Origin of the sequence: Microbispora sp. CSR-4, from assembly GCF_008033685.1 — a bacterium.
Lineage (GTDB): Bacteria > Actinomycetota > Actinomycetes > Streptosporangiales > Streptosporangiaceae > Microbispora.
This window is the reverse complement of record NZ_VJVX01000004.1, coordinates 57672-115342: the sequence shown is the minus strand read 5'-3', so window position 1 is coordinate 115342 and position 57671 is coordinate 57672. Positions and strand designations below refer to the sequence as shown.

Annotated in this window: 47 protein-coding genes (2 of these 47 cut by a window edge); 18 read left to right on the top strand and 29 right to left on the bottom strand. The window is 71.5% G+C overall.

The window, feature by feature from the left end; translation table 11 throughout:
• On the bottom strand, window positions 1-591 hold the start of the coding sequence (locus FLV34_RS06330) for a VWA domain-containing protein (RefSeq protein ID WP_147942594.1). The gene continues 1353 nt to the left of window position 1, outside the view; 591 of the gene's 1944 nt are visible here — the first part of the coding sequence; the start codon lies at window positions 589-591; its stop codon lies off the left edge, out of view.
• A 98-nt stretch (window positions 592-689) separates the two neighbouring features.
• Window positions 690-2099, bottom strand: coding sequence for a sigma 54-interacting transcriptional regulator (locus FLV34_RS06325; RefSeq protein ID WP_142650298.1), 1410 nt, complete (start codon window positions 2097-2099; stop codon window positions 690-692).
• A 161-nt stretch (window positions 2100-2260) separates the two neighbouring features.
• Here FLV34_RS06325 and FLV34_RS06320 point away from each other — a divergent pair, with 161 nt between their 5' ends.
• Genes FLV34_RS06320 through ilvA form a run of 3 tightly spaced genes read left to right on the top strand, consistent with a single transcriptional unit; the run spans window position 2261 to window position 5704 of the window.
• Window positions 2261-3487 carry an FIST N-terminal domain-containing protein gene (locus FLV34_RS06320; protein WP_142650299.1) on the top strand — a complete coding sequence of 409 codons (1227 nt, stop codon included), beginning with the start codon at window positions 2261-2263 and terminating at the stop codon, window positions 3485-3487.
• Entirely contained in the window at window positions 3484-4452 is a 969-nt protein-coding gene (locus FLV34_RS06315; RefSeq protein WP_147942593.1) for an ROK family protein, read from the top strand. The genes FLV34_RS06320 and FLV34_RS06315 overlap by 4 nt, the downstream gene beginning before the upstream one ends.
• Window positions 4453-4489: 37 nt before the next feature.
• Window positions 4490-5704, top strand: a complete 1215-nt coding sequence (gene ilvA / locus FLV34_RS06310; protein WP_185949044.1) for a threonine ammonia-lyase — start codon at window positions 4490-4492, stop codon at window positions 5702-5704.
• A gap of 77 nt (window positions 5705-5781) precedes the next feature.
• Here the strand turns inward: ilvA and FLV34_RS06305 are convergent, their stop codons facing one another.
• The 3 genes from FLV34_RS06305 to hppD form a co-directional block, all read right to left on the bottom strand.
• Window positions 5782-7296 carry a M1 family metallopeptidase gene (locus FLV34_RS06305; protein WP_147942592.1) on the bottom strand — a complete coding sequence of 505 codons (1515 nt, stop codon included), beginning with the start codon at window positions 7294-7296 and terminating at the stop codon, window positions 5782-5784.
• Window positions 7297-7409: 113 nt separating this feature from the next.
• Complete coding sequence (locus FLV34_RS06300) at window positions 7410-7916, bottom strand: RDD family protein (RefSeq protein ID WP_142650303.1); 507 nt, start codon at window positions 7914-7916, stop codon at window positions 7410-7412.
• Window positions 7917-8089: 173 nt separating this feature from the next.
• A complete protein-coding gene (gene hppD, locus FLV34_RS06295) occupies window positions 8090-9193 on the bottom strand; it encodes a 4-hydroxyphenylpyruvate dioxygenase (RefSeq protein ID WP_187280556.1) in 1104 nt (367 codons plus the stop codon).
• A gap of 96 nt (window positions 9194-9289) precedes the next feature.
• Here hppD and FLV34_RS06290 point away from each other — a divergent pair, with 96 nt between their 5' ends.
• Window positions 9290-9757: an Lrp/AsnC family transcriptional regulator gene (locus tag FLV34_RS06290; protein ID WP_142650305.1), complete on the top strand. Its 468-nt coding sequence runs from the start codon at window positions 9290-9292 to the stop codon at window positions 9755-9757.
• A 162-nt stretch (window positions 9758-9919) separates the two neighbouring features.
• A complete protein-coding gene (locus FLV34_RS06285; protein WP_260617421.1) occupies window positions 9920-12340 on the top strand; it encodes a transglycosylase domain-containing protein in 2421 nt (806 codons plus the stop codon).
• 123 nt (window positions 12341-12463) lie between these two features.
• Here the strand turns inward: FLV34_RS06285 and FLV34_RS06280 are convergent, their stop codons facing one another.
• The gene (locus FLV34_RS06280) at window positions 12464-14449 is read right to left on the bottom strand and encodes a thioredoxin domain-containing protein (RefSeq protein ID WP_147942590.1); all 1986 of its coding nucleotides are present in this window, start codon (window positions 14447-14449) and stop codon (window positions 12464-12466) included.
• 136 nt (window positions 14450-14585) lie between these two features.
• Window positions 14586-15614, bottom strand: coding sequence for a trans-acting enoyl reductase family protein (locus FLV34_RS06275; RefSeq protein ID WP_147942589.1), 1029 nt, complete (start codon window positions 15612-15614; stop codon window positions 14586-14588).
• A 112-nt stretch (window positions 15615-15726) separates the two neighbouring features.
• On the opposite strand from FLV34_RS06275, the gene FLV34_RS06270 reads away from it, so the two are divergent.
• Window positions 15727-16746, top strand: coding sequence for a helix-turn-helix domain-containing protein (locus FLV34_RS06270; RefSeq protein ID WP_142650308.1), 1020 nt, complete (start codon window positions 15727-15729; stop codon window positions 16744-16746).
• 11 nt (window positions 16747-16757) lie between these two features.
• The gene (locus FLV34_RS06265) at window positions 16758-17921 is read left to right on the top strand and encodes a hypothetical protein (RefSeq protein WP_142650309.1); all 1164 of its coding nucleotides are present in this window, start codon (window positions 16758-16760) and stop codon (window positions 17919-17921) included.
• 28 nt (window positions 17922-17949) lie between these two features.
• Here the strand turns inward: FLV34_RS06265 and FLV34_RS06260 are convergent, their stop codons facing one another.
• Genes FLV34_RS06260 through mca form a run of 3 tightly spaced genes read right to left on the bottom strand, consistent with a single transcriptional unit; the run spans window position 17950 to window position 19322 of the window.
• Window positions 17950-18267 (bottom strand): GNAT family N-acetyltransferase, encoded by a 318-nt coding sequence (locus FLV34_RS06260; RefSeq protein ID WP_142650310.1) that lies wholly within the window; start codon window positions 18265-18267, stop codon window positions 17950-17952.
• Window positions 18264-18431, bottom strand: a complete 168-nt coding sequence (locus FLV34_RS40235; protein ID WP_167530465.1) for a hypothetical protein — start codon at window positions 18429-18431, stop codon at window positions 18264-18266. The genes FLV34_RS06260 and FLV34_RS40235 overlap by 4 nt, the downstream gene beginning before the upstream one ends.
• Window positions 18432-18440: 9 nt before the next feature.
• On the bottom strand, window positions 18441-19322 hold the full coding sequence (gene mca, locus FLV34_RS06255; protein ID WP_142650311.1) for a mycothiol conjugate amidase Mca: 882 nt from the start codon (window positions 19320-19322) through the stop codon (window positions 18441-18443).
• 150 nt (window positions 19323-19472) lie between these two features.
• Here mca and FLV34_RS06250 point away from each other — a divergent pair, with 150 nt between their 5' ends.
• From FLV34_RS06250 to FLV34_RS06240, 3 genes are all read left to right on the top strand, one after another.
• Entirely contained in the window at window positions 19473-19898 is a 426-nt protein-coding gene (locus FLV34_RS06250) for a DUF4307 domain-containing protein (protein WP_142650312.1), read from the top strand.
• A 75-nt stretch (window positions 19899-19973) separates the two neighbouring features.
• Window positions 19974-20474 carry a transcription elongation factor GreA gene (greA, locus tag FLV34_RS06245; RefSeq protein ID WP_079315666.1) on the top strand — a complete coding sequence of 167 codons (501 nt, stop codon included), beginning with the start codon at window positions 19974-19976 and terminating at the stop codon, window positions 20472-20474.
• A gap of 160 nt (window positions 20475-20634) precedes the next feature.
• Entirely contained in the window at window positions 20635-21891 is a 1257-nt protein-coding gene (locus FLV34_RS06240; protein WP_260617422.1) for a C40 family peptidase, read from the top strand.
• On the opposite strand, the gene FLV34_RS06235 is transcribed toward FLV34_RS06240, so the two are convergent.
• Window positions 21860-22456 (bottom strand): TetR/AcrR family transcriptional regulator, encoded by a 597-nt coding sequence (locus FLV34_RS06235; protein WP_142650313.1) that lies wholly within the window; start codon window positions 22454-22456, stop codon window positions 21860-21862. The genes FLV34_RS06240 and FLV34_RS06235 overlap by 32 nt on opposite strands.
• 109 nt (window positions 22457-22565) lie before the next feature.
• Between FLV34_RS06235 and FLV34_RS06230 the strand changes: the two genes are divergently transcribed.
• Window positions 22566-23525: an NADP-dependent oxidoreductase gene (locus FLV34_RS06230; RefSeq protein WP_147942588.1), complete on the top strand. Its 960-nt coding sequence runs from the start codon at window positions 22566-22568 to the stop codon at window positions 23523-23525.
• Here the strand turns inward: FLV34_RS06230 and FLV34_RS06225 are convergent.
• Window positions 23522-24154 carry a TetR family transcriptional regulator gene (locus FLV34_RS06225; protein ID WP_142650314.1) on the bottom strand — a complete coding sequence of 211 codons (633 nt, stop codon included), beginning with the start codon at window positions 24152-24154 and terminating at the stop codon, window positions 23522-23524. The two genes, FLV34_RS06230 and FLV34_RS06225, sit on opposite strands and share 4 nt — an antisense overlap.
• Window positions 24132-25643: an MFS transporter gene (locus tag FLV34_RS06220; protein ID WP_147942587.1), complete on the bottom strand. Its 1512-nt coding sequence runs from the start codon at window positions 25641-25643 to the stop codon at window positions 24132-24134. The genes FLV34_RS06225 and FLV34_RS06220 overlap by 23 nt, the downstream gene beginning before the upstream one ends.
• A gap of 75 nt (window positions 25644-25718) precedes the next feature.
• Between FLV34_RS06220 and FLV34_RS06215 the strand changes: the two genes are divergently transcribed.
• The 4 genes from FLV34_RS06215 to FLV34_RS06200 all read left to right on the top strand — a co-directional run bounded on the left by FLV34_RS06215 (window position 25719) and on the right by FLV34_RS06200 (window position 30847).
• Complete coding sequence (locus tag FLV34_RS06215; RefSeq protein ID WP_142650316.1) at window positions 25719-26237, top strand: hypothetical protein; 519 nt, start codon at window positions 25719-25721, stop codon at window positions 26235-26237.
• A 280-nt stretch (window positions 26238-26517) separates the two neighbouring features.
• Window positions 26518-28386: a phosphoenolpyruvate carboxykinase (GTP) gene (locus FLV34_RS06210; RefSeq protein WP_187280555.1), complete on the top strand. Its 1869-nt coding sequence runs from the start codon at window positions 26518-26520 to the stop codon at window positions 28384-28386.
• A gap of 145 nt (window positions 28387-28531) precedes the next feature.
• Entirely contained in the window at window positions 28532-29293 is a 762-nt protein-coding gene (locus tag FLV34_RS06205; protein WP_142650317.1) for an isoprenyl transferase, read from the top strand.
• 243 nt (window positions 29294-29536) lie between these two features.
• Window positions 29537-30847, top strand: coding sequence for a PhoH family protein (locus tag FLV34_RS06200; protein ID WP_142650318.1), 1311 nt, complete (start codon window positions 29537-29539; stop codon window positions 30845-30847).
• A gap of 30 nt (window positions 30848-30877) precedes the next feature.
• Here FLV34_RS06200 and FLV34_RS06195 read toward each other — a convergent pair whose 3' ends face one another.
• From FLV34_RS06195 to FLV34_RS06185, 3 genes are read right to left on the bottom strand one after another with little or no spacing between them, the layout of a single operon-like run.
• Complete coding sequence (locus FLV34_RS06195; RefSeq protein WP_142650319.1) at window positions 30878-31447, bottom strand: hypothetical protein; 570 nt, start codon at window positions 31445-31447, stop codon at window positions 30878-30880.
• Window positions 31444-32889 (bottom strand): cell wall metabolism sensor histidine kinase WalK, encoded by a 1446-nt coding sequence (locus FLV34_RS06190; protein ID WP_142650320.1) that lies wholly within the window; start codon window positions 32887-32889, stop codon window positions 31444-31446. Before FLV34_RS06190 ends, FLV34_RS06195 begins: the two co-directional genes overlap by 4 nt.
• Window positions 32890-32896: 7 nt before the next feature.
• Window positions 32897-33571 (bottom strand): response regulator transcription factor, encoded by a 675-nt coding sequence (locus FLV34_RS06185; protein WP_142650321.1) that lies wholly within the window; start codon window positions 33569-33571, stop codon window positions 32897-32899.
• A gap of 270 nt (window positions 33572-33841) precedes the next feature.
• On the opposite strand from FLV34_RS06185, the gene FLV34_RS06180 reads away from it, so the two are divergent.
• Together FLV34_RS06180 and FLV34_RS06175 are read left to right on the top strand one after the other, a co-directional pair.
• Window positions 33842-34534: a lytic transglycosylase domain-containing protein gene (locus tag FLV34_RS06180; protein ID WP_261985674.1), complete on the top strand. Its 693-nt coding sequence runs from the start codon at window positions 33842-33844 to the stop codon at window positions 34532-34534.
• Window positions 34535-34614: 80 nt separating this feature from the next.
• Window positions 34615-36579: a glycosyltransferase family 2 protein gene (locus FLV34_RS06175; protein WP_187280554.1), complete on the top strand. Its 1965-nt coding sequence runs from the start codon at window positions 34615-34617 to the stop codon at window positions 36577-36579.
• Here the strand turns inward: FLV34_RS06175 and FLV34_RS06170 are convergent, their stop codons facing one another.
• The 11 genes from FLV34_RS06170 to FLV34_RS06120 form a co-directional block, all read right to left on the bottom strand.
• Window positions 36580-37599 carry an alpha/beta fold hydrolase gene (locus tag FLV34_RS06170; protein ID WP_147942585.1) on the bottom strand — a complete coding sequence of 340 codons (1020 nt, stop codon included), beginning with the start codon at window positions 37597-37599 and terminating at the stop codon, window positions 36580-36582.
• The gene (locus tag FLV34_RS06165; RefSeq protein ID WP_147942584.1) at window positions 37596-38933 is read right to left on the bottom strand and encodes a tannase/feruloyl esterase family alpha/beta hydrolase; all 1338 of its coding nucleotides are present in this window, start codon (window positions 38931-38933) and stop codon (window positions 37596-37598) included. Before FLV34_RS06165 ends, FLV34_RS06170 begins: the two co-directional genes overlap by 4 nt.
• Window positions 38933-40270 carry an MFS transporter gene (locus tag FLV34_RS06160; RefSeq protein WP_147942583.1) on the bottom strand — a complete coding sequence of 446 codons (1338 nt, stop codon included), beginning with the start codon at window positions 40268-40270 and terminating at the stop codon, window positions 38933-38935. Before FLV34_RS06160 ends, FLV34_RS06165 begins: the two co-directional genes overlap by 1 nt.
• Before the next feature lie 77 nt (window positions 40271-40347).
• Window positions 40348-42264, bottom strand: coding sequence for a helix-turn-helix domain-containing protein (locus FLV34_RS06155; protein WP_147942582.1), 1917 nt, complete (start codon window positions 42262-42264; stop codon window positions 40348-40350).
• Entirely contained in the window at window positions 42249-43022 is a 774-nt protein-coding gene (locus tag FLV34_RS06150; protein WP_142650328.1) for a 3-hydroxybutyrate dehydrogenase, read from the bottom strand. The genes FLV34_RS06155 and FLV34_RS06150 overlap by 16 nt, the downstream gene beginning before the upstream one ends.
• Window positions 43023-43089: 67 nt before the next feature.
• Window positions 43090-44481, bottom strand: a complete 1392-nt coding sequence (locus tag FLV34_RS06145; protein ID WP_147942581.1) for an aspartate ammonia-lyase — start codon at window positions 44479-44481, stop codon at window positions 43090-43092.
• Window positions 44482-44490: 9 nt separating this feature from the next.
• The gene (locus tag FLV34_RS06140; RefSeq protein WP_147942580.1) at window positions 44491-47160 is read right to left on the bottom strand and encodes an NACHT domain-containing NTPase; all 2670 of its coding nucleotides are present in this window, start codon (window positions 47158-47160) and stop codon (window positions 44491-44493) included.
• Between the two features lie 490 nt (window positions 47161-47650).
• The gene (locus FLV34_RS06135; RefSeq protein ID WP_147942579.1) at window positions 47651-49201 is read right to left on the bottom strand and encodes a serine/threonine-protein kinase; all 1551 of its coding nucleotides are present in this window, start codon (window positions 49199-49201) and stop codon (window positions 47651-47653) included.
• Window positions 49202-49243: 42 nt separating this feature from the next.
• Window positions 49244-50749, bottom strand: a complete 1506-nt coding sequence (locus tag FLV34_RS06130; RefSeq protein ID WP_147942578.1) for a serine/threonine-protein kinase — start codon at window positions 50747-50749, stop codon at window positions 49244-49246.
• Window positions 50750-50847: 98 nt separating this feature from the next.
• Entirely contained in the window at window positions 50848-52500 is a 1653-nt protein-coding gene (locus FLV34_RS06125; RefSeq protein ID WP_142650333.1) for a fumarate hydratase, read from the bottom strand.
• A 298-nt stretch (window positions 52501-52798) separates the two neighbouring features.
• On the bottom strand, window positions 52799-53767 hold the full coding sequence (locus FLV34_RS06120) for a DMT family transporter (RefSeq protein WP_147942577.1): 969 nt from the start codon (window positions 53765-53767) through the stop codon (window positions 52799-52801).
• A 66-nt stretch (window positions 53768-53833) separates the two neighbouring features.
• Between FLV34_RS06120 and FLV34_RS06115 the strand changes: the two genes are divergently transcribed.
• Window positions 53834-55255, top strand: coding sequence for a PLP-dependent aminotransferase family protein (locus FLV34_RS06115; protein WP_147942576.1), 1422 nt, complete (start codon window positions 53834-53836; stop codon window positions 55253-55255).
• On the opposite strand, the gene FLV34_RS06110 is transcribed toward FLV34_RS06115, so the two are convergent.
• Together FLV34_RS06110 and FLV34_RS06105 are read right to left on the bottom strand one after the other, a co-directional pair.
• Window positions 55245-56498 carry an MFS transporter gene (locus FLV34_RS06110; RefSeq protein WP_147942575.1) on the bottom strand — a complete coding sequence of 418 codons (1254 nt, stop codon included), beginning with the start codon at window positions 56496-56498 and terminating at the stop codon, window positions 55245-55247. The genes FLV34_RS06115 and FLV34_RS06110 overlap by 11 nt on opposite strands.
• 83 nt (window positions 56499-56581) lie before the next feature.
• On the bottom strand, window positions 56582-57671 hold the end of the coding sequence (locus FLV34_RS06105; protein ID WP_261985673.1) for a LuxR C-terminal-related transcriptional regulator. 1301 nt of this gene lie beyond the right edge of the window; 1090 of the gene's 2391 nt are visible here — the last part of the coding sequence; the start codon falls outside the window, past its right edge; it ends in the stop codon at window positions 56582-56584.

Genomic DNA, 57671 nt, shown 5'->3' with positions numbered 1-57671 from the left:
GTGCTCACCCCGGGCGTCGCGGTCCAGCATGTCGTTGAGGTCCGACATCATCTGCCGGACCCGCTCCATCGCGGCCGGATCGGGGTTGGCCAGCGCGTCGCGCATGCCGCGGAACTGGCTGTCGAGGACCTCCCGGCGCAGCAGGTCGCGCAGCTCCTCGAACGTCTGCCGCGCGGCGGCCGACCGCCAGTCGTAGTCGGCCAGCTCCTGGACCGCCCGCGCCGTGTCCGAGGGCAGCGCGTCGAGCGCCGCCTCACGGAAGCGGGCGTCGTCGGAGGGATCCGGGAACAGCTCGGCCCGCTCCTGCCCGATCGCCTTGTCGAGCAGGGCGCGCACGCGCTCCAGCGTGCCGTCGAGCCGGGTGTTCTCCCGCAGCTCGCGGCGGCGCCGCCGCACCTGGCGGAGCAGGTCGTCCAGGCCGCGGCGGTCGGGAGCGCCGGGGAGCCCGCGCCGCAGCAGGTCGCGCAGCGCGTCCATCGGCGTCGAGCCGGACAGGATGGCGTCGCCCATGTCGTCCAGCGCCGAGCGCACGTCGTAGGGCGGAGCCAGCGGATCCGGCCCGTCGCGATACTCCCCGTAGACGTAGGACACGCGACCACGCAACCTTTCAGGGCCACCCGCCCTTGCCGAAGTCCGGCGGGACGGGCGGGAGTTTGTTCGGTGGGTAGTGGGACGGGGCCCGCCCCGGCTCAGGTCCGGTAGACGGAACCGCCGTCGGTCTCGTCCTTGGACAGCCTGCGCATCAGGTAGAGGCCCTCCAGCGTGAACTCCAGCGCGGCGGCGGCGTGGCCGGGCGACTCGTCGCCCTCGCCCATGCCGAGCCGCGTCATGATCTTCGACAGGCCCTCGACGCGCCCGATCCTGCGCAGCAGCTCGTGGGCCGGCACCAGCTCGCCCGACTCGACCTGCGCGCCCTCGCCGAACTTGTCGAGCAGCGGCGCGAGATCGGCGCCGCCGAGCGAGGCGCGGAAGGTCTCGGCCGTCGCGCGGCGCAGCAGGTGGGCGAGCACGTCGATCTCCCGCCCCTCCTCGCTGACCTCGAACTCGACCTTGCCGCGCAGCGTGTGGACCACGCCGGGCAGGTCGCAGACCCGAGTGACCGGCCGTTCCTCCCCGGTCAGCGCGGCCCGCCGTACGGCGGAGGCGGCGGCGGTCTCGGCGGCGGCGATCGAGAAGCGGGCCGACACGCCCGAGCGGGAGTCGACCGCGGTGGACTCGCGCACCAGGCGGGTGAACCGGGCGATCACCTCCACCAGGTGGTCGGGCAGGTCCGCGCCGAGGGCGCCGAGGTCGGCCTCCTGGCGGATCAGGACCAGCTCGTCCTCGATGGTGCGGGGGTAGTGCGTGCGGATCTCCGCGCCGAAGCGATCCTTCAGCGGGGTGATGATCCGGCCGCGGTTGGTGTAGTCCTCGGGGTTCGCGCTGGCGATCAGCAGGATGTCGAGGGGCAGGCGCAGGTTGTAGCCGCGGACCTGGATGTCGCGCTCCTCCAGCACGTTGAGCAGCGCCACCTGGATGCGCTCGGCCAGGTCGGGCAGCTCGTTGACGGAGAAGACGCCCCGGTTGGTCCGGGGGACCAGGCCGTAGTGGACCGTCTCGGGGTCGCCGAGCGTGCGGCCCTCGGCGATCTTGATGGGGTCGACGTCGCCGATGAGGTCGCCGACCGAGGTGTCCGGGGTGGCCAGCTTCTCGCCGTACCGGTCCTCACGGTGCTTCCAGGCGACCGGCAGGTCGTCGCCGTGGGTGGCGGCGAGCCGGCGGCATCGGACGCAGACCGGCTCGTACGGATGGTCGTTGATCTCGCAGCCCTCGACCACGGGCGACCACTCGTCGAGCAGGCCGGTGATCGTGCGGATCAGGCGGGTCTTGCCCTGGCCGCGCTCGCCGAGCAGCACGAGGTCGTGCCCGGCGATCAGCGCCCTCTCCAGATGGGGCAGGACGGTGTCGTCGAAGCCGACGATGCCGGGGAACCGGGTCTCGCCGGCCCGCAGCCGGGCCAGGAGGTTCTCCCTGATCTCGGCCTTGACCGTACGGTATCGGTGTCCACTCTCGCGCAGTTCACGCAGAGTGCTAGGGGCAGGCGTGGGCGATTTGTGCACGGAGTCGAGCCTACGTCCCCATCAGGCGATCCGGCAGCCGGGTTTGAAGACACGGCTGTGGGCCGCGGGGCCAATTGGACGGGCGGCCTGTGCGTTGTCCTCCGTTCAGTGGGGAGAATCGGCCCAAGGAAACTCTGTCGCGGAGGAAGAGAGGGCGAGACATGGCGGTATTGACGAGCCGCTTCGCCGACGGTCTCGCCGTGGGCGCCAACCTGGTGGAAGCGGCCGAGACGGCCGTACGCCAGGCGTTGGCCGGCCTGTCGGGTCCGCCAGATCTGGTGTGTTTCTTCGTCTGTGGGGACGACCCGGACGACGTGGCCAGCGCGGGGCGGCGGGCGATGTCCGTCGCGTCCGGGGCCGACGTGATCGGCTGCAGTGCGACCGGCGTGATCGGGCACGGCCAGGGCGTGGAGCTGACCCCCGCCGTGAGCGCGTGGGCGGCCTCCCTCGGCGGCGCCAGGATCGACACCTTCGCCCTGGAGACGCTGAGGACGGAGGACAGGTTCGTGGTCGTGGGGCTGCCCGAGCGCGTCCCCGACGACCGGGCCGCGATCCTGCTCGCCGACCCCTACAGCTTCCCCACCGACGCGTTCATCGAGCACTCCCACGAGGTGATGGGCGATCTGCCGATCGTGGGCGGCCTGGCCAACGGGCTCCAGGGCCGTGGCTCCGTACGGCTGTTCGCCAACGGCGAGGTGCACGACTCCGGCGCGATCGGTGTGATCATCGGTGGCGAGGTGAACATCGGGACGGTCGTCAGCCAGGGCTGCCGGCCCATCGGCCCGTCCATGGTCGTCACCCGGGCGGAGGACAACGTGCTGCTCGAGCTGGCCGGTCAACCGGCGCTGGCGCGGCTGGAGGACATCGTCAGCGCCCTCGACGAGGAGGACCGCGACCTGGTGGCCGCCGGCTTACAGATCGGCATCGCCATGGACGAGTACGCCGAGCGCCACGAGCGCGGCGACTTCCTGATCCGCGGGGTCATCGGCATCGACCCCGAACGCGAGGCGGTGGCCGTCGGCGACGTCATCGAGATCGGCAGGACGGTGCGGTTCCAGGTCAGGGACGCCGAGACCGCCGACGAGGACCTCTACGAGCTGCTCGACGCCCATCTGCAGCAGCAGCCCGGCCGGGTCGAGGGGGCACTGCTGTTCTCCTGCAACGGCAGGGGCTCGGGCATGTTCGGCACGCCCGACCACGACGCGCTCGCCGTACGCGAGACGCTGGGGCCGATCGGGGTGGCGGGGTTCTTCGCCGCGGGCGAGGTCGGGCCGGTCAGCGGGCACAACCACGTGCACGGCTTCACCGCGTCGCTGCTCGTCTTCTCCAGCGGCTCCGGATTCTCCAGCGGCACGGGACTGTCCACCGGCAGGGGAGCGGGTGCGTGAGCGACCTCACCCTGGCCGTCGACATCGGCGGCACGAAGTTCGCGGTGGGCCTGGTGGAGCCGGACGGGCGGGTCGTGGCCGCCGAGCGGGCCGCCACTCCGCAGGGCGCCGACGCCGAGACGCTGTGGCGGACGCTGACCGGCGTGCTCGACCGGCTGGACGTGCCCGACGCCATCGCCGGGGTGGGCGTCGGCTGCGGCGGCCCGATGACCTGGCCCGAGGGGGAGGTCTCGCCGCTCAACATGGGCGGCTGGCGGGGATTCCCGCTGCGCGGCAGGCTCGCCGGGCGCTTTCCCGGCGTCCCGGTCCGCATCCACAACGACGCGATCTGCCTGGCCGTCGCCGAGCACTGGCGCGGCGCTGGGCGGGGGAGCGCGGCCATGCTGGGGATGGTCGTGTCGACCGGGGTCGGCGGCGGGCTGGTCCTCGGCGGCAGGCTCATCGACGGCGGAACGGGCAACGCGGGTCACATCGGCCACGTCGTGGTCGATCCCGAGGGCCCGCCGTGCGGCTGCGGCGGCTACGGCTGCCTGGAGGCGATCGCCCGCGGCCCCGGCCTCGCCGCCTGGGCGCTCGCCCAGGGCTGGTCGCCGAAAGCCGAGGTCACGCGTGATGGGCTCTACCAGGAGGAGGGGACGGCGACCGCGCGCAGGCTGGCCGCCGACGCCGCGGCGGGCGACCCGATCGCGCTGGCCGCGATGAGCCGCGCGGGGCGCGCCCTGGGCATCGCGATCGCCTCGGCCGTCAACCTGTGCGACCTCGATCTCGTGACCGTCGGCGGCGGGCTCAGCCAGGCGGGCGACCTGCTGTTCGGGCCCCTGGAGGAGGCCCTGCGGGAGCACACCCGGATGGGGTTCGCCGGGCGGGTGCGGGTCGTGCCCGCCTCGCTCGGTCAGGAGGCCGGTCTCGTCGGCGCCGCCGCCCTCGTCATCGCCGGAGACAGTTATTGGTCACCCGGGCTCTGAAGGCATGTCGCCTTCCGGAACCTGTGATGATTGGCGCATGGCTGTCCCACAGGTGACGTACGAGGACGTCGTCGCCGCACGCGAGTTGCTGTCGGAAGTGGCGGCGCAGACGCCCGTCCTGCACTCACGGGTGCTGTCGGAGATCGTCGGCGGCTCGGTGCACCTCAAATGCGAGAACCTCCAGCGGGCCGGGTCGTTCAAGGTCCGCGGGGCGTACGTGCGGATCGCGCGGCTGAGCGAGGAGGAGCGGGCCAGGGGCGTGGTGGCGGCCAGCGCGGGCAACCACGCGCAGGGCGTGGCGCTGGGCTCGTCGCTGGTCGGGGCAAAGTCGACCGTCTACATGCCCGAGGGCGCGCCGCTGCCGAAGGTGGAGGCCACCCGGGCGTACGGCGCGGACGTGATCTTCGCGGGGCACACGGTCGACGAGGCCCTGCGGGCGGCCAGGGAGCACGCCGACAGGACCGGCGCCGTGTTCATCCACCCGTTCGATCACCCCGACGTGGTGGCCGGGCAGGGCACGGTCGGCCTGGAGATCCTGGAGCAGCTTCCCGGCACGGCCACGATCGTGCTGCCCATCGGCGGCGGCGGTCTCGCGGCGGGGGTCGCGCTCGCGGTGAAGTCCCAGCGCCCTGGGATCAAGGTGGTGGGCGTGCAGGCCGAGCGGGCCGCGGCCTATCCCGACTCGCTGGCCGCGGGCCGGCCGGTCATGGTCGAGCCCGCGTCGACGATGGCGGACGGCATCGCGGTCGGGCGGCCGGGCGACCTGCCGTTCGAGCTGATCCACTATCTGGTCGACAGCGTCGTGACGGTCTCGGAGGAGTCGCTGTCGCGGGCCCTGCTGCTGTGCCTCGAACGCTCGAAGCTGCTGGTGGAGCCGGCCGGGGTGGCGGGGGTCGCGGCGCTGCTCGACCAGCCGCACGCGTTCGAGCCGCCGGTGGTCGTCGTGCTGTCGGGCGGCAACATCGACCCGCTGCTGCTGGCCAGGGTGCTGCGGCACGGCCTGGCGGCGGCGGGCCGCTACCTGGCCTTCCGCATCCGGCTGACCGACCGCCCCGGGGCGCTGGCCGCGCTGCTGGCCCGGCTGGCCGACCTCGGCGCGAACGTGCTCGACGTGGTGCACGAGCGGTTCGGCTCCCGGCTGCACCTGGAGGAGGCCGAGGTCCTGCTGCAACTGGAGACCCGCGGCCCGGCGCACTGCGACGAGGTGCTCAGCGCCCTGCGGCGGGACGGCTACAAGCTGCTGTTCTCCTGAGCTCGTGTGATCAGGACGGTGCGGATCAGAGGATCGGCCTCCTGAGCTCGCCAGCCCATTGATCGGGGCCGTGTGGATCAGGGGATCGGCGCGGGACGCCTCGGCTCGTAGAGCCATGCGTCGAACAGCGACTTCAGGTTCTTGCCCGAGATCAGCTCGGCCATCGAGATGAACTCCTGCGTCGTGACGTTGCCATACCTGTGGGCGTCCGTCCACGCCCTGATCAGCGGGAAGAACTTGTCGTCGCCGATCTCCCGGCGCAGGGCGTGCAGCGTCATCGCGCCGCGGTTGTAGACGGCCGCGCCGAACAGGTCGTCGGGCCGTGCCGCGCCCGGTGGATAGCTCCACATCGGGTCGGCCGCGTTCGCGTAGTAACGCCGGAAGGCCGAATCGGCCGTGTATTGACCGGTGTGTTCCGCCCACAGCCATTCGGCGTACGTCGCGAAACCCTCGTTGAGCCACAGGTCCCGCCAGCGCTTGATGGTCAGGCTGTCGCCGAACCACTGGTGCGCCAGCTCGTGCGCGATGATCGTGGGCGCGGGGGAGAAACCGCCATAGATGGGCTTGGTCTGGTTCTCCAGCGCGTACCCCGCCGCGTAGTCGTCGATCACGCCGCCGGTGGAGGAGAAGGGGTAGGGCCCGAACACGGTCGACCAGTAGTCGGTGATCTTCGCCGTCTGCGTGTAGAGCTGGTCGAGCGAGCCGCGGTAGTTGTCGGCGACGGCGACGTAGACCGGCAGGCCCCTGGCGCTCGTGCCGGTGCGGATCTGGAACTTCCCGGTCGTCATCGTGGCGAGATAGCTCGCCATCGGGTGCTTCTCCCGCCACACGAAGGTCGTCTTGCCGGCGTTCGTCTGCGGCGTCCCTGCCATCTCGCCGTTGGCGATCGCGGTCAGCCCCGCGGGGACGGTGATCCGGAAGTCGTAGGTCGCCTTGTCGGAGGGGTGGTCGTTCGACGGGAACCAGGTCTTCGCGCCGTTCGGCTCACAGGTGACGAACGCCCCGTCCGGGGTGGAGATGAAGCCGTACTCGCCGAGGTTGGCGGAGTCGCGCATCGGCTCCGGCACGCCCGAGTAGTCGACCGTGACCTCGAATCGGGCGCCGTTCGAGATCTGACCGCCCGGCTCGATCACGAGCTCGTCCTTGCTGCGGCTGAACGAGGCGGCCCCGCCGTCCACCGTCACCCGGCTCACCGTGAGCCCGTGCAGGTCGAGGTCGAACGAGGTCAGGTCCTGTACGGCCTTCGCCTCGATCGTGGCGCTGCCCGCGAGCTTCCGCGACGCCGGGTCGTACGACAGGCGCAGGTCGTAGTGCTGGACGTCGTAGCCGCCGTTGCCGTCGGTTGGGAAGTCGGGGTCGCCGATCCCCGGGGCCCCGACGGTGCTCGCCGACGCGCCGGTGCCCGGCGACGCCGGCGCGGCCGCCGCCAGGGACGGCGTGACCGCGCCCTCGGACGGCGCGCAGGCCGTGGCGGCGCCCACGGCCACGGCGCAGATCAGGACGGAGATCGACCGGCCGGCCCGCACACGGGCGGGCGTGGTGGTCGGTGCGGCGGTCGGCGCCGGGCGCGAAGGAAGACGATGCGAGGACATATGTGTGGCAACTCTACGCGAGCAGGTGATGTGGTCCGGGAAGCGACTCCGGGTGTTTTGCCTGCTCGCAGGGGTTGCCGCGGTTCTCGTGAGGCGTGTGGGGCGGGCGGGTCTCAGGCGTCCACGACGAGCGTCCGCGCCGCCTTGTCGTGCAGGGCCTGCTTCCTGCGGTCGAACAGAATCCACGCGAGGTTCACCAGCCCGAGGCAGCACAGCCATGACAGGACGATCTCCACCGCCTGCCGCACCGCGATCGGCCCGGGACCGGCCGGCTCCCCGTTCTCCCGCACGACGCGCATGCCGAACAGCCTCTTGCCCACCGTCTGGCCGTTCCAGAACGACTGGAGCAGCCAGTAGTAGAGGAACCCGATCACCCCGACGACAAGGCCGTCGCCGACCGGGATCCGCGCCACCGCCTCCGTCGCGCCGTCGTACGCGACCCTCAGGTCGTCCACGGTGAGCGGCGAGGTGACGAGCCCCACGAGCACGGTGTCGGTGATCCCGGCGAACAGGCGGCGCCAGCGGCCGGCGAGCCGCGGCGCCGTCTGCCCGAAGGGCGGGGGCGTCCAGGGAATCCTCGGTTCCTCGTACGGGTTTCCCGGAGGCGGCGGTGTTCCCATGGCTGAATGGTCACCCTGCCGCCCTTCGGGCAAAGCCGGGCACGCGCAAAGGGTGCGTCAGCGGGTGGCCTGGGGGGCGTGGCCGGGTGTCCGGCGGGTGCCGGCGGGGCTCAGAGGGTGCCCTGACGGCCGTCAGTGGCTGCCGACGGCCGTCAGTGGGCGCGCTGCGGGCGTCAGAGGGTGCCGCGGCGCTCCTGCTCGCGCTCGATGGCCTCGAAGAGCGCCTTGAAGTTGCCCTTGCCGAAGCCGAGCGACCCGTGCCGCTCGATGAGCTCGAAGAAGACCGTCGGACGGTCCACCACCGGCTTGGTGAAGATCTGCAGAAGGTATCCGTCCTCGTCGCGGTCAACGAGGATGCGGCGCTTCTTGAGCTCCTCGACCGGCACACGGACCTCGCCGATGCGGGAGCGCAGCTCCGGGTCGTCGTAGTACGAGTCGGGCGTGTCGAGGAACTCGATCCCCGCCTCCCGCATGGCGTCGACCGTCGTGACGATGTCGTTGGTGGCCAGCGCGATGTGCTGCACGCCCGGGCCGCCGTAGAACTCCAGGAACTCCTCGATCTGCGACTTCTTCTTGCCCTCGGCGGGCTCGTTCAGCGGGAACTTGACCTTGCGGGTGCCGTCCGCGACGACCTTGGACATCAGCGCCGAGTATTCGGTGGCGATGTCGTCGCCGATGAATTCCGCCATCTTGGTGAAGCCCATGACCTTCTCATAGAACTCCACCCACTCCTCCATGCGCTCGACGTTGCCGACGCAGTGGTCGATCGCCTGGAAGAGCCGGCCGTTCTTCACCGCGGGCGGCGCGACGATGGGCTCCGCCGCGACATATCCGGGCAGGTAGGGGCCGGTGTAGTTGGACCTGTCGACCAGGGTGTGCCGGGTCTCGCCGTACGCCGCGATCGCCGCGACCACGACCTTGCCGTGGTCGTCCTCGACCACGTGGGACTCCTCAAGGCCACGGGCGCCCTGCGCCAGCGCGTGGCGGTAGGCCGTCTCCACGTCCGGCACGTCCAGCGCGAGATCGATCACACCGTCGCCGTGCTCGGCCACGTGACGCGCGAGCGGCGTGCCCGCGCGTACGGCTCCGCGCAGCTCGAACCGGGCCGAGCCCGACACGAGGACGTACGCCACCTCGTCGCGGCTGCCCGTCTCCGGCCCCCGGTAGGCCACCAGGCGCATCCCGAAGGCGGTCGAGTAGTAGTGGGCGGCCTGCTTCGCGTTGCCGACCGCGAAGACCACCGCGTCCATGCCGTGAACCGGAAAGACATCGTTCATAGGCCAACTGTCCGTGGGCATGGCCAATTTGCGCAACAGTGAGTTGTTTTGGTGGACAATGTGCTCAGTCTCCGCCTCGTACAAGGGGAAATCGTTATGACGATTGACCACCTCGACGCACAGCTCGTCGCGCTGCTGACCGCCGAGCCCAGGATCGGCGTGCTGGAGTGCTCCCGCAGGCTGAACGTCGCCCGGGGGACGGTGCAGGCCCGGCTCGACCGGATGGCCGCGAAGGGCGTCATCACCGGCTACGGCCCGGACATCGACCCTGCCGCGCTCGGCTTCGACGTGACGGCGTTCGTGACGCTGCACATCAGGCAGGTCGCGGGGCACGTGCCGGTGGCCGACCAGCTCGCGCTCATCCCGGAGGTCCTGGAGGTCCACACGATCACCGGCGGGGGAGACATGCTCTGCCGTGTGGTCGCCCGCAGCAACGCCGACCTCCAGCGCGTCATCGACCTCATCGTGGACGTCCAGGGCGTCGTACGGACCGAATCGGTGATCGCGCTCGACACGCCGGTGCCCTACCGGACCCTCCCGCTCGTCCGTGCGGCCGGGGGTTGACCCGCGTTTTCCACAGTCTTCGCCGCCTCGGGCAGGCTTTTCCACAGACGTGGCGGGAAGTGCCGGACCATAGAAGGCCATCGTTTACCGTGGTTCCATCCGCCCAGCTCAGCGGGCACAAAAGGGCGTAGCGGGGGTATCGGACTTATCGGGGGTCACAGCGTGGACAGCGCCGAAGAGGGCCCGATCGGGGAGGGCGCCGCGGAACCGCGGGCGTCGCTCGACGGCCCGAACGGGGGAGGAGGCGGCGGGGACGGCGGCGCGCCGAAGCCTCGCCGGCGAAGACGGCTGCTGCGCGTCTTCCTCCTGAGCCTGGCCACCGCGATCGTCGGGCTCGCCGTGTTCCTCGCCGTGGTGTGGGCGCTGACCCCCATCCCGGACAGCACGCAGGAGCTGGCGACGGCCCAGGGCTCGGTCATCTACTACCGGGACGGCAAGACGGTCCTCGCCAACGAGGGCGTCAACCGCAAGACCGTGCCGCTCTCGCAGGTCCCCCAGGTCGTCAGAAGCGCGGTCATCGCGGCGGAGAACCGGACGTTCTACCAGGACCAGGGCGTCTCGCTGTCAGGTACGGCCCGCGCCGTGTGGTCCACGATCACCGGCCGTCAGCTCCAGGGCGGCTCGACGATCACGCAGCAGATGGTGCGCAACTACTACAGCGGCCTCGGTCAGGAACGCTCCATCGGGCGCAAGCTCAAGGAGATCATGATCGCGCTGAAGGTGGATCGTTCCAAGCCGAAAGACTGGGTGCTGGAGCGCTACCTCAACACCATCTACTTCGGCCGTGGGGCCTACGGCATCCAGGCCGCCGCGCGGGCCTACTTCGACAAGGACGTGCAGAACCTGACGGCGGCCGAGGGCGCCTACCTCGCCGCCGTGATCCAGCAGCCGACCCGGTTCGCCAACCCGACCGGGGCCGCGCTCGACGCGGTGAAGGCCAGATGGACGTCGGTGATCCAGGGCATGCGCGAGATCGGCGCGATCAGCCGCGCAGAGGCCCGTGCCCAGGTGTTCCCCACCCTCGCCAAGCAGCGGGCGCCGTTGTCCCTCGGCGGCCAGAACGGCTACATGCTGGCGCAGGTGCGCGCGGAGCTGAACCGGCTCGGCTTCACCGACGAGGACATCAACCACGGCGGCCTGAAGGTCACCACGACGTTCGACAAGAAGCTCATGGCGCAGGCCCAGCACGCGGTCAAGTCGGTCCTGCCGGCCGACACCCCCAAGAAGGTCCGCACCGGCCTGGCGGCCGTCGATCCCGCGACCGGCGAGGTCGTCGCCTTCTACGGCGGTCGTTACGAGACCAACCAGTACGACAACGCCTTCTCCGCCAAGGTGCAGGCGGGCTCGACCTTCAAGCCCTACACGCTGGCCGCCGCGCTCGAAGCCGGATACGGGCTCGACACGCTGGTCTACGGCAACTCCCCCATCCGCATCGGCTCCGCCGACATCCCCAACTCCGGCGGCAAGTCGTACGGACCGGCGATTCCGCTGCTCCAGGCGACGCAGTTCTCGGTCAACACCGCCTTCGTCGACCTCGGGCAGCGCATCGGCCTCGACAAGGTCGTCGCCGCGGCCAAGGCCGCCGGCATCCCCGCGGCGCAGCTCGCCCCGCACCAGGGCGCCGCCACGCTGCCCCTCGGGGTGGCGTCGGTGAGCGCCGTGCAGCAGGCCGCCGGGTTCGCCACCTTCGCCGCCGGAGGCATTCACCACGAGCCGCACGTGATCCGGGCGGTCACCGACTCCACCGGGCTCACCCGGAAGTTCGCCCCGCCCGGCGTCCGGGCCTTCAGCGAGAACACCGCCGCCGACACGACGTACGCGCTGGAGCAGGTGGTGCGCGGCGGCACCGGCACGGCCGCGCGGCTGTGGGACCGCCCGGTCGCGGGCAAGACCGGCACCACCGACGAGTCGGCGGCCGTGTGGTTCTCCGGCTACGTCCCGCAGCTCGCCGTCGCGGTCGACATGTTCCGCGACGACAACAAGCCGGTGACCATCCCCGGCTACGGCGAGCTGTACGGCGGCACGCTGCCCGCCGAGATCTGGAAGACCTTCATGAGCACCGCCATGGAGGGCAAGCCGGTCCGGGAGTTCCCCGACCCGGTCACCTGGAACCCCTACTACTGGGACGCCTACGGCATGGCGCTGCCGCAGCAGAGCGGGTCTCCCACGGCCTATCCGTCGGGACCCTCCGGGCCGCCCGTGCCGGACGGGGTGACGATGCCCGGCCCCGACGGGCCCGGCATGCCCGGTCCGCCCGCAGGGGGCGACGAGGAGGGCGCGACCGGCCAGGACGGCGAGGCCCCACCAAGAGGCGGCGCGAACGGCATCGGCGGTCCGGCAGGCCCGGCAGGCACCCGCGACCTGGACGCCGCCGACCCCGCCACCCGCGCCGGCCCCGAGGCCGGGACCACCAGAGGGACCACCAGATCCGACCCCGGCGCCACCGGCACGGGCGCCAGGCGGCCCGGCCAGACCGACCCGGGCACCCGGCGCACCGGCCAGAACGATCAAGGTGATCAGAGCGGCCCGATCGGGCAGCTCCCCGGGCCGGAGCTCCCGGTCGGGCAGCTTCCCGGCCGCTGACGGCCGGGAGCACGCCTGAGAGCGGCGCGGCCTGAGGAGCGGCCGGGCCGGGAGAGGCCGCCGTGCCGCTTGTGCCGCTTCTCCTGTGCCGCTTCTCCTGTGCCCTTCTATCGGGCCAGTTCTCTATCGGGCCAGTTCGGCGCGCAGCTCGGCGGGCGTGGTGACCGGCGCCCGGCAGGTGAAGCGCCGGCACACGTAGGCCGCCGGTGAGCCGTCCACCATGCCCCGCCCTTCGAGCAGCGGCACGTCGGCGTGATCTCCCGCGCTCAGCGCGACGACCAGCCCCGGCGTGCCGGACATGAGGGCGGCCCGGTGCAGCGCGCGGGTGCGGGCGTCGTCGGCCGGGCCGATGATCGCAACCTCGGCGGGGCCGCGCAGCGCCGCCTCCGCCACCGCGAGACCCCACCCGGCGAACCGGGCGTACCGCTCCGCCAGCGCGGAGACCGTGCCCAGCGCCGCCTCGGCGGCCTCCCGGTGCCGGGCGGAGCCGGTGAGCGCGGCGTACGACAGCAGCGCCCCGGCCGCCGCGAACTGGCCCGAGGGCGTCGCGTTGTCGGTCGGGTCCTGGGGCCGCTGGAACAGCCGCTCGCCGTCGTCGGGGGCGTCGTAGAACCCCCCTGACCCGTCGGGGAACCGCGCCAGCACGGTCTCCAGCAGGTCTCCGGCGCGGTAGAACCATCGGGTCTCGCCGGTGACGCCATAGAGGGCGAGGAAGCCCTCGGCGGTGTTGGCGTAGTCCTCCAGCATGCCGGCGTTGGTGCCCGCCCGGCCGTCGCGGGAGGTCCGCAGCAGCCGGGCCGGGCCGCGGCTCACCGTGTGCAGCTCGTCGAGCAGCATGGCCGCCTCACGCGCGGCGTCGATCAGCACCGGCTGTTCGAACAGCGCGCCCGCCTCGGCCAGGGCGGCGATCACGAGCCCGTTCCAGGAGGCCACGATCTTGTCGTCCCGGCCGGGCCGGGGCCGCCGCTCCCGTGCCGCGCGCAGGGCCGTACGGACCCGGTCGAACCGGGCCGGGTCGTCGGGGTCGGCGAGAAGCTGGAGCACAGACGTGCCGTGCTCGAACGTGCCGGTCACCTCGAACACCGAGGCCGCCCAGGCGGCGTCGTCCTCTCCGAGGACCTCGCGGAGCTGTTCGGGCGTCCAGACGTAGAACAGGCCCTCGCCGTGGGTGCCGTCCGGTCCCTCGCTGTCGGCGTCGAGGGCCGAGGCGAACGCGCCCTCGGACGTGCGCATCTCCCGCAGCAGCCACTCGGCGGTCTCCAGGGCCACCCGCTTGGCCAGGACCGAGCCGGTCGCCCGCCACCAGTGGGCGTAGACCCGCAGCAGCAGCGCGTTGTCGTAGAGCATCTTCTCGAAGTGGGGCACCACCCAGCCGGCGTCGACCGAGTAGCGGGCGAAGCCCCCGCCGAGCTGGTCGTACATGCCGCCTCTGGCCATCGCCTCCATGGTCTTCTCTGCCATGGCCATGGCCTCCGGGGTGCCGTGCCGCAGCAGGAACTCCAGGACCATGGATGGCGGAAACTTGGGCGCGCCGCCGAATCCGCCCCGCCGCTCGTCGAAGGTCTCCACGAGGTTCCGTACGGCGAGGTCGAGGGTCTCGGCGGTGGGCAGCGGGCCCGAGGGCACCCCGGTGCGGTCGGCGAGCGCCTCCACGACCTTCTGGCCCTGGGTCAGGACGCCCTCACGGTCCTGCCGCCAGGCCTGCGACACGGCGTGCAGCAGCCGCTGGAACTGCGGCCGGGGGAAGTAGGTGCCGGCGTAGAACGGGTGTCCGTCGGGGGTGGCGAAGACCGTCATCGGCCAGCCGCCCTGCCCGGTCATCGCCTGGACCGCGCCCATGTAGACCGCGTCCACGTCGGGCCGCTCCTCGCGATCCACCTTGACGTTGACGAACAGCTCGTTCATCAGCCGCGCGGTGGCCTCGTCCTCGAACGACTCGTGAGCCATGACATGACACCAGTGACACGCCGAATAGCCCACGCTGACCAGCACAGGGACGTCGCGCCGGCGGGCCTCCGCGAACGCCTCCTCGCCCCAGGGGAACCAGTCGACGGGATTGTCCGCGTGTTGCAGGAGGTAGGGAGAGGTCTCGCCGCCCAGCCGGTTCATAAGGCCAGCCTCTCACACGCCGGAAAAGGACGATCAGGGTACGGCGCGGCGGACGGGCTTCGGGGGCGCGCGCGGGATCCGTCCGCGCCGGTGGCGCGCCGGACTGCCACGCGGAGCAGGACGCGGGTGATCCGCGTTATCGGCGCAGTTCGAAGGAGACGTGCGGGGCCAGGGCGTGGAGGAAGCCGAGGGCGTCGAAGATCTCACCGGCGGAGGCGACGCCGGCGGTCCTGGTCCGTCCGGTGAGGATGCGCTCGACCGCCTCCACCACGAGCGGCGCGGTGACGGCGTAGATGTCCTGGCCACGTGCCACGGCCCGCCGTTCGCTGCCGCCGGAGCGCACGACGACGTCGACGAGGAAGGTCTGCGCGGACCGCCCGTGCTCGTCGACCGGGGCCGGGGCCGGGGTGCCCGGATCCGACAGGTCCCTGGCGGCCTCGACCGTCATGTACGTCCGCACGTCGGGGATGGACAAATGGCTGGGAATGGTGACGACGTCGGCCATCGTGAACTCTCCGATGACGGCCCGCGGTCCCATCGGGGCGGGGAAGGGCCACTCCAGGGTCGGCTGCTTGTCGTCGCGATACTCCAGCCGGCCGTTCGCATAACGGACGCGCCGGCCGCCCCGCCGCTGCCCGGAGACCACGCCCGAGGCGCGGGTCCCGGCGGTCGGGTGCCAGCCGCTCAGCCCGTACGCGACGTGCGCCTCGTCTGCGGCCGTCCAGTCGCCCATCGCGGCGGTGGCCAGCAGGTCGCCGAAACCGCCGTAGAAGGCCATCGCGGGGACGATCACGGCTCCGGCGGCGCGGGCGCGGTCCGCGAAGTTCGCGAACGTGTCGACGTTGGCCTCGATCTCCGCCGCCACGTCCACGTAGGGGATCCGGGCGCGCAGCGCCGCCTCGATCACGGGCGCGGCCGTCGCGGCGAAGGGCCCGGCACAGTTGATCACGGCCGCCGCGCCGGCCAGGGCGCGGTCGAGCGAGGCCGGGTCGCCGACCGGGGCCGGGCGGGCCTCCAGCCCGGTCTCCGACGCCGCCTTCTCCAGCTTGGCGGCGTCCCGTCCGGACAGCACGGGCACGAACCCGCGCTCCCGCAGCCGTGCCACCAAGAATCGCCCGGTATGCCCGTACGCGCCGTAAACCGCCACCGTGAGACCCGATTCCACCGGTTCTCCTCCTCGCCCGAATGATTCGTCGAATGATCCGTCGCGGACATCCTGACGAGGACGGGCGTCCGGCACGAGTGTCCGGAACGCCATCACCCGTACAATTCCGGACATGAGCACTGTCGCGCTGGCCGTCACCGACGGGATGCTGCACTTCGAGCTGGCGCTGGCCTACGAGGTCTTCGGGGCCGACCTGAGCCACGTGGCCGACCCCTGGTACAGCCTCGTCGTCTGCGGTCCCGGCGCGGTGCGGGCCGGGCGGTTCCGGCTGGAGCCCGACCACGGGCTCGACCGGCTCTCGCACGCCGACACCGTGATCGTCCCGGGCTGGGCCGACGCCGAGGTCGATCCACCCGCCGAGCTGGTCGACGCGGTGCGCGCGGCCCACGAGGCGGGCGCGCGGGTGGCCTCCCTCTGCACGGGCGCGTTCGTCCTGGCGGCCGCCGGCCTGCTGGACGGCAGGCGCGCGACCACGCACTGGGCGCACACCGAGGAGCTGGCCGCCCGCTATCCGCGGGTGGAGGTGGACCCGGACGTCCTGTACGTGGACAACGGCAGCGTGCTCACCTCCGCGGGCAAGGCCGCGGCCATGGACCTGTGCCTTCACCTCGTGCGCCTCGACCACGGCTCCTCGGTCGCCAACACGGTCGCCCGCCGCCTGGTCGTGCCGCCGCACCGGGACGGCGGCCAGGCCCAGTTCGTCACCACCCCGGTGCCCGCCCCCGGCAACCACCCGCTCGCCGAACTGTTCCCCTGGGTCATGGAACGTCTTGACCATCCGCTGACCGTGGACGACCTGGCCCGCCGGGCGCGGATGAGCTCGCGCAACCTGAGCCGCCACTTCAGGTCGGTCACCGGCACCACCCCGCTGCAGTGGCTGCTGGTGCAGCGCATCCGCCGCGCCCAGGAGCTGCTGGAGACCACCGACGACGGCATCGACGTCATCGCGGCGGCCACCGGAATGGGCACCGCCACGACGCTGCGCCGGCACTTCAACCGCACTGTCGGCGTGCCTCCGGACACCTACCGCCGCACCTTCCGGGCCCGTACGCGCCCCGGCCTGGGCGGGCCGCCACGTCCGGGGGAACTCGTGGGGGACCGTGGGGATGTGTTCCGGCCCGTCCCGGCGTAGGCTCACAGGACGTGGGCTTGGATCTGGACTTCGCTATCAGGCACTCGGGACGCCCGGCGGCCGCCATGACGCGGCGCGACGTCGCACGGGTGTTGCTGGCCGTGCCGTCCGGACACGCCCTGGTCGCCCTGCCCGACCTGAGGCGGCAGCTTCTCGCGGCGGGCAACCCGCTGTCGGTCAGGTTCTGGGAGTCGGCCAAAGCCGTGCTGATGAGCATCGAGTCCGGCGTGGCGACGGTCGGGGACGTGCAGCGCTGGCTGGAGTCGAGCGGCACCGAGCCGATCATGCTCACCCGCAGCTATTTCCTGTGGCCGGAGGAGAGCGAGCGCGGCCCGGTCGCGACCGAGATGTACGAGCGGCTGGTCGAGTTCCTGGAGGAGCGGCTGGCGGCCGGGGAGATCGACCCGGACGCGCTCGCCGCCGGGGACCCCGGCGCCCGGCACGCCTACGAGGAGCTCCAGGAGCGCTGGCTCGGCACCCCGCTGCCGGACGGCCGGGTGCCCAACGTCGTGGTCAACGACGAGCAGGACCAGGAGCTGTACGCCGCCTGGGACGAGGAGGAGGCGTTCGCGCTCGGCGAGCTGCGGCGGGTGCTCGACGACCTGCCGGAGCCGCCCTTCCCCGAGGCCGATCTCCGCTCGGCCGCCCGGCGGCTGCGGGTGACGCTGACCCGCCCCGGTTATCCGGGCAACGTGCTGCGCGCCTGCGCCGGGCTGGAGGACGGCGATCTGCCCGAACGCGACGAGGACCTGTGGCTCACGGTCGCCGCCGGGATCGCCGCGCCGATCTCCGACCTTCCGGACGAGGAGGACGCCGCCCGGTTCTTCGACATGGAGGGCGAGCTCAGCCACGAGGACTCGATACTGGCGTCGCTGTGCGCCATCCACCACGCCGACTGGCTCGCGTCGGTGATCGCCCTGGTCCGGTACGGCCCGGGCGTGCTCGCCTCGCCCGAGCGGATCGCCCGGTTCATCGCCGACTCCGAGGACGTCGACATCGACCCGGACGAGCCGGAGGACCTGGAGGCGACGGAGATGCTGTTCACGGCGGTGACGCCGCTGTGGGCGCACCTCGGCATCGTGGACCGGGCCGAGGTGCTCACCCCGCTGGGCTGGTGGGGCCTGCCGAAGGCGCTGGAGCGTGCCTGGTCTTCGGGCCCCGCGCTACCCGAATGATCCGCCCGGCTCAGCCGGGTGTGTCGGCTCAGCCGGGTGTGTCGACCAGGTCGCGGTAGTCGTCGTCCACGAGATCGCGGTATTCCGGATGCCGCTGGATGTACCAGGCCACGAACGAGCAGAGCGGCACGACCCGCAGGCCGGCCGCCCGGGCCGCGTCGAGGGCTCCGCCGACCAGCGCGCCGCCCAGCCCGCGGCCCTCGAACTCGCCGCGCACCTCGGTGTGCGGCAGGACCATCGCGCCGTCGCGCAGCCGGTATTGGGCGAACCCGGCGACCACGCCGTCCACGATGATCTCGTAGCGCGACGCGGCGGGGTTGTCGACGACCCTGACGTCCGTGCTCACGCCTTGGGCCCGTTTTCGCGCCGCTCGTCCTCATGCTGGTCGTGCGGCACCTGGATCTTGCGCATCTGCTTGTTCATGTTCTTCAGCAGGAAGAACAGGGCCAGGCCGATCGCGGCGACGACGACGAAGCCGAGAAGACCCGGCCCGTAGCTGGTTGCATCCACGCCTTCAGCTTACGAGCAGGCAGGGGTGACCCCCGCGGCGATCCCCGCGAACAGGTCGTCCTCCGGCAGCGTGGTGTCCACGAGCGACCGCGCGAGGTGGTAGTCCTCGGTCGGCCAGATCTCCTCCTGCAGCTCACGCGGGCAGACGAACCAGAACCCGTCGGGGTCGACCTGGGTGGCGTGCGCGAGCAGGGCGAGATCGCGGACCTCGAAATAGTCCGCGCACGGGACCCTGGTGGTGACCTCCCACTTCTGCGGGCGGTCCTCCCACCGCGAGATCCAGTCGGCGTACGGCGAGCCCATGCCGCGCTCGGTCATGGCGTTGTGCAGCGCCTCGAACCGCTCCCGCGTGAAGCCCATGTGGTAGTAGAGCTTCAGCGGCTGCCACGGCTCGCCAGTGCCGGGGTAGCGGTCGGGGTCGCCCGCCGCCTCGAACGCCTCCACGGACACCCGGTTGGTCATGATGTGGTCCGGGTGGGGGTAGCCGCCGTTGTCGTCGTACGTGAGGATCACGTGCGGCCGGAACTCCCGGACGGCGGCGACGAGCGGCGCCGACGCCACGTCGAGCGGCTGCAGGGCGAAGCACCCCTCGGGCAGCGGCTCGTTCTCGTCCTCGGGCAGCCCCGAGTCGACGAAGCCGAGGAACCGCTGCTGGACGCCGAGGATCTCGCGCGCCTTCTCCATCTCCTGGCGGCGGACCTCGCCGATGTTCTCCAGGATGTCCGGCCGGTCCATCTTGGGGTTGAGGATCGAGCCGCGTTCACCACCCGTACACGTGACGACGAGCACCTCCGCGCCCTCCGCGACGTAGCGGGCCATCGTGGCGGCGCCCTTGCTCGACTCGTCGTCCGGGTGCGCGTGCACGGCCATCAGCCTCAACGGTGCACTCACGTCTCTCCTCAGGTGTTCTATGGCTACGAAAAGAGGTTAGCTTCTTAGAGACCGTGCGTTTCGGACCCGGCTGGCCGGCGTCACCGGCACGGTCGACTTGTGCGGACGATCGTCTCGCACAACACCGACAATCCTCAGGGAGATTCCGCGATGCCCACCGATGAGGTCGGCGGCCAGGGGACACGCCCGGTGCTCGGCACGCCGGACGAGTTCGCGCCCCGCCCGGCGCGGCCCTCCAGGCTGGTGTCGTACGTCGTGATCGCGTTGATCGTGGCGGTGTTCGCGGGCGGCTGGGGCTACGTGATGCTCCGCGCGAACGGGAACCCTTCGGTGAGTGCGGACGTCATCACCTTCGACGCGAGCGCCGCGGACTCCGCCGCCATCACCTTCACCGTGCACAAGCCCGCGGACCGGGCGGCGATGTGCCGGATCCAGGCGCTCGACACCCAGCACCTGGAGGTCGGCAGCCGTGAGATAACCATTCCCAAGGGCCGGTCGGATCTCGAGTTCACCGAACGTCTGAGGACGAGTTCCCAGGCCACAGCAGTTCATGTCGACTACTGCGATCTCGTATAGTGGAATCTTTGGGGAAGCGTTCGAAGGCGTTAACTTGACAGCCTTTCGAGTCACTTACGGAAACAAGGAGAGCCCGTGGCCGTCTCCCAGAACGACAACGTCACCTGGCTGACGCAAGAGGCGTACGACCGCCTCAAGGAGGAGTACGAGTACCTTTCGGGCCCGGGACGCACGGACATCGCCAAGAAGATCGAAGCCGCCCGGGAAGAGGGTGACCTCAGGGAGAACGGTGGCTACCACGCCGCCAAGGACGAGCAGGGCAAGATGGAGGCCCGCATCTTCCACCTCCGGCAGATCCTGGACAACGCCAGGGTCGGCGAGGCGCCCCGCGCCGAGGGCGTGGTCGGCCCCGGCATGACCGTGACGGTCCGCTTCGACGGCGACGACGAGGAGGTCACCTTCCTGCTGGCCTCCCGCGAGGAGAGCGGCGCGCCCATCGACGTCTACTCGCCGAACTCTCCCCTCGGGTCCGCGATCAACGGCAAGAAGATCGGGGAAAAGGCGACGTACACGCTGCCCAACGGCAGGCAGAACACCGTCGAGATCCTCGAAGCCGTGCCGTACATCGGCAACTGACCCTTTTCGCCCCGGCCGGGAATTCCGGAATCGTTTGCGGGATTCCCGGCTGTGCGGCAGTCTCGTCCCTGACCGGACCATTCGCCGCGGGAGGGGTGAGATCGTGCTCGAACGCCGAGCGCGGCCGTCCACCCGTTTAGGCAGGAAGCTCGCGAGAGCCGTGTCCGAGGCTCGTCAGGATCTCGCCTATCGCCCGCGGCTGCCCCGCCCGGGGCGCCTGCGCAGGACGGTTCCCCTCATCGCCGCGGCGCTCGTCGCCGTGCTGACCATCGACGTGCTCGTGCTCGGGGATCTCCGGCCGCAATCCGGGGACCCGGACGTGGTCGCGGCCCTGTCCGGGCGGCGCGCGGGCCACGGCTACGTGGCCGCGACCCGGCAGGCCCGTGAGATGCCGGCCCCGGCGCAGGGCCACCAGGCCCCGGCCGCTCAGACGGTGTCGCAGCAGCCGGTGGCCCCGCTGCAGCGGCTGATCCGCCCGCACCTGTTCGTGGTGGCCACCCGGCCCCTTCCCCCAGAGGTGGTGGAGAAGGTGCGCAAGGTGAAGGGCGTGGCCGCCGCCGAGGCGACCGGCGCGGCCGAGGTGACCGTGGACGGCAAGCGGGTGCCCACGATGGGCGTCGACCCGTCCACCTTCCGCTCGTACACGCCGAAGGTCACGGCCTCCTCCGACGAGCTGTGGCGCAACATCGCCGCCGGCGACATGGCGGTCTCCTTCGAGCTCGGCAACGACGGCGGCGTGCAGCTGGGCTCGCAGGTCCAGAGCGGCGCCCGGCGCCTGCGCATCGGCGCGTACGCCACGGTGGGCATGGGCTCGATCGCGGCGATCGTCTCGAAGGGGACGGCGTCGGCGCTCGGCATCCCGGACGGCAACGCCCTGGTCGTGAGCGCGCCCAAGGTCGACTCCGGCAAGCTCCGCCTCAGACTGCTGAAGATCCTCCCCAAGGGCAGCCAGGTCGCCACGATCAACCCGGTGGTGGTGGCGCCGAAGGGCCGCAAGGTGTGGCCGCAGACGGCGTTCATGTCCGCGGAGCAGCTCAAGGTCGCGCTCACCGCCGCCGTCAGCAAGCTCGGCCGGCCGTACGTGTGGGGCGCCGAGGGGCCCGACAGCTTCGACTGCTCGGGGCTCGTGCAGTGGGCGTACGCGCAGGCGGGCGTGCGCATGCCGCGGGTGACCTATCAGCAGTGGGTCACCGGGCCGCAGGTGCCGCTGTCGCAGGCGCAGCCGGGTGACCTGCTGTTCTGGCGCAACGATCCGACCAACCCCGGCTACATCTCGCACGTCGCCATCTATTGGGGCAACGGGAAGATGCTGCACGCCCCGCACACGGGCGACGTCGTGAAGATCGCGAACGTCTACACCAAGAACCTCGCCGGGGTCGTCCGGGTCAGTCCGCAGATCTCGGCGCGCGTCCGCTGACCGCGCCGGCGGCCAGGCCGTCCAGCACGAGCGAGAACAGGTGGTCGCGCCGCCCGGCGACGACCGGGCCCTGCTCGGCGATCCACCCGACTGCGCTGACCAGCGCGAACACGTCCATCCCGTCGATGTCCGGCCGGATGTGGCCGTCGTCCTGGGCCCGCTTGACCAGGCGCCCGGCGGCCTCCCGCATGGCGGAGCACGACGCGTGGAGGGCGGAGTCCTCGTCGCCGATCGTCGTCATCATCGAAGAGCTCAGGCCGCGGTAGGCGCTCGCGCGGCTGAGGAACTCCCGCAGCCATTGCCGCAGCGCCTCGCGGGAGTCGTCCGCGCCCTCCAGCTCCTCCGCGCGGGCCGCCAGGGTGTCGAACCGCTGCCGGAGCAGGGCCTCCAGCAGGGCCTCTCTCGTGGGGAAGTGGCGGTAGAGCGTGCCCATGCCGACCTCGGCGCGCCGGGCGATGTCGCGCAGCGACGCCTGGGTGCCCTGCTCCTCCACCACGGTCCTGGCGACCTCCAGGATGCGCTCGTAGTTGCGCTGCGCGTCCGCGCGCTGCTGTCGGCCCGTCATGCGTCGATCCTCGCACTTGACATGTGGAGCGGTGCTCCGCTTATTATCCGGAGCATCGCTCCGAATCGTAGTCGTCAGGAGGACCGATGCCCACCATGAAGGCCGTCCCATGCACTGGACCGGAGACCCCGAGGTCCTGGCGCTGGAGGAGGTTCCCCGCCCCGAGCCGGGTCCCGGGGACGTGCTGGTCCGGGTGCACGCGGCCGGGATGAACCCGCCCGACTGGTACGCCCGCATAGGCTTTTCGAACATTCCCGAGGAGATGCGGCCCGCGTTTCCCCTGCCGTACACGCCGGGCTCGGACATCTCCGGCGTGGTCGTCGCCGTCGGCGAGGGCGTCGGCGAGTGGCGGGAGGGCGACGAGGTCTTCGGGCTCGTGCGCTTTCCCGGCGCTCTGGGCAACGGAGGCCGGGGCTACGCCGAATACACCACCTCGCCCGCGTCCCACCTGGCCCGCAAGCCGGCCTCGCTCAGCCACGTCGAGGCGGCCGCCGTGCCGATGGCGGGGCTCACCGCCTATCAGTTCGTCTTCGACCACATCAAGCTCGGCGAGGGCCGCAGGGTGCTGGTCAACGGCGCCGCCGGCGGGGTCGGCCACTTCGCGGCGCAGCTCGCCAAACTACAGGGCGCGTACGTCATCGGGGTCGCCTCGGGGCGGCACGAGACGTTCCTGCGCGAGCTGGGGGTGGACGAGTTCGTCGACTACACGACCACGCGCGTGGAGGACGCGGTGCGCGACGTGGACGTGCTCATCGACAGCGTGGGCGGGCCGGACGCCCACCGGTTCCTGCGGGTGGTGCGGCCCGGCGGCGTGATCAGCCCGGTCTTCCACGGCGAGTATCACCGCGACCACGCGGCCGAGCTGGGCATCACGTTCCGGGGCGGCCAGGTCCACTCGGACGGCAAGCAGATGGCCGAACTGGGACGCCTGCTGGAGGAGGGCCGGCTGCGCGTCGGCATCGACGCGGTCTTCCCGCTCGCCGAGGCCGCGAAGGCCCACGAGCGGGCCGAGCGCGGGCACATCCAGGGCAAGCTGGTCCTTCAGGTGGTTCCCGACAAAGCCGATTAGATCGGCAGCCCGGCCTCCAGGTAGCCGAGTGCCTCGTCGAGCAGCACGGGCAGCGGGATCCGGCCGTCGTGCTCCACCCAGGTGAACATCGCCGGGAGCATGACCCCCATCACCGCGCCGGCCAGCGTCCGTACGGCGGGGCTGCGGGGGTCGCGGCCCGCCCGCTCGGCCACCGCCCCGGCGAGCATCTCGATCGTGGAGTACAGCCCTTCCATCGTCCGGGCCCGCAGGGCGGGCACGGAGGTGGTCAGCTTGGTCCGGGAGAGCATCCGGTCGAGCTCCTCGGGCTCCATCGCCTCGAAGGCGGTGCGGAACGCGGCGCGCAGCGTGGTCAGCGGGGGCAGGTCCGGCGGCTGCGCCTTGATCGCCTCCATCAGGAGCGGGTCGTAGTCGTCCTGGGTGACCGCGTCCTCCTTCGTGGGGAAGTAGCGGAAGAACGTGCTGGGGGAGACCTCGGCCGCCTCCGCGATCTGCTCGACCGTCGTCGCGTCGTATCCCTGCTCGGCGAACAGCCGCAGCGCCTGCTCCTGGATGGTCCTGCGGGTCTTGGCCTTCTTGCGCTCGCGCAGGCTCGTGACAGCGCGGTCGGAGGCGGGCGAGGTCCGGTCAGCGCGCTGAGGTGAGCTCATGCCCTGATTCTGCCGTCTTCCCGCGCCCTGCCGTACTCCCCGGTAGGAAGACGGCCACGAGGACGGTGGTCAGCACCGACAGGGCCCCGCACACCAGCAGGACCAGGTCCATGCCGTCCACGAACGCCTCCCTGGCCGCGCCCAGCAGCGCGGCGTCTCCCGCACGCGCGGCCAGGGCCGTCGCGGCCGTGACCGAGCCGGCCGCTCCCTCCGGGACCCGGTCCGGCAGACCCGAGGCGTACGCCGCCGAGAGCATGCTGCCGAGACCGGCCACGCCCAGCGCGCCGCCGACCTGGCGCACGGTCTGCAGGGTCGCCGAGCCGGAGCCCGACCGCTCCTCGGGCAGCGTGGCGAGCACGCCGTCCATGGCGGGGACCATGGCGAGGCCCACGCCCGCGCCGAGGACGGCCAGCCAGGCCGCGACGAAGCCGTACGCGGAAGACACCGAGGTCGCGGCGCCCAGGAGGAAGCCGGCGGCGAGCAGGACCAGGCCCGCCGGCATGACCACGCGCAGCCCGAGGCGGGCCGTGAGCCGCTCTCCGGCCAGGCCCCCGGCCATCAGCCCGGCCACCATGGGGATCACCCGCACACCGGTGCCGAGGGCGTCGTGCCCGAGCACGGCCTGCAGGTGCTGGGGGACGACGAACAGCACGCCCGACATGCCGAGGCTCACGAACGTCGCGCCGGCCGCGCCCCAGACGAAGACCCGGCTGCGGAACAGGCCGAGGTCCATCATCGGCTGCCGGGTGCGGGCCTCGACCCGGACGAACACCGCCAGCAGCGCCGCCCCCGCGCCGAGACCGGCCAGCACGCGGGGGTCGCCCCACCCGCGCGCCGGGGCCTCGATGACGCCGTACACCAGCGCGGCCAGGCCCGTCACCGACAGCAGCGCGCCGGGCAGGTCGGTCCGCGGCGCGGCGGGGTCGCGCGACTCGGGGATGAACGCGGCCACCGCCGCCATCGAGACGACGATCATGGGGATGTTCACGAGGAAGACCGAGCCCCACCAGAAGTGGTCGAGCAGGTAGCCGCCCACGACCGGGCCGAGGGGCAGGCCGAGCGCCATGGCGGCCGTCCACACGGCGATCGCGCGCCCGCGCTCGGCCGGTGGGAAGACCACCGGCAGGATCGAGGTCGACAGCGGCATGATCACCGCGCCGCCCGCCCCCATCAACGCGCGGGCCGCGACCAGGGCGCCGGTGCCGCCCGCGTACGTCGCGATCACCGACGCGATGCCGAAGGCCGCGAGCCCGGCCAGCAGCAGGCGCCTGCGGCCGAACCGGTCGCCGAGCGCGCCCGCCGGGAGCATCAGCGCGGCGAACGGGATCAGGTAGGCGTCGACGATCCACTGCAGGTCGCCGGTCGAGGCGTGCAGGTCGGCCGCGAGGGTCGGCAGCGCCACGTTGAGCACGGTCGCGTCCATGCCGATGACAAGGGCGCTGAGCACGAGGGCGCCGAGCGCCCACCATCGAGAAGTGAGAGTAGCCATAATTTGAAAGTAGCCCTCAAAAAGTAGCGACTGTCAACCTAGGCTGCTGTGCAATAGCGATGTAATGTTGATTACATGCATTCAGAAGAACAGCTGAGCGCCTGGTTCGCCGGCCGGTTGCCGGACAACTGGTTCGCCGAGACCCCCAAGGTCGTGGTGGACCGCGAGGAGATCACCGTGCTGGGCACGCTTCCGCCGCTGTCGGTGGCCGAAGGGCTCCCCGACCCGGAGCGTGCGGCGGCCATGGATGGGTACGTCGAGCGGTTCCGCGAGGAGACGCGCGAGCGCAGGATCGACATCGCCAGGGAGGCCGAGCACCGCTTCCGCCGCAAGGTCTCCTGGGGTGTCGTCGTGGGCGGCGAGACCGTGATGTTCACCACTCTTTCCGTCCCCGTCATGACCCGGCTCCGCCAGCCGGAACGGCAGGTCCTCGACACCCTGGTCGCCGCGGGTGTCGCGCGCAGCCGCAGCGACGCGCTGGCCTGGTGCGTGCGGCTCGTCGGCAAGCACACCGACAGCTGGCTCGCTGACCTGCGCGATGCCCTCCAGCACGTCGACAGGATCAGGGCGGAGGGCCCCGGCGGATTGGACTGAACCAATTCGCCGAAAGGTCTGGACCAGTCGAATTGGCCTATACCAATGTGTAAGGACGGTGCTGCGGGTAAGGGGAAGAGCGACGTTTTTCCAACAGGGCCAGAGTGGGTAAGGTCCCACAACATCACGGCCACTGCCTGTGCGGATGGCATCCGTGGCCATGAAGTAGAGAATGGCGCCGATTTAACGGAGTGGAAACTCGATGGTCTACTCCAATTGGATTCGGAGGCCATTCTTCGCCGATGATGCTCTGGCCCTGAGAGATTAAGGAGCCGCCCCCGTGTCCATTTCAGTAGAGGTACCCACGCCCACGAGTCACAGCGATCTGGCGGCCTGGGTGACCCGGATCGCGGAGCTGACCCAGCCCGACCGGATCGAATGGTGCGACGGCTCCGAGGCCGAATGGACGCGCCTGACCAACCTCCTGGTCGAGCAGGGCACCTTCACGCGGCTGGCCAAGCGTCCCAACAGCTTCTACGCGGCCTCGGACCCGAGCGACGTCGCCCGCGTGGAGGACCGCACGTTCATCTGCTCCGAGCGTGAGGAGGACGCCGGGCCGACCAACAACTGGATCGCGCCCGACGAGATGCGCCGCACGTTCGCCACGCTGTTCAAGGGCTGCATGCGGGGCCGGACGATGTACGTCGTGCCGTTCTGCATGGGTCCCCTGGGCGGGAACATCTCGCAGCTCGGCGTCGAGATCACCGACTCGCCGTACGTCGTGGTGTCGATGCGGATCATGACCCGGATGGGCGAGGACGCGCTGCGGCTCATCGAGGAGCGCGGAGCGGCGCGAAAGGCCCGAGAGAGCGAGGCACGAGCCAACGAGGGCCGAGGCAAGCGCGACCATGAGCACGGCGACTTCGTGAAGGCCGTCCACTCGGTGGGCGCGCCGCTGGCGCCCGGCCAGGCCGACGTGCCGTGGCCGTGCAGCCAGACCAAGTACATCAGCCACTTCCCGGAGACCCGCGAGATCTGGTCGTACGGCTCGGGCTACGGCGGCAACGCGCTGCTGGGCAAGAAGTGCTACGCGCTGCGGATCGCCAGCGTGATGGCCCGCGACGAGGGCTGGCTGGCCGAGCACATGCTGATCCTCAAACTCACGCCGCCGCAGGGCGAGGCGCGGTATGTCGCCGCGGCCTTCCCGTCGGCGTGCGGCAAGACGAACCTCGCCATGCTCCAGCCCACGATCCCGGGCTGGAAGGTCGAGACGATCGGCGACGACATCGCCTGGATGCGCTTCGGCCCCGACGGCCGGCTGTACGCGATCAACCCGGAGGCCGGGTTCTTCGGCGTCGCGCCCGGCACCGGGCGGTCCACGAACGCCAACGCGATCGAGACGCTGTGGGGCAACAGCATCTTCACGAACGTCGCGCTGACCGACGACGGGGACGTCTGGTGGGAGGGCCTCACCGACGAGCCGCCCGCGCACCTCATCGACTGGAAGGGCCGTGACTGGACGCCGGACTCCCCGGAGCCCGCCGCCCACCCGAACGCCCGGTTCACCACGCCGGCCGAGCAGTGCCCGACGATCGCCCCCGAGTGGCAGGACCCCGCCGGGGTGCCGATCTCGGCCATCCTGTTCGGCGGCCGCAGGGCGACCGCGGTGCCGCTGGTGACCGAGTCGTTCGGCTGGCAGCACGGCGTGTTCCTGGGCGCCAACGTGGCCTCGGAGAAGACCGCGGCGGCCGAGGGGAAGGTCGGCGAGCTGCGCCGCGACCCGTTCGCGATGCTGCCGTTCTGCGGCTACAACATGGGCGACTACTTCGCCCACTGGCTGGAGATCGGCAGGATGACCGATCCGGAGAAGCTGCCGAGGATCTACTACGTCAACTGGTTCCGCAAGGACGCGAACGGCCGCTTCCTGTGGCCGGGCTTCGGCGAGAACAGCCGGGTGCTCAAGTGGATCGTCGACCGGCTGAACGGCGTGGCCGACGCCGTGCCCACGCCGATCGGCAACCTGCCGGCCTCGCTCGACACCGAGGGCCTCGACATCGCGCCCGAGGACATGGAGCTCCTGCTCAGCGTCGACCCCGAGGTGTGGCGCGAGGAGGCGGCGCTGATCCCGCCCCACTTCGAGACCTTCGGCGACCACATGCCGAAGGAGCTGTGGGACGAGTACCGCGCCCTGGTCCAGCGCCTGGGCTGAGTGGTCCGGCGGCTCGTCCGGTGCCCGCCGGCGCCCGCCGGGGCGCGCCGCCCCGGCGGGCCGCCCCGGCCCGGGGAGGGCAGGGCACACCGGTTCGCCCGCGATAATTGGTGATCGAGCCCATCGTCGCGAGGAAGAAGGTCGCATGAGCGCGCGCGATCTCGTGTACAAGCTGTACGAGCGCAGGCTCGAACGGAAGCTGTCCTCCGACCAGATTCCCCGCCACGTCGGCGTCATCGTGGACGGCAACCGCAGGTGGGCGCGGGCCATGGGCCTGCGGGACGTCAGCCGGGGCCACCAGAAGGGCGCCGACAAGATCTCCGAGCTGCTCGTGTGGTGCCGCGAGGCCGGGGTCGAGTACGTGACGCTGTGGCTGCTCTCCACCGACAACCTGTCCAGGGACAAGGCCGAGCTCGATCCGCTGCTCCAGGTGATCGAGAACCTCGTCCAGGACCTCGTGGACCAGGGATGGCACCTCAATCCCATGGGCTCGCTCGACCTTCTGCCCGATCACACGGCTCGTGTCCTCAAACACGCAAAAGAAACCACATCGCATCGTCCGGGCCTGATTGTGAACGTTGCCGTTGGGTATGGAGGAAGGCGTGAGATCGCTGATGCGGTGCGCTCCCTCCTCCAGGAGCATGCCAGCAAGGGCGCAAGCATCGAGGACCTCGTCGAGGTCCTCGACGTCGAGCACATCGCTGAGCATCTCTACACGCGCGGCCTGCCCGACCCGGATCTCGTCATCCGGACCTCGGGAGAGCAGCGGCTCTCCGGATTCCTGCTCTGGCAGAGCGCCCACTCCGAGTTCTACTTCTGCGAGGCCTACTGGCCCGACTTCCGCAGAGTCGACTTCCTGCGGGCGCTCCGCTCGTACGCCGCACGGCACCGTCGGTACGGCTCCTGAGACGGTACGTGACCAGCGTCTTTTTACCAGCGAAAACCTATTGGGCTGGGGAGATTCGTTACGTAACGTGGTAGCTGAGCGGCCGTCGAGGGGATCGGCGGCCACCACCTCGGGAGAGGGCCCGTCCTTGCGCGACCACCATGCGAGGAGGGCCGGAGCCCCGGTCTGCTCTCGCAGGTCACGGGCCCGGTCCGTTCACCACCAGTCAAGGCAGGGCGCCCTCAGGCGCCCGGGGGAGAACGCGTGGCAGTGTCCTCGAGCAACCCGTCCACATCCCGCACCTACGTTCTGGACACGTCCGTCCTGCTCGCCGACCCGGCGGCGATGAGCCGCTTCGCCGAGCACGAGGTCGTCGTCCCGATCGTCGTCGTCACGGAACTGGAGGCCAAGCGCCACCACCCCGAGCTCGGCTACTTCGCCCGGGAGGCGCTGCGCTTCCTCGATGACCTCAGAGTGCGGTACGGACGGCTGGATGAGCCCATGCCGATCGGCGACGGGAACATCCGGGTCGAGCTGAACCATAGTGATCCGTCCTGCCTCCCGGCGGGCTTCCGCTTGGGCGACAACGACACCCGCATCCTCACCGTCGCGCAGAACCTCGCGGCGGAGGGCAAGGACGTGGTGCTGGTGTCGAAGGACCTGCCGATGCGGGTCAAGGCGGCGTCCATCGGCCTGGCCGCGGAGGAGTACCGCGCCGGCATGGTGGTGGAGTCCGGCTGGACCGGCATGGCGGAGCTCCAGGTCACCACGGAGGAGATGGACGCCCTCTTCGAGGCCGGCAGCGCCGACATCGAAGAGGCGCGCGACCTGCCGTGCCACACCGGCCTGCGGCTGCTGTCGAGCCGCGGCTCGGCGCTCGGCCGCGTCCTGCCGGACAAGTCGGTGCGTCTGGTGAGGGGCGACCGTGAGGTCTTCGGGCTGCACGGCCGGTCGGCGGAGCAGCGGATCGCGCTCGACCTGCTGATGGACCCCGACGTGGGCATCGTGTCGATGGGCGGCCGGGCCGGCACAGGAAAGTCCGCGCTGGCGCTGTGCGCGGGGCTGGAGGCGGTGCTTGAGCGCCGTCAGCACCGCAAGATCATCGTCTTCCGCCCCCTGTACGCCGTGGGCGGCCAGGAGCTCGGCTACCTGCCCGGCTCCGAGAACGACAAGATGGGCCCGTGGGCCCAGGCGGTCTACGACACGCTGGGCGCGGTCACGTCTCCCGAGGTCATCGAGGAGGTCATCGACCGGGGCATGCTGGAGGTCCTGCCGCTGACGCACATCCGCGGCCGTTCCCTCCACGACGCCTTCGTGATCGTGGACGAGGCGCAGTCGCTGGAGCGCGGCGTGCTGCTGACCGTGCTGTCCCGCATCGGCGCCAACTCGCGGGTCGTGCTCACCCACGACATCGCCCAGCGCGACAACCTGCGGGTGGGCCGGCACGACGGCGTCGTCGCCGTGGTGGAGAAGCTCAAGGGCCACCCGCTGTTCGCCCACATCACGCTGACCAGGTCCGAGCGGTCGCCGATCGCCGCCCTGGTCACCGAGATGCTGGAGAACATCACGCTGTAGTAGCCGCGATCGACGAGAGGGGCACAAGGCTCACGGGGGGAGCTGGCCGTCTTTGGGGGCCAGATCCCAGAACTCCCGGCAGGTGTGGACCTTCAGGGGCCCGTTCTTGTCGGGAGTCGCGTGAGCGATCTCCACGGCCCAGATCTCCGGGCGCAGCCGCGCCGTACAGGTGATCTGGGCCATGGCGGTCCTGGTGATCTTCCAGCCGCTCACGAACAGCCGTACGCGCAGGCTGAGGGTGGCGTCGGGGTCGTTGCGGCTGCCGGCGTCCGGGGCGTACCTGACGAGCTGCACCTGGGCCAGCGTGAGGCCGGTGAGCGCGGTGGACAGCTGGTTCGGCGTCCGCCCGCTGGCCGCGAACAGCGCGTAGAGCACGTCGTTGACGTGGGGTGAGCGCGCCGCGACGCGGGTGGGCCACAGCCGGCCGTCCCGCAGCATGTAGATCGTGACGAGGGTGGGCGTGCCGCTGATGACGGGGGCGGGACCGGCGTCGATCACCCCGGTCGGCGCGACCCCGCAGGCCGCCGACACCATGAGCAGTGCCGCGAGCAGGCCCGCGAGCAGGGCCCTGGACGCGCGCCTGGTCCGTCCGCGGCTCATGGTTTCGGGATCCAGACGCGGAAGAGGGTGCCGGGGTCGCAGCGTTCGGCCCTGATCGAGCCGCCGTGCAACTCGGCGTTGGCCTTGGCGATGGCCAGGCCGAGACCGCTGCCCACGCTCCTGGCCCGGTCGGTGCCGGCCTTGTAGAAGCGGTCGAAGACGTGGGGAAGCACCTGCTCGGGGATGCCGCTCCCGTGGTCGCGCACGCTCACTTCGAGCGCCCCGTGATGCTCGCCGCCAACCGCCACCCGCGCGCCGACAACCACGGGAGGCGCGCCGTGGTTGAGCGCGTTGCCGACGAGGTTGGCGACGATCACGTCGAACCTCCGGGCGTCCAGCGAGAACGTGAGCCCGACGGGCACGGTGAGCTTCACCCGGTCGGCCCAGCCCCGCACCTCCAGGCAGTCGGCCAGCGTGTCGCCCACGTCGACCGTCTCCCGGCGGAGCGTTGCGGCGCCCGCGTCGAACCGGCTGATCTCGATGAGGTGCTCGACCAGCACCCGCAGCCGGTCGATCTCGCGGACGACGATCCGCACCGCCTCCCCGGCGTCTTCCGGCAGGTCGTCGGCGTCCTCCGACAGCATGTCGGTCACCGCGGTCATCGCGGTCAGCGGCGTGCGCAGCTCGTGTGAGACGTCCGCGACGAACCGCCGCGACATCGACTCCAGCGTCCGCAGCTCCGAGACACTGCCCTCCAGCGCCGCCGCCGTCTCGTTGAACGTCGCGGTCAGCTCCGCCAGCTCGTCCCGGCCGCGTACGGGGAGGCGGACGTGCAGCTCACCTGCGCCGAGGGCGCGGGCGGCCGCGCCCAGCCGCCGTACGGGCAGCAGCACCCGCCGGGCCGACAGCAGGGCCAGGGTCAGCGCCAGGACGAGTGTGATGGCTCCGGCCTGCGCGAGAGCGTTCCTGAGGCGGAACAGCACGGCCTCCTCGTCCGACAGCGGCACGAAGACGTAGGCCGTCAGGCCGGTCGGGCGCAGCATGTCGTCGCGGGTGGCCCGCTGGATCTGCGTGGCGACGATCAGCCACGGATGGTCCCTGAGCAGCACCCTCTGGTAGACGAGCCGCCGGGCCGCCTGCCAGCGGAGCTGGTCGGGCACGTCGGCCATGGTGAACCTGGCGCCGGCGCTGGAGCTGCGGTGGTCGCCGTAGGTCACGATGACGGTGCGCTCCGGCGCCTCCAGCGCCTGCACGACCCCGCTGAGGTCCTCGTCGGTGACGGTGGTGTCGCTCGGCCAGACCACGTCGCTCGCGCCGATCGGCAGCGTGATCTTGGAGAGCGTCTCCCGTACGTCGGCGACCGCGGTCCGCTCCGCGCGGTCGAGCATGCCCCGGCGGATGATCTGGTAGCCCAGGCCCGCCACCATGGCGGACGCCGTGACCGCCACCAGCAGGAAGGTGATCACCAGCCGGGCCTGCAACCCGGTGGGCACCCAGCTCATGTCGGGGTCATGGCGGGCTGAAGCGGTATCCGAAGCCGCGCACCGTGTGGATGTAGACGGGGTCGGCGGGCACCGGCTCGATCTTGGCGCGGATGCGCTGCACGCACGCGTCGACCAGCCGCGAGTCCGCCACGTGCGTGTGGTCCCACACGGCGCGCAGGAGATAGCGGCGGTTGAGCACCTGGCCGGGGTGGCGGACCAGTTCGAGGAGCAGACGCAGCTCGGTCGGGGTGAGGTGGATCTCCTTGCCCGAAAGGCTCACCTTGAGGGCTCCGCGGTCGATCACGAGGTCGCCGAAGGTGAGGCGGTCGGGCGAGGCGGACTCCAGCCGGCGCAGTACGGCGCGGATACGAGCGTCCAGCACCCGCGGTTCGACGGGCTTGACGACGTAGTCGTCCGCGCCGGCCTCCAGCCCCACCACCACGTCGAGGTCGTCGCCTCTGGCCGTGAGCAGGATGATCGGCAGCGGATCGAGTCTGCGGATGCGGCGGCACACCTCGACTCCGTCGATGCCGGGGAGCATGACGTCGAGGATCGCGATCTCGGGGCGGCGGGAGCGTACGTGTTCGAGGGCCTCCTCGCCCGTGGCGTACGCGGTCACCGAGTGGCCCTGCCGGGTGAGCGCGAGCTCGAGTCCGGCGCGGACCGAGGGGTCGTCTTCGACCAGGAGGATGCCTGCCACTCGGTCATTATGGTGCGAACCTCACCATTTCCCTATTTGTCACAGCCCTGTGACACCGTCAGCACCTCATCATCAAGAAGCGGGAGCAGGCTGGTGCGCGGGCACCCATGCCCCTCCCTGTGGCGCAAAGTGTGATTAAAATCACATTGTTGGGGAAAGTCCATGTGATCGGCCATCGAGTCAAGACGTCACCAAACAGGTACCACGATTCGGTTGCGGAGCACCCCCCACCACAGGGCAAGCTCATAAGCCGTGAGCTCTGGTCAGCAGTTGAAGGATCGTCCCCGCGCCGCCCGCCCGCGGCGGGGAACCGGCGGCCGCTCGGGGTCGGGCCGGCTGACCCCCAAGGGGATGGCGATCCTCGCCGTCAGCCTGGCCGTGCTCGCCGGCGGGACGGCCTTCGTCGTCCGCACCTCGATCGAGCACAGCAACGCGCCCAAGCAGGTGCTGGACCCGGACAGCTTCCTCGCGCTCGACCCGAACGCGCCCGATCCCGAGACCGACATCCTCAAGGAGCAGGCGGTCCAGGCGCTGCGCAAGGAGCGGCTGGAAAGCACCCGCGACGACCGGAAGAAGGGCCTCGACCCGGTCGAGATCGCCGAGAAGGCCCCCGGCGGCGGTGGTTTCAGCCCAGCCAACTTCCCGCCCGGCTCCACGCCCGACCCCGGCAGCAACAAGGCGCTCGGCAAGCAGATGGCCGAGGCGCGCGGCTGGGGCGGCGAGTGGGGCTGCCTGGAGAAGCTGTGGGACAGGGAGAGCCACTGGAACGAGCGGGCCATGAACCGCTACAGCGGTGCCTACGGCATCCCCCAGGCGCTCCCCGGCAGCAAGATGGCGAGCGCGGGCTCCGACTGGCAGACGAACCCCGCGACCCAGATCAAATGGGGTCTCGGCTACATCGCCGGCCGCTACAAGACGCCCTGCGGCGCCTGGGCGCACTCCCAGTCGACCGGCTGGTACTGACCGCGAAACTCTGGTCAGGGTTTCTCGACCTTTCGGCAAGCCCGCGCGTACGGCGGGGCTCGCACTGCACGCTTGGCCTCATGGGTGTGAAGGTCAGCGTGGTTATGCCCGTGTCCAACCCCGGGCTGTCGAACGACGCCTTCGGCGCGTCCGTGCGCTCGGTGCTGGAGCAGTCGCTGCCGCCGGATGAGTACGAGGTCGTCTTCGCCGACGACGGATCGACGGACGGGACCCGCAGGCGGCTCGACGCCATCGCCGAGCAACGCGACAACGTGCGGGTCCTGCACCTCGACCACAGTGGTTCGCCCGCGCGCGGGCGCAACGTCGGCCTGTCGGTGGCCCGCGGCGAGTACGTCTACCTGATCGGCCAGTACGACCGGCTGGAGCCGGACGCCCTGGAGCGGATGTACGACAGGGCCGTGGACACCGACGCCGACGTGCTGATCGGCAGGCTCGCCGACCAGGGGCCGCCGCCGGCCGCGTTCTCCCGCGACCGGGACCGGGCCGACGTGCTGCGCGACCACCTGCTCGCGCTGCCGACGGCGCACAAGCTGTTCAGCCGCGACTTCCTGGAGACCTGCCAGCTCCGCTTCGCCGACCGGCCGCTGTCCGAGCAGGCGTTCGTGACCAGGGCGTACCTCGCCGCGAAGGTGATCGCCGTGCTGTCCGACGAGATCTGCTGCCACCTGGGCCCGCCGTCGCCGGGCACGGCGGAGGAGGAGACGCCGGACGCCGAGGCGCTCTTCGACGGCCTCAACGCGATCTTCGACGTGGTGGACGCCTACACCGAGCCGGGCCCGCAGCGGGAGCGCATCCAGGCCCACTGGTACAAGACGCTCGGGCTGCGCCGTCTCGCGGGGGCGCGGTTCCTCGCCGCCGAGCCCGACGAGCGCATGATCCTCTTCTCGTTCCTGCGCCGCTTCACCCTCGACCGTTTTCCCGCCGCGCTCGACACTCATCTGCCCGCGCACCTGCGCGCCCGTGCGGCGCTGCTGCGCCTCGACCGCCTCGACGCGCTGGTCGCGCTCGCGGAGGCGTCCCGGGGCGCCAAGCTCAGCGCGGAGCTGCGGGAGCTGCGCTGGGACCAGGGCGTGCTGATGCTCGACCTGAGCGTGGAGATCCTGCGGGCCGGAGGCGCCCCGCTCTGGCTGCGGCAGCGGGGCGACCGGCTGCTGTGGACCCCGCCGCCCGGGGTCGAGGGCCTGCTCGACGGCCTGCTCGACGACGAGGGCGCCGACGTGACCGACGCGGTGCGCAGGGCCCGCGTGGAGGTCTGCGTACGCCACGCGGAGACCGGGGTGGTCCACTCGCTGCCGGTCACCTGCTCGGTGGGCCGTGCGAGCCTCGGCGACCAGGAGCACGGCGGCCAGGTGCGCGTGTGGGTGAACGGCCAGGCGCGCCTCGACGCCGGCGTGGCGGCCCTCGGGGGGCCGCTGCCCGCCGGGCTGTGGGAGATCCACGTGCGCATGCGGGGCGTGCACACGGGCCGCACCCGGGTGGCCCGCCCCGCCCTGCCGATGAGCTGCGCGGGCGCGCTCGCCGGCGAGCCGAAACGGCTCGTCGTGCCGTGCTGGTCCGAGCGCGGCGAGCTGGGCGTCTGCGTGGAGCCGAAGTCGTTCCCCGAGTCGATCGCGCTGGTCTCGTCGCGCGCCTCCGTCGCCAGGCAGGAGGGGCACGTCTTCGTCGTCGTGCCCGTGCCGTACGTGCCGCCGAGCGGGGGGCCGCCGACCGAGCTGGTGCTGCGCGAGCAGGACGGGCGCGGGCGCAGCATGGTCGTGCCCGCGCTGGTCGAGCCGGGGATACCCGGCCGGGTGGCCGGTCAGCTCGTCGCGCGGGTGCCGGTCAGCCGGATCGGCGGGGGCGACTGCCTCGGCCCGGGGTCGTGGCGGCCCGCGCTCCGCGTCGACCAGAAGGACGTGGACCTGCTGTTCGGGCTGACGGTGCGCCGCGGCGGGCAGGTGCACGTCCTGCCCGCCGGGGCGTCGCCGCAGGCTCCCTCACTGCTGCGGCGCATCGCCGTCCGCGTCCTGCGCGACCGCCGATAGCTAGGCGTGCAGGTGGTCGAGGAGGGCCGCGCGGAACTCCTCGGGCCTGTCGAGGTGTGGGCCGTGGCCGGCGCCCTCGATGACGACCTCCCGGTAGTCGCCGTAGCGGTCCAGCACGGCCCGCGTCTGGGCCACCATGGGCTGCGCGGGCGTGCCGTCCCAGCCGGGCACGGCGCCGATCGCGCCCAGGTGGGCGAGGTCGAACAGCGACGTGTCGGAGACGATCACGTCCTGGTCGCCCCTGATCCACAGGATGGGCGGCTTCGGGTCGATCTCGTGCAGGTCGTCGATCCGGAAGTTGGTCGGCGCGATCGTGTTCAGCACGCCCCGCTTGCCCGGGGCGACGTTCGGCCAGGCGTCCGAGGCCGCCGAGTCGCCCGGGTAGTGGTCGTCGCCGATGCGGGTGGACAGCATCGACTCCACGAACGCGTCCTCCTCCTCGCCCAGGTCGGTCCCGGCGGCGACGTACGTGGCACGCAGCACGTTCCGGGGCGAGACGGGGGAGTCGGCGGACCGGTCGCCCGCCCGGAGCGCGGCCACGAACTCGGGGTTGGCCGCGCCGCCGCCGGAGCCCGCGCCGTCGGGGCTGGTGAGCACGCCGTCCGGGCCCGTGGTGCCGCCGAAGCCGTACGGCGAGACGGGGTTGACCAGGACGGCGCTGCGGACCACGTCGGGCCGGTCGCGCAGGGCCTGCATGACGACTCCGCCGCCGAGGCTCCAGCCCACGAGGTGCGCGGGACCGATCCGGTCGAGCAGCGCGAGCACGTCGTCGGAGTAGTCGCGCACGCCGCGGCTCGCGTCCACCGGCTCGGGGTCGGTGTCGCCGAAGCCGCGCAGGTCCACCGCGTACGGACGGAAGCCCTCGGCCGCGATCGCGGTCATCGTCGACCGCCAGAACGCGCTGGAGGAGACGTTGCCGTGGACGAACACCACAGGGTCACCCGCCGAGCCCGGAACGGACAGGACGTTGAGGGTCAGACGGGACGTGCTGACGCGCTCGGCGGATATGGGTTGGGTCATGGTGTCGCTCCCAATGTGCAGGTGTTCTCAAGGTCGCCCGAGGCCGGGCGAGGCAGGGTGGCGTTCGGGGGCGGCGGGGTGCCCGTGCCGATCCACTTCTCCAGCGCGGTGAACGCGCTGCGGAAGCACGGCAGCAGCGGCCGCAGCCGGTCCGGGAACGACGGGTAGAGGCTGTCGACGTGGTTGCCGCCCTCGAAGCGGTAGTAGCGCATCAGCCGGCCGCGGTGCCGATCACCGATCATCTTGGCGTAGACGTCGGAATCCTCCCGGATCGGCAGCAGCGTGTCCAGGGTGCCGTGCACGATGACCAGCGGCCGCTTGATCTTCCCGGTGAGGCTCACCCGCGCCATCGCCTGCTTCACCGCGGCGGGCCGGGAGGCGTAGTCGTAGTCGGTGTCGCAGCCGGGCGTGCCGGACGCGCAGAACGGCGTGCCGGCCTCGGCGTCGCCGTCGTAGGAGGGATCGAACTCCTCGCGGTAGAGGCGCTGGGTGAGGTCCCAGTAGTACTGGTAGTGGAACGGCCACAGGAAGTCGGACTCCGGCGCGAAGCCCGCCGCCGCCACCCCTGCGCTGTCGCCCTTCGCGTACGCGCGCAGCGCGGGCGGCAGGAACGTCAGCAGGTTGGGCCCGTCGGTGGTGAAGAGCGTGCCCTCCCAGTCGACGCCGCCGTCGAACAGGTCGGGACGGTTCTCGATCTGCCAGCGGACCAGGTAGCCGCCGTTGGACTGCCCGGCCGCGATCGTCGTGCGGGCCGGCCTGCCGTACCGCTGCTTGACGACGGCCTTGGCGGCGACCGCCAGCTCGCTGACCCGGTGGTTCCACTCGGCGACCGCGTCGCCGGGCCGCGCGCCGTCGCGGTAGAACTCGACGCCGGTGTTGCCCTTGTCGGTCGCGGCGTACGCGTAGCCCTTGGCCAGCGCCCAGTCGGAGATCGTGAAGTCGTTGGCGTAGGTCTCCCGGTTGCCGGGCGACCCCGCGACGACCAGGCCGCCGTTCCACGTCTTCGGCAGCCGGATCACGAACTGCGCGTCGTGGTTCCAGCCGTGGTTGGTGTCGCCCGTGGAGGTGTCGGGGAAGTAGCCGTCGATCTGCATGCCGGGCACCCCGCTGGGGTTGACGGCGCCGGGCGAGTTGAGGCCCGACCAGTCCGACTGGTCGGTGTGCCCGGAGACCAGGGTGCCCTTCGTGGTCAGGTCGTCGAGGCAGGCGATCACCTGCTTCTGCGCGCCCGGCACGATCACCTTCGGGCACGCTGAGGCGTGCGATGGGGTGGCCTCCGCCGGGGCGGCGACGGCCAGGGGGAGGGCCAGCGCGAGGGCGGCCAGGGCCTTCATCAGGCCTCCTTCACGATCGCGGCGGCGTGGGCGGCGCCCGAGGTCGGCTGGATGGCCGACAGGTCGCGGTCGCGGGTCTCCCTGGAGGCGACCACCGCGACGATCGTGAGGACCGCCGCCGCCACCACGTAGACGGACACCGGCACGCTCGACCCGTACGCGTCGAGCAGGGCGACCGCGATCAGCGGGGCCACGCCGCCCGCCGCGATCGAGGCGAGCTGGTAGCCGATCGACACGCCCGAGTAGCGCATCCGGGTGGCGAACAGCTCGGAGAAGAACGCCGCCTGCGGGCCGTACATCGCGCCGTGCAGCACCAGGCCGATCGTCACCGCCACGGTGACCAGGAAGAAGCTCTTGGTGTCGATCAGCGGGAAGAACGCGAAGGCCCACAGCCCGACGCCGGCGGCGCCGAGAAGATAGACCGGCTTGCGGCCGATCCGGTCCGACAGCGCGCCCCACAGCGGGATCGTGACGAAGTGGATCGCCGAGCCGATCAGCACGGCGTTGAGCACGGTGCCCTTGGGCAGGCCCGCCGCCGTGGTGCCGTAGACGAGGACGAACGCGGTGATCACGTAGTAGGAGACGTTCTCGGCCATCCGGGCGCCCATCGCGACCAGCACGTCGCGCCAGTGGTGGCGCACCACGCCGACGATGGGGGCCTTCGGCGCGGCCTCCTGCCGCTCCAGCGCCTGCTGGAACACCGGAGACTCGGTGACCGTGAGCCTGATCCACAGGCCGATAAGCACAAGGACGCCGGACAGCAGGAACGCGATCCGCCAGCCCCAGGCGAGGAAGGCCTCCTCGGACTGCACCGCGGCCAGCAGCGCCAGCACACCGGTGGCGATCAGGTTGCCACCGGGAGCGCCGGCCTGCGGCCAGGACGCCCAGAAACCGCGGTTGCGGGGGTCGCCGTGCTCGGAGACCAGCAGCACCGCGCCGCCCCACTCGCCGCCGAGGGCGAAGCCCTGCACCAGACGGAGCACGGTCAGCAGCAACGGCGCGCCGGCGCCGAGCGCGGCGTACGTCGGCATGCAGCCGATGAGGAACGTCGAGCCGCCCATCATGAGCAGGCTGATGACCAGCAGCCGCTTGCGGCCGAGCCGGTCGCCGTAGTGGCCGAAGACCAGCCCGCCGAGTGGCCGGGCGACGAAGCCGACGGCATAGGTGAGGAACGCCAGGAGGGTGCCGGTCAGCTCGTCCTCGGTGGGGAAGAACAGCTTGTTGAACACCAGGGCGGCGGCCGAGCCGTAAAGGAAGAAGTCGTACCACTCGATGGTGGTGCCGATCAGGCTGGCCCCGACCACCTTTCCGATCCGTGCAGGGGGGGTGTTTGCCATGGGAACTCCTCCGATGGGGGGTTCCGCACACGGTATGCAGTGACCGAGGTCACTCCTATGGGGCGCCGCCACACACCTCAGGCGTCCGGCATGTGGGTGCGCAGCCGGTGGAGCCGCAGGGCGAGCTGGATCTCCAGGGCCCGCTCCGGTTCCTGCCAGTCGTCGCCGAGCAGCTGCCCCACCCGGTCGAGCCGCTGGGTCACCGTGTTCACGTGGATGTGCAGGGCCTCGGCCGTACGCGACAGCGAGCCGCCCGTGCCGAAGTAGGCGTTGAGGGTCTTGACCAGGGCGGTTCCCCGGCGCGCGTCATAGTCGAGCACCGGCCCGAGCGCGCCCGCGAGGAAGCCGGACACCTCGCGCCGCTCGCCCACGAGCAGGCCGACGAAGCCCAGCTCCCCGGCGCTCGCGCCGTCACCCGTACGGCCCAGCGCGACCAGGGCCCCGGCGCAGCGGCGGGCCTCGGCGTAGGCGGACGCCCCCGCCGTCGCCGGACCCGTGGCCATCGCGGCTCCCGCCGTCGCCGGGCGGCCGAGAGAGGCGCTCAGCTCCGCCGCGACGCGCCGGGCCAGCGCGCCCGGCCGGTCGCCGGGCAGCAGCAGCACGACCTCGTCGCCCCTGGTTGTGGCGAGGCCGTGCGCCAGCGTCGCCTGCGACGACGCCCAGAACGCGCCGCGCTCCCGCTGCCCGTCGTGCCGCGCCACGACCAGCACGTGCGGCGCGTCGAGATGGATGCCGAGCCGCCGCGCCCGGTCGTCCAGCCCGCGCAGCTCCGGCCGGGACACCAGGTCGTCGAGCAGCTCGCCGCGCACCCGCCCCTCCGCCTCGGCGACGCTGCGGCGGAACAGCAGCAGCAGCGCGGTGACGATCGCGGCGCGCTCCAGGATCCGCTGGTCGGTGTCGGACACCAGGTGGTCGGTCCGCAGCACCAGCGTGCACAGCGGCGCCGCCCCCACGTCCACCGACGCGACGTACGCGTCCCCCCGCTTGACCGTGCGGCCCAGCGCCCGCGACGACTGCGCGGCGTCGAAGACGCCCGTGTCGAGGTCGCGGGACTCGCCCACGAGGGGGCGGCCCTCGTCGTCGAGCACGGTCAGCCGGCCGCCCAGCACCTCGGTGACGACCGCCGCGACGTCCTCGACCCCGCCGCCGCGCAGCACGAGGCCGGTCATCCGGTCGTGCGCGTCCGCGGCCCGCTCGATCGACTCGCTGTGCGCCCTGATCAGCGTGTTCGCCTCGCTCAGCTCGCCCAGCGCGGCCCGGGTCTCCTGCAGCAGCCGGGCGGTGTCGATGGCCACGGCGGCGTGCGCCGCCAGCGAGCACAGCAGCGCCACCTCCTCCTGCGCGAACGGCCTGGCGCTGCGGTTGGCCGCGAACAGCACGCCGATGACCTGCGTGCCGAGTCGCAGCGGCACCCCGAGGATCGCCACCAGGCCCTCCTCGTGGACGGCCACGTCGATCGTGTTCGTGTGCCGGAACCTGGGGTCGGCGAAGTAGTCCGCCGTGTTGTACGGCGTGCCGCTCTGCGCCACCAGCCCGCCCAGCCCGGCGCCCATCGGCAGCCGCAGCCGCCGGAAGCTGGCCGAGATCGACCCGTCGGTCACCCGCATGTAGGTGTCGCCGCGCTCGGGGTCGTTCAGCGTCATGTACGCGATGTCGGTCGCGAGCAGCTGCCTGGATCGGTGCACGATGGCCTGCAGCACCGCGTCGAGATCGCGCAGCCCGGCCAGGTCGCTGGCGGTGTCGAACAGCGCCGACAGCTCCGCCTCCCGCTTGGCCCGCCGGCGCAGCACGGCCCGCACCTGGAGCGCCGCGACCTTGGCCCGCTCCAGCTCCTCCAGCGTGGCCGAGTCGGCCCCGGCCGCCCTGGCCTGCAGGATCGGGCCCTCGAACTCGACCGCCGACGCCTCCCGGGCGAGCAGGTCGAGATAGGCGTGCGCGCCGCTCGCCGGAGCCGTCGCGTTCTTGGGAGACGATGTGGTCAGCGCGCGCTCCATCCTCCGTCGATGGGAATCGAGACGCCGGTGACGAACGATCCCTGCGGCCCGCACAGGTAGGCGACCAGCTCGGCCACCTCGTCCGGCTCGACCAGCCGCTTGATCGCCGCGGGGGCGAGCATGATCTGCTCGACCACATCGTCCTCGCTGATCCCGTGGGTGCGCGCCTGGTCGGCGATCTGGTTCTCCACCAGCGGCGTCCGGACGTACGCGGGATTGACGCAGTTGGAGGTCACGCCGTGGGCCGCCCCTTCGAGGGCGATCACCTTCGACAGGCCCTCCAGCGCGTGCTTGGCCGTCACGTAGGCCGCCTTGAACGGCGAGGCGCGCAGGCCGTGCACCGAGGAGATGTTGACGATGCGGCCCCACCCGCGCTCGTACATGCCGGGCAGCACGTCGCGCACGAGCAGGAACGGCGCCTCGACCATCACCCGCATGATCTTGTTGAAGATCTCGGGCGGGAACTCCTCGATCGGGGCCACGTGCTGGAACCCCGCGTTGTTCACGACGATGTCGGCGCGCAGGTGCGTGTGCGGCGAGGGCGGGAGCTGGCCCCGCCAGGCCACCAGGAACTCCGGATCGGACAGGTCGACGGCCACCGGCGTGCCGCCGATCTCGGCGGCCACCTTGCTCGCGGCCTCGGCGTTGATGTCGGCGACGACGACGTGCGCGCCCTCGGCGGCCAGGCGCCGGGCACACGCCCGTCCGATGCCGCTCCCCGCGCCGGTGACGAGGGCCGTACGTCCTTCAAGGCTCATGCTGCCTCACGATAGAAACCGCGCTCTTCCCGGCACATGGCGGACGACGACATAGATGCGCTCCCTCCTATGTGGGGCGGGTCATGGACAGCACGTCCAGCGCCCGGTCGAGCTGCTCCTCGGTCAGCGTGCCGTTCGCCACGTGGCCGCGCTCGATGACGACCTCCCGGATCGTCTTGCGCTCCTTCAACGCCTGCTTGGCGATCTTGGCTGCCTCCTCGTACCCCACGTACCGGTTGAGCGGGGTGACGATCGACGGCGACGACTCGGCGTACTCGCGCAGGCGCTCCACGTTGGCGGTGATCCCGCTGACGCACCGGTCGGCGAGCAGCCGCGACACGTTGGCCAGCAGCCGGATCGACTCCAGCACGTTGCGCGCCATCACCGGCAGCATCACGTTGAGCTCGAACGCCCCCGAGGCCCCGGCCATCGTGATCGCCGCGTCGTTGCCCACGACCTGCGCGGCCACCATCGTGACGGCCTCCGGGATCACCGGGTTGACCTTCCCCGGCATGATCGACGACCCCGGCTGCAGGTCGGGCAGGTTGATCTCGCCCAGCCCGGCGCGCGGGCCCGACCCCATCCAGCGCAGGTCGTTCGCGATCTTGTTGAGCGAGACGGCGATCACCTTGAGCATGCCCGACAGCTCGACCACGCCGTCACGCGCGCCCTGCGCCTCGAAGTGGTCCCTGGCCTCGGTGAACGGCAGGCCGGTCGTCCGGCTCAGCTCGGCGATCACCGCCTGCGCCCAGCCCGGTCCCGGCACGTTGACGCCGGTGCCCACGGCCGTGCCGCCCAGCGGCAGCTCGGCCAGGCGCGGCAGCGTCGCCTGGAGCCGTTCGAGCGCCAGCTCGATCTGGGTGGAGTAGCCGCCGAACTCCTGGCCGAGCGTGACCGGCGTCGCGTCCATCAGGTGGGTGCGGCCCGCCTTCACCACGTCGGCGAACTCCGTCGCCTTCTCCTCCAGCGCGGTCGCCAGGTGCTCCAGCGCGGGCGTCAGCTCGTGCACCACGGCGTACGTCGCGGCGACGTGGATGGACGACGGGAAGACGTCGTTGGACGACTGGGCGGCGTTGACGTGGTCGTTGGGGTGGACGGGCCGGCCGAGCCGCTCCTGCGCCAGCGTGGCGATGACCTCGTTCATGTTCATGTTGGACGAGGTGCCCGAGCCGGTCTGGAAGACGTCCACGGGGAACTGGTCGTCCCATTTGCCCTCGGCGACCTCCTCGGCCGCCTCCTGGATGGCCTGTGCCATGTCCTTGTCGATGACGCCGTACTCGGCGTTGACCTTCGCGCAGGCCGCCTTGATGCGGGCGAGCGCCGCGATGTGCGCCGGCTCAAGCCCCCGGCCGGACACCGGGAAGTTCTCCACCGCCCGCTGGGTCTGGGCCCGCCACTTCGCACGGGCGGGCACCCGGACCTCGCCCATGGAGTCGTGCTCGATGCGATATTCGTCCATGTCTCAGTCCTACAGCCTCTCGTCAATCGCATCGTTCCTGCCCGGATCCCCGCCCTCCGAACGGGCACTCTCATCCGCGGCCCCGCGTGTGACCTCCTCGGGCAGTTCCTCCCCCGTCACCTCCCGGAAGACCTCCGCGACTCCCTCCGGATCCGACCGGTAGGCCCTCCGCAGACCCCGAATGATCTCCTCGACTGTCCTCCGCACTTCTTCCGTGTGCCGCCACGCCTCGGCTAACGAGCTTGCTGCCGACGAGAGATGACCTTGCTCGATGTGCCACTTCCATTCCCACAGGTAGTCCGCCGTCAGCATTGGCCCTTCCGCCGCCCGGGCGCCAGCGGGGTAATCGTCGTGGGGGAATAGTCGGCTGGCCGTTATTCCATCGGCGGCGAGCGAGGCCAGGATCACCAGGTTGGCGGTGTAGTGGGCGTACCGGGTGATGAACGTCGACTTATTCGGGCGGTAGTCGGGGTAGCTCTGGTCCCTTCGGGTCTCCGCGGTGTGTAGCAGGCGGACGAGCAGGTCGATGGTGGGCTCGCGATCGAGGGCAGGGAGTAGGTCGCGGAGGAATTTCACGATCGGCTGCCGCTCGGTCAGCACGGCGAACGACAGCAGCGCGTACAGCAGCCCGTCGTCGGGCTGTGGGCGGCCGAAGAACGGGTCGGTGGCGGCCCTCTCGCGGGCGACCATGCTCCGCAGCACGTCGCGCACCATCCGGGCGATCAGATACTCGCCGAAGGTGGCGTGCAGGAACTCGTACGTCTGGAGTTTGCCGCCGTCCCTCTCGGCGGACGCCTGGTGGACGAAGAAGAACTTCCCGATCACCCGGTCGGCTCGGGACAGGGGCGCCTGGAAGCTTGCGGTCTGGGCCGTCGGAGTCGGGAGCAGCGCGGCCAGGTCACTGTTGAGGTCGTCGGTGGAGACCCACTGTCTGCCACGGTTGAACATCGCGAACGCCGCGACGGCCAGCGTGCGCAGCTCCGTCTCCACGGCCTGGTCGATCTGCGCGTCCGGCAGGCCCGGCTGGTGTTTGCGCACCTCGCGGCGGGCGAAGCGGGTCAGCAGCCGCTCGTACAGTTCCGCCTGGCTGAGCCCGGTCTCGCCGCGTTGCAGGGCGTTGGCGTCGGCGTCGTACAGCGCGAGCATCAGCAGAAGCAGCGGCTGCGACGCCAGGTCACCATGTGCCAGGGCCGTCTCGGCCGGCAACGGTTTCAGTCCTTGAGTGGTGAAATAGTCCTGGTTCGCGGTGTTCCATACCGACAGCCAGCGGCGGACCTGCTCCTCCTTGAAGGGCTCCAGCCGGATCATCAGGCATCCCGGAGGGAAGCGCATCCGGTCGGCGACGGCCGTGCGCGTGGTCACGAGCACGACCAACGGGCGACCAAGCTCGGCTTCTCGACGTTGGAACTCGGCCACCTGGCTCAGGTAGTCGGAACGATGGACCCCGGTGGCCTGGAGCAGCTCGTCCAGCCCGTCGAGCATGACGACCGGCAGCGCGCCGCCCGCCGACCGCGCCAGCTCCGGCCAGCTCAGGTGCTCGCCGGTGGCATTCCGCACCGCCGATTCGATTTGCTCCTGGATCGTCCCGTCGGCCGGCACCTCCCGCAGCGGCACCCGCACCGGCAGGAAGTCACCGTCCGGCAGGCGACCGGCCAGGATCTTGGTGAGCACGGACTTCCCGGCGCCGGGCTGGCCCAGCACGACCAGCGGCATCGTGGTGGCCTCGGGCGAGGTGAAGTAGCGGGCGAGGAACCCGACGATGTCGTCGCTCTGCTCCGCCTTCGCCCACCACCACTCCGCGCTCGGATCGGTCCGCTCGCCGTACTCGGCCAGCCGGAAGTCCGGGTTCACGTACGCCTCGACGAGCGTGGGCATGCGCATGCCCGAGGGGACCTCACCCGACTGGGCGATGGGCCGGTGTAGGGCTGCTCGGTGCGCCAGGGACAGCGTATGCCGGTGCTCGGGTGTCCTGGTGTTGGCGGCGACCTCGGTGAGCAGCGCCTCCAGCTCGGCCAGGCCGGTCTCGACCCGCTGCCGAGAGATCATGTCCTGCCACAACGCGAACTCGGGAACATCCTGAGCCAGCCGCCGGTGAAGTTCCTCGTACTTTCGGCGCGCGGCCTCGGGCAGCTCCACCTCGATCGCCGTCTTCGCGCGTGCCCACTCGGTCGCGTCGAGACGGTCGCGTACGGCCAGTCCGGAGACGAACCCGGTCAGCGCCGCCGCGAGCGTGCGGTAATACTCGGTGATCGAGTCGAGCATGACGGCGTACGACTGATTGGCGCGCAGACCGGCCGGCTCGATCGTCATCAGGGTGTGGATGAACGAGCCTGGTTGCGGGCCGGCTCCGGACAGCGCCGCCTGCTCGTCCCGGTCGAGGCGGAGTTCCTTCGGATCGAACGGCAGCGGCAACTCGTCCAGGGCCTCGAAGAACGCCGCCACGACGAGGACGGCCTGGGCCGCCTCCAGCCGGGCCGTACGGTCGTACCGGTTCAGGCCCGTCACACGGTCGCGGAGCTTGCCGGTCGCCTCTCCCGCCAGCCGTACCGCCTCGTCTTTGACGTCGAGCAAGGACAACCCCGGCACAGCCCCGGCGAGGGTGCCGGTGAGGATCTTCGCGACCGTGCTCTCCTGCCCGAGCAGTTTGACCGCGTCGGCGTAGCTGATCCCTTTGCGCACCGGTCACTCCAGGGGGACACCGAAGGTATTCGTGACCTTGCTAGCAGTGTCCGGACATCCGGCGCAACACTCGCCAGTCCCCCTCCACGGTTCGACGGGGGCGAGGGAGCGGAGCGGAAGGGAGTGAGGACCGCAGCGAAGGCCCAGCGGAGCGGGCTTCGCGAGGACCGGAGGTTCCTTCCGGCGCAGTGACCGACCAGGCCAGAGCTCGCGTCACCTGGTCAGTGGCGTCCGGACGCTGAGCGCGGTGATCGGCCGGGTCGGGGCTCGGGTCACCTGGTCGGTGGCGTCCGGGCGCTGAGCGCGGTGATCGGCCGGGTCGGGGCTCGGGTCACGTGGTCGGCGGTATCCGGGCGCTCAACAGCACTGACAGACCGGGCCAGGGCTCGGGTCGCCTAGTTGGTGGCGTCTGGATGCTCAACAGCACTGACAGGCCGGGCCAGAGTCCGTGGACATCTGGCCGACGGTGCCCGGAGGTCCGGGGCGACGATCACTTCGCGAAGATGAAGACGCCCAGGAGGATCAGCGCGAGGACGCCGAAGAGCGCGACTCCCATCGTCACGAGCACCCGGACCTGCGTCTTGGCGTCCGGGCCGGAGGGACTCTGCATCGCGAACAGGTCCGTGCCCAGGCTGGGCGGCTTCCCCGGAACCCCATCCCCCGGCGGTAAGGCCCCATGTGGCACGCCTCCGGGCGGCATGGCACCGGGCGGCATGGCCCCGGGCGGGAAAGCGCCAGGCTGCGGGCCAGGGTGAGGCCCTGGCATTGGCGCCGGGCCATTGCCGAAGCTGCTCCCGAAGCTGTTCCCTGAGCCGGGGCCGGGCGGCGGGGGCGTCATGGGCCCAGAGCCGGGCAGCCTGCCGGGCACCGTGGTGCTGTGCCTGTCCCCGCCCCCGGAAGCGCTCCCCGAAGCGCTCCCGGAAGTGCCCCCGGAATAGGCCCCCGAAGCGGCCTCCGAAACGCGCTCGGGGGCGTGCTCGGGCCTGCCGACGGGCTTGGCTGCGGTGTTGCCTGTGGTGCCGTTCCTGGCGCCGCCCGGAGGCGGGGCGGGGGGGCGGGGGGGCGCCGGGGGGCGGGGGACGACCATTGTGCGGTTAGCGTCGTCATCGTCGTCCTCGGGCACGTTGCCCCCGGCCGGCCGGGCGGCCGAGGCGTTGCCGTCCGGACGCGCCGTCGCGTCGCGTGCGGGTGCCGGGGGGACGGCGGGAATGGAGCCCGTGGGGGTGTCGGCGATCAGGCGGAGCATCGCGGCGGCGCGCTCAGGGGTGAGGCGCGCGGTGTGGTCCTTCACGAGCAGCCCGTCGAGGACCGGCCGCAGGGCGCCGGCCTGCGCGGGCGGGTCGGCCTCCTCCGTCATCAGGGCGGCCAGCGTCTCGCCGACGGTCGCGCGTTCATAGGCCGGGCGTCCCTCGACGGCGAAGTAGAGCGTCGCGCCGAGTGACCACAGGTCGGACTCGGGGCCGGTGTATTCGCCCCGGGCTCGCTCCGGGGCGGTGTATCCGGGCGAGCCGATCACCATGCCGGTCTGGGTGAGCGCGTGGTCGCCGAGCGCCTTGGCGATGCCGAAGTCGGTCAGCACGACTCGGCCCGTCTCGGTCAGCAGCACGTTCGCGGGCTTGACGTCGCGGTGCAGGATGTCCTGGGCGTGGGCGGCGCGGAGCGCGCCGAGCAGGTCGTAGCCGATCTCCGCGACCAGACGCGGCGGCAGCGGGCCCTCTTCGTCGATCACCTGTTCCAGCGAGCGCCCCTCGACGAGCTCCATGATGATCCACGGGATGCCGTCGGACACGATGACGTCGTGGATGGTGGCGACGGAGGGATGGCTGACGCGCGCGGCCATGCGGCCCTCGCGCATCATGCGTTCGCGCAGCTCCTGCCGTTGCCGGGGGCTGAGCGAGGGGTCCTGGCGGATCTCCTTGACCGCGATCTCCCGGCCCAGCGACCGGTCGTACGCTCGCCAGACGGTGCCCATGGTCCCCCGTCCGATGCGGGTGCGCAGCTCATAGCGGTCGGCGAGTGGCCCAGGGTGCTGTTCCGGCATATCTAGAAAGATAGCGATTCTGCCTTGGAAATCGCTTTCTGGTTACTTGATGAAGATTCGCGGCCAATACCGGCGGGGGAGCAGCAGCTTGATCATTTTTGCCACGTGCCGCATCATCGGACTGCGCACGACCTGGTGGAAGGCGGGCTCGGACGGCTTGCGGTGCAGGCCCTCGCTTGGCCGCCGCCGCTGGGACGGCACGGACGGCGCCTCCCGCGAGTAGCCGTAGTCACGCGGATAACCGCGCTGGTGCGGCTGCCCGGACTGCTGGTGAGGGCCGCTGTACGCGCCCCCGTGTGAGCCCCCATAGAAACCGCCGTGCGGACCGCTGTGCGAGCCCCCGTGTGAGCCGCCGTACGGGCCGCTGTGGGACCCGGTGGATCCGCTGTGCCGGAGCTGACCGCTCTGACCGAACTGGCCGTACTGTCCGGACTGCCCGTGCGGGCCGTGCAGGTCGTACCGCCCCGAGGCGTACGGATCGTACGCCTGCGGCTGCACGTGCTCCCCGGGCCGGTGCGGCTGGCCGTACGGCCACTGCTGGCGGTGGGGCCCGGAGTCGCGGTCGCGCGGGGTGACCTTGGGCGCGGGGCGCGACTCGGCCCGGTGCTGTCCCCGCTGGCTGCGCTGCGGCGGCTTGCGGGTCTCGGGGGCGGTGGGCTGCGGGGCGGTGGGCGGCGGCGTGGGCCGGCCGGTGCGGAACGGGGAGGCGAAGGGGTCGTCGGCCGTGCCTCCGGCCGCGATCCTGGACAGGGCGTGGGCCGCGCGGACTCCGTCGAGCCGGGCCGCGGGGTCGATCTGGAGCAGGCCGCGCAGGACAGGGGCGAGCGGGCCCGCCTTGTCCATGGGGATCGGAGCGCCGCTGGTCAGCGCCGCGAGCGCGGCCGCCGCCGTACGGCGGCCGTGCAGGCCGCGGCCTTCGACGGCGGTGTAGAGGGTGGCGCCCAGCGACCACAGGTCGGCCGCCGGGCTCGCCTTGTCGCCGAGGACGCGTTCCGGGGCGATGTATCCGGCGGAGCCGAGGACGATCCCGGCCTGGGTGATGGAGGCGTCGCCCTCCAGGGCGGCCAGCCCGAAGTCGGTCAGCACCGCCCGGTCGTCGTCGGTCACCAGCACGTTGCTGGGCTTCACGTCGCGGTGCAGGATGCCCTTGGCGTGGACGGCGCGCAGCGCGCCGAGCACCTGCCGGCCGATGTCGGCCACCCGGCGCGGCGGCAGCGGGCCCTCCTGGCGGATGAGCTCCTCCAGCGACCGCGCCCTGAGCAGCTCCATCACGATCCAGGGGCGGTCGTCCTCGGTGATGACGTCGAAGACCGTGATGACCGAGGGATGGGCGACCATGGCGGTCGCCCGGCCCTCGCGTTCGGTGCGCGCGCACAGCTCCGCCCGCAGCTCCTCGTCGAGGACCAGCGGGAGCCGCACCTCCTTGACAGCCACTTCGCGGTCGAGCAGCTCGTCACGCGCGCGCCACACAGTGCCCATCCCGCCGCGCCCGACCGGCTCGATCAGCCGATAGCGCGCGGCTAGCAAGTATCCGGACGGCGCACGCATGGGTGGCAGCTTACCGATTTGTGTAGTGCGACCTGTAGAGACCATGCCGGGAAATTGTTGAGATCTTCTGTCAAAGATCCTGACAACCTCCCCGCAGATCAGCGCCTTCCGATGGTAAGGACGGGACCGGTGGTGTCGGCGAAGAAATCGTCACCCTTGTCGTCGACGACGATGAAGGCGGGGAAGTCCACGACTTCGATCTTCCAGACCGCCTCCATTCCCAGCTCCGGATATTCCAGGACCTCGACCTTCTTGATGCAGTCCTGGGCGAGCCGGGCGGCCGGGCCGCCGATCGAGCCGAGATAGAAGCCGCCGTACTTCTGGCACGCCTCGGTCACCTGCTTCGACCGGTTGCCCTTGGCCAGCATCACCATCGAGCCGCCCGCGGCCTGGAAGCGTTCGACGTACGAGTCCATCCGCCCGGCGGTGGTGGGGCCGAAGGAGCCGGACGCGTAGCCCTCGGGGGTCTTGGCCGGGCCGGCGTAGTAGACGGCGTGGTCCTTCATGTACTGCGGCATGTCCTCGCCGGCGTCGAGCCGCTCGGCGATCTTCGCGTGGGCGATGTCGCGGGCCACGACGAGGGGGCCGGTGAGCGACAGCCGGGTCTTCACCGGATACTTGCTCAGCTCGGCGAGGATCTCCGGCATCGGGCGGTTGAGGTCGATGCTGACGACGTCGCCGCCGAGGTGCTCGTCGGTCGTGTCCGGCAGGAAGCGGGCGGGGTCGGTCTCCAGCTGTTCGAGGAAGACGCCCTCCGGCGTGATCTTCGCGAGCGCCTGCCGGTCGGCGCTGCAGCTCACCGCGATGGCGACCGGGCACGACGCGCCGTGCCTGGGCAGCCGGATGACGCGTACGTCGTGGCAGAAGTACTTGCCGCCGAACTGCGCGCCGATGCCCAGCTTCTGGGTCAGCTCGAAGACCTTCTTCTCCATCTCCAGGTCGCGGAAGCCGTGCCCGCTCGGGGAGCCCTCGGTCGGGATGGAGTCGAGATAGCGGGCCGAGGCGTACTTCGCGGTCTTCAGGGCGTACTCCGCGCTGGTGCCGCCCACGACGATCGCCAGGTGGTACGGCGGGCAGGCGGCGGTGCCGAGCGAGCGGATCTTCTCCTCCAGGAAGGCGAGCATGCGCTTCTCGTTGAGCACCGCCTTGGTCTCCTGGTAGAGGAACGACTTGTTGGCCGAGCCGCCGCCCTTGGCCATGAACAGGAACTTGTACTCGTCCGGGTGGCCGTTGGGGTCCTCGGCGTACAGCTCGATCTGGGCCGGCAGGTTGGAGCCGGTGTTCTTCTCGTCCCACATGGTCAGCGGGGCCATCTGCGAGTAGCGCAGGTTGAGCTTGGTGTAGGCGTCGTAGACGCCGCGGCTGAGGTGCTCGGCGTCGCGCCCGTCGGTCAGCACGTGCCTGCCGCGCTTGCCCATGACGATCGCGGTGCCGGTGTCCTGGCACATCGGCAGCACGCCGCCGGCCGAGATGCTCGCGTTCTTGAGCAGGTCGAGGGCGACGAAGCGGTCGTTGCCGCTCGACTCGGGGTCATCGACGATCTTGCGGAGCTGGGCCAGGTGGGAGGCCCGCAGGTAGTGCGAGATGTCGTGGATCGCGGTCTCGGTGAGCAGCCGCAGGGCCTCCGGCTCGACCTCCAGGAACCTGCGCCCGGCGGCCTCGGTGACCCGCACCCCCTCGCTGGTGATCAGGCGGTACTCCGTCTCGTCCGGTCCAAGCGGGAGCAGGTCGGTGTAGTCGAACTCCGGCATCGTCCTCGGTTCCTCGTGGTCTGCCTGGTCGGGCGTGCCCGCCCCGCGAGCCGCCCATGGTCTTTGCACAGCGTACGGCTCGCGGGCGATGGTCATCATGCCCGGGCCATGCGTTCGTTTTGAACAACTTCAAACCGGATATTCGATCATAAATATGGATAAATAACACAGAGGACAGAGAGAGGAGGGGCCATGCATGGCGAAGTATGGGTCATGGTCGTCTTCGCGATCGGCATTCTCGTGGGCCTGGCGGTGTCGCTGCTGACGCTCGTGTTGCGGCAGGTGAAGGAGGGCGAGATCACCTGGTGGACCCCTCCCGGGAGGCGGCGGACGCCGAGCGAGGAGCCGCCGCCGGCCGAGCGGGGCCCCGAGCAGACCGAGGAGACCGAGCACGCCGAGCGCGCCGAGCACCCCGAGCGGGTGACCGGAGCCCGAGGGCGATCCCGCTGATCACGAGGGCCGCTCCGGCCAGGTCGGCCGCAGAAGGGACGGCGATCCCCAGCAGGGCGGCCGTCGTGAGCGCCCCGACGGGAACCACCCCGGCGAACAGCCCGGCCCGGTCCGGGCCCAGGTGAGGCAGTGAGCGATACCACAGGAAGAACGCCACGGTCGTCACCACCAGCGCGAGGTAGGCGAGACCACCCGCCTCCGCGGCGGTCGGGACGCGCAGCATGTCACGGCCGTCCAGGACGAGGCCGGTGACCAGCAGGAACGGCACCGACAGCGCGGCCGTCCACGCCGACAGCCTGAGAGGGCCGATCAGCGGCAGCAGCGGCAGCGCCAGCAGCGAGAAGCACAGCTCGCAGACCAGGGCGCCCAGCGACCACAGCAGCCCGGGCAGGTTCCCGCTGCCGGCGCCGGTCGCCAGAGTGGCCCCGGCGGCCACCACCAGACCCGCGGCCACGACGCGCGGGGAGGGCCGGGCGCCGGTGAAGATCGGGCCCACCAGTGCGAGCGCCAGCGGCACCGTGCCGAGGACGATGCCGGGCAGCGCGGGCCCGGCCGCGCGGTTCGCCTCGACCACGCAGAGGTTGAACAGCAGGAGCCCCGTCAGGGCTATCGCGACGAGCAACCCCCACTGACGCGGGCGGAGCCGTACGTGGCCGAGCCCGCGCGCCCGGGCGACGGCGAGCATGACCACGGCGGCGAGGGCGTAGCGGACCGCCTGCCCTCCATAGACCGGATAGTCCTCGATGACGCCGGAGACCGCCGCCAACGTCCCCACGAGGAACATCGCACCCGCGGCTCCGGCCACATGAGTGTTCATGCGAGGGATGCTAGGGACGGCTTGGTCCTTACTGCTGGTCCAATCGGCCGCCGTTAGAGTGGACCAATGGCCGATCTTCATCTCGTGGTCGACAGGGCCGCGGGCGGGCTCGCCGGGCAGATCGCCCGCGAGCTGCGCGAGGCGGTCCGGTCCGGGCGGCTCGTCCCCGGCGCCCGTCTTCCCGCGACCCGCGACCTCGCCCGCGATCTCGGCCTGTCGCGCGGCGTCGTGGTCGAGGCGTACGAGCAGCTCGTGGCCGAGGGGCTGCTCGAATCGAGAACGGGCGCGGGCACGAGGGTCGCGGCCAGGGTCGGGGCAGGCGTGGCGGCAGGGGTCATGGCGGGGGCCGGGCGGCAGGCCACCCCCGAGCGGCAGGGAGAGCGGCGGGAGGACGGCCGGCCCCACTATGACCACCGGCCCACGTCGCCGGACCTCGGCCTGTTTCCCCGGCAGGCATGGCTGGCGGCCGTCCGGCACGTGCTGGCCACGCTGCCCAACGACGGGCTCGACTACGGCGACCCCGGCGGCGTGCCGGCCCTGCGCCGCGAGCTCGCCGCGTACCTCGGCCGGGTGCGCGCGGCCGACGCCTCACCGGACGATCTGGTGATCATGACAGGGGTGGCCCAGGGGATCAGCCTCGTCGTCGAGGCCCTGGTGCGCGACCGGGGCAGGCGCGTCGTGCTGGCCGTGGAAGACCCGACGAGCACGCGCATGCTTCCGCTGCTCCGGCGGGCCGGGGCGGAGATCGTCCCCGTGCCCGTCGACCATGAGGGGATCGTCGTCGCGGCCCTGCCGGACGACGCCGACGCCGTGATGGTCACCCCCGCGCACCAGTACCCGACCGGCGTCGTGCTGTCCCCGGCCCGCCGCGCCGCGCTGGTCGAGTGGGCGGCCGACACGGGCGCTCTCGTGCTCGAAGACGACTACGACGCCGAGTTCCGCTTCGACCGCGACCCTGTCGGATGCCTGCAGGGCCTCGCGCCCGACCGGGTCGTGCTCGCCGGCAGCGTGAGCAAGGCCCTCGCCCCGGGGCTGCGGCTCGGCTGGATCGCGGCGCCCCCGCACGTCGCCCGTGCCGTACGGCTCGCGCGCGGCGAGTCCGACCTCGGCTCGCCGGTCGTCGACCAGTACGTGTTCGCCCACCTGATCGAGGGCGGGACGTACGACCGGCACCTGCGCCGGGTGCGCAGGGAATATCGGCGGCGCAGGGACGCCCTCGTCGGAGCGCTGGCCGAGCACCTGCCCGGGATGACCGTGCGCGGCATCTCGGCCGGGCTGCACCTCTATGCCGAGGTCAACGCCGAGGGCGGGGGTGATCCGGGCGGCCTCGCCGAGGCCGCCCGGGCCGCGGGCCTGACCACGGAGGTCGTCACCTCGGCGCACGGATCGCCGGGGCTGGTGATCGGCTTCGCCCGCCTGCCCGCCCACCGTGTCGCCGAGGCCGTACGCGTCCTGGCGAAGAACGCCGGAGGGGGCGTCAGGGAGTGACGACGGTGGTCGTGGCGGCCGGTTCGGCCTTGCGCGGCTGGAAGCCGCGTGCGAGCAGGATGATCGCGGCGGCGAGGACGAGCGGCGCGCCGAAGGCGACCCGATAGCCGGAGGCGTCGGCGAGGCCGCCGACGAGCGCGGCTCCGACGATGAACCCGACGTAGTTGAACATGTTGACGCGGGCGATCGCCACGCCCGTGCCCGCGGGGTCGAGGCGGCCGGCCGCGGAGAACGACTGCGGGGCGACGACGGACAGGCCGATCCCGGTGAGGGCGAAGCCCGCGATCGCCAGCGGCACGGTCGGCGCGGCCACGATCGCGACGAAGCCCAGCGTCGCGACGGTGCCTCCGGCGCGCACGATGGCGGCCGGGCCCCAACGGCGCACCGCGAAGTCGCCGCCGACCCGCACCAGGAACGTGGTGAGCTGGTAGGCACCCAGGGCCAGCGGGATCACGGTCGCCGAGGCGTGCACGACCTTGTCCATGAAGACGGTGCCGAAGTTGGAGACCGACGAGTCGCCGACGTAGAGGAACGCCATCGCGAGGCACAGGGGGATGATCGGCCGCCACGCGACGCCGGCCGGCTTGGCCGCGTTCGCGGTCTGGTCTGTGGTCTTGGCGGGGGCCGGGGCCGCGCGGTGCTCCTCCTCCGGCCGGTAGAGCCAGAGCGACGCGAGGACGGAGACGGCGGCGGCCGGCACGAGGGCGATGGCGAACGTGACGGGCAGGCCGAGATCGAGGGTGGCCGCCGCGGAGGCCCACACCGAGCCGATGACCGCCGCCACGCTCCACAGCGCGTGGAACCCGGTGAGCACCGCCCGGCCATACTCACGTTCGACCGCGACACCCTGCATGTTCATGCCCGCGTCCACCCCGCCGAGGCCGAGGCCGAACAGGATGTTGGCCGCCACCAGCATGGGGACGTTGGGGGCGAGGCCCGCGAGCACGACGGCGGCGCAGGCGACCGGCTGCACCACGCGCAGGATCAGGCGGCTGCCCCATCGCGACGCGGCGGCGCCGGCGAGCGCGCTCCCGGCCCCCGCGATGACCGGGACGACGAGGAGCAGGATGGTCAGCTCGCCGTCGGTCAGGCCGTGCTTCTTCTGCAGCGCCGCCACCTGGGTGAGCAGCGTGGCGAAGGTGAGGCCCTGGACGAAGAACACCGCGAAGGTGGCGAGCCGCGCCTGCCGGTCGCGGGGAGCGGGGGCCGTGCCCCGCGCCGACGCCGTGTCCTCTACTGGCATCGTGGGCCTCCACGAACATGAGGGGGGTTCAAGTTTCGGCCAGCGTAGGAGCCGCCACCCGCCCGGTCAATGGGGTGCGCCGGTCAGGACCTGCCGCCCGCCCTGCGTGCGGCCATCCAGGCGGCGATCTGGGCCCGGGAGGCGAAGCCGAGTTTGTCGAGGATGTGCTCGACGTGGCCCTCCACGGTGCGCTGCGAGATGACGAGGGAGCAGGCGATCTCCTTGTTGCTCTGCCCCTGGGCGATCAGCTCGGCGATCTCCTGCTCACGCCGGGTGAGCGGGGACGGCTCGGCCGCCGGCGCCGCGGCCGCGGGGTGTTCGGGCGGGGTGGGCTCGGCCTCCGCGACCGTCTCGTCCACGCGCGCGGGCTCACGCTCGGCCCGGTCGCCGATCGCCTCCTCGATCGCCTCGTGCATCGTCAGCCGCTGCCCCCTGCGGGTCTCGCGGCTCAGGGCCCGGTCGCCCAGACGCGTACGGAGATCGTCCAGGCACCGCCCGTGGAACTCGGTGAACCGCTTGTCGCGGCACGGCGTCATGCCCACGGAACGGCCGATCTCCTCCGCAGCCGCGAGCAGCCGGGCCGCGAGAGCGTGCCGGCCCTCGCCGGCCTGCACCCAGGCGATGACCTCCATGCTCATCGCGATGTTCAGCCGGTCGCCCAGGTTGCGGGTGAGAAGGAGGGCTTCGCGTGCCATCGCCAGCGCTCGGGCGTTCTCCCCTGCCTGCCACAGGTCGATGGCGAAGATCGTGTACACCCAGGCCCGGCCGGTGCGCTCGCCGTGGGCCTCGGTCAGCGCGAGAGCGCGCTCGAACAGCTCCGTGGCACGGGCATGGTCGCCGAGGTAGCCGACATCGGCCGCGAACGTGATGAGGGCGGTCAGCAGGCCGCTCAGGGTTCCGACGGCCTCCTCCTCCGCGACCGCCCGTTCGAGCAGCCGGTTCGCCTTCGCGTAGTCGCCTGAGTAGTGCTCCGTCATTCCGGCCATCAGGGACGTGTGGGCGAGCACTTCCGGGTCGCCCAGGCCCTCGGCGAGCGCCCGGCTCTCGGCCAGCAGCCGCCGGCCCCTGTCGATGTCCCCCTGGATGAGCACCAGTTCCGTGTCGGCGCACAGCGCCAGCGCCCGCAGGACGGTGGGCTCGGGCGCCGCCCACAGCATGCGGTCCAGCCAGTGA

Excerpts from the sequence above, each read along its gene's own strand:
- FLV34_RS06320 (WP_142650299.1), top strand. The coding sequence starts at position 2,261 with ATGGCGGTATTGACGAGCCGCTTCGCCGACGGTCTCGCCGTGGGCGCC.
- FLV34_RS06235 (WP_142650313.1), bottom strand. The coding sequence starts at position 22,456 with ATGACGGGCCGACAGCAGCGCGCGGACGCGCAGCGCAACTACGAGCGC.
- FLV34_RS06220 (WP_147942587.1), bottom strand. The coding sequence starts at position 25,643 with ATGGCTACTCTCACTTCTCGATGGTGGGCGCTCGGCGCCCTCGTGCTC.
- FLV34_RS06175 (WP_187280554.1), top strand. The coding sequence starts at position 34,615 with ATGGGTGTGAAGGTCAGCGTGGTTATGCCCGTGTCCAACCCCGGGCTG.
- FLV34_RS06110 (WP_147942575.1), bottom strand. The coding sequence starts at position 56,498 with ATGCCAGTAGAGGACACGGCGTCGGCGCGGGGCACGGCCCCCGCTCCC.
- FLV34_RS06270 (WP_142650308.1), top strand. The coding sequence starts at position 15,727 with ATGAGCACTGTCGCGCTGGCCGTCACCGACGGGATGCTGCACTTCGAG.
- FLV34_RS06290 (WP_142650305.1), top strand. The coding sequence starts at position 9,290 with ATGACGATTGACCACCTCGACGCACAGCTCGTCGCGCTGCTGACCGCC.
- FLV34_RS06305 (WP_147942592.1), bottom strand. The coding sequence starts at position 7,296 with ATGTCCTCGCATCGTCTTCCTTCGCGCCCGGCGCCGACCGCCGCACCG.
- FLV34_RS06215 (WP_142650316.1), top strand. The coding sequence starts at position 25,719 with ATGCATTCAGAAGAACAGCTGAGCGCCTGGTTCGCCGGCCGGTTGCCG.
- FLV34_RS06145 (WP_147942581.1), bottom strand. The coding sequence starts at position 44,481 with ATGGACGAATATCGCATCGAGCACGACTCCATGGGCGAGGTCCGGGTG.
- FLV34_RS06125 (WP_142650333.1), bottom strand. The coding sequence starts at position 52,500 with ATGCCGGAGTTCGACTACACCGACCTGCTCCCGCTTGGACCGGACGAG.
- FLV34_RS06205 (WP_142650317.1), top strand. The coding sequence starts at position 28,532 with ATGAGCGCGCGCGATCTCGTGTACAAGCTGTACGAGCGCAGGCTCGAA.
- FLV34_RS06135 (WP_147942579.1), bottom strand. The coding sequence starts at position 49,201 with ATGCCGGAACAGCACCCTGGGCCACTCGCCGACCGCTATGAGCTGCGC.
- FLV34_RS06280 (WP_147942590.1), bottom strand. The coding sequence starts at position 14,449 with ATGAACCGGCTGGGCGGCGAGACCTCTCCCTACCTCCTGCAACACGCG.
- FLV34_RS06300 (WP_142650303.1), bottom strand. The coding sequence starts at position 7,916 with ATGGGAACACCGCCGCCTCCGGGAAACCCGTACGAGGAACCGAGGATT.
- FLV34_RS06120 (WP_147942577.1), bottom strand. The coding sequence starts at position 53,767 with ATGAACACTCATGTGGCCGGAGCCGCGGGTGCGATGTTCCTCGTGGGG.
- FLV34_RS06225 (WP_142650314.1), bottom strand. The coding sequence starts at position 24,154 with ATGAGCTCACCTCAGCGCGCTGACCGGACCTCGCCCGCCTCCGACCGC.
- FLV34_RS06130 (WP_147942578.1), bottom strand. The coding sequence starts at position 50,749 with ATGCGTGCGCCGTCCGGATACTTGCTAGCCGCGCGCTATCGGCTGATC.
- FLV34_RS06230 (WP_147942588.1), top strand. The coding sequence starts at position 22,566 with ATGCACTGGACCGGAGACCCCGAGGTCCTGGCGCTGGAGGAGGTTCCC.
- FLV34_RS06195 (WP_142650319.1), bottom strand. The coding sequence starts at position 31,447 with ATGAGCCGCGGACGGACCAGGCGCGCGTCCAGGGCCCTGCTCGCGGGC.
- FLV34_RS06165 (WP_147942584.1), bottom strand. The coding sequence starts at position 38,933 with ATGAAGGCCCTGGCCGCCCTCGCGCTGGCCCTCCCCCTGGCCGTCGCC.
- FLV34_RS06150 (WP_142650328.1), bottom strand. The coding sequence starts at position 43,022 with ATGAGCCTTGAAGGACGTACGGCCCTCGTCACCGGCGCGGGGAGCGGC.
- FLV34_RS06190 (WP_142650320.1), bottom strand. The coding sequence starts at position 32,889 with ATGAGCTGGGTGCCCACCGGGTTGCAGGCCCGGCTGGTGATCACCTTC.
- FLV34_RS06170 (WP_147942585.1), bottom strand. The coding sequence starts at position 37,599 with ATGACCCAACCCATATCCGCCGAGCGCGTCAGCACGTCCCGTCTGACC.
- FLV34_RS06115 (WP_147942576.1), top strand. The coding sequence starts at position 53,834 with ATGGCCGATCTTCATCTCGTGGTCGACAGGGCCGCGGGCGGGCTCGCC.
- FLV34_RS06250 (WP_142650312.1), top strand. The coding sequence starts at position 19,473 with ATGCCCACCGATGAGGTCGGCGGCCAGGGGACACGCCCGGTGCTCGGC.
- FLV34_RS06155 (WP_147942582.1), bottom strand. The coding sequence starts at position 42,264 with ATGGAGCGCGCGCTGACCACATCGTCTCCCAAGAACGCGACGGCTCCG.
- ilvA (WP_185949044.1), top strand. The coding sequence starts at position 4,490 with ATGGCTGTCCCACAGGTGACGTACGAGGACGTCGTCGCCGCACGCGAG.
- FLV34_RS06160 (WP_147942583.1), bottom strand. The coding sequence starts at position 40,270 with ATGGCAAACACCCCCCCTGCACGGATCGGAAAGGTGGTCGGGGCCAGC.
- hppD (WP_187280556.1), bottom strand. The coding sequence starts at position 9,193 with ATGAACGATGTCTTTCCGGTTCACGGCATGGACGCGGTGGTCTTCGCG.